Genomic DNA, 56,161 nt, shown 5'->3' on the forward strand with positions numbered 1-56,161 from the left:
GGCACGGCGACGGTACGGCCGTCGAGGCCGACGCCCGCCTCCCGCGTCAGCACCAGCGGCCCGCAGCCCCGGCCCAGCGCGCCTCCGCAGGGCAGCAGGGCGTACTCGTCGAGGACGTGGGGCAGCACGGCGTACGACACCTTCAGCACGTCGAACTCGCCGCGCTCGGCCATGCCGTTGGTGAGGTCGATGTCGGCGAAGGTCACGTCCAGGCCGGGGGCGCCGGGGACGCGGCCGTGGGCCAGGGCGTCGAAGACGAACGTGTCGTTCGGGCAGGGGGAGTACGCGATCCGCAGCCGCTCAACTGTCATGCCGGTTCCAACCCTCCAGTACGGGCACGAGCTTCCCGGACCCCGCCGTCAAAGCGGCCAGGGCGTCCCCGATCCGCCAGGCGGCCCGGTCCCGCGGTCCGACGGGATTGGAGATCGCCCGGATCTCCACGACGGGCACCCCGTGTGCCACGGCGGCCTCGGCCACGCCGAAGCCCTCCATGGCCTCGGCGAGGGCGGTGGGGTGCCGCTCGCGGAGCACGGCGGCCCGCTCGGCGGTCCCGGTCACGGTGGACACCGTGAGAACGGCCCCGGCCCGCGCCCCGGTGGCCTCGGCGATGCGCCGCACCAGCTCCTCGGGCGGCTGGTGCCGGACCGTCCCGAAGCCGAGCTCGGTGACGGACAGGAACCCGTCCGGTGTCTCGGCCCCCAGATCGGCCGCGACGATCTCCTCGGCGACGACCAGGGACCCCACGGGCGCGCCAGGCTGGAAGCCGCCGCCGATCCCGGCGGAGACGACGAGCCCGTAGGGCCTGCCCCGGAGGGCGGCGGTGGTCAGGGCGGACCCGGTGGAGGCGGCGGCAAGGGCGGGCCCGACACCGACGGCGATCACATCGACACAGCGACCGCTTCCGCCGCCGGAAGCCGAACCCCCACCGCCGGAAGCCGGACCGCTACCGCCGGGGGCAGTCGTTCCGCCGGGCCGATGGCCGGCAGCGCCGAGCACCTCGGCATCGGACCCCGGGGAAAGCGCTCCCAGGCCCGCCACCACCGCGTCCCTCTCCACGGGAACCGCGGTGGCCACCAGCACCCGGCGAGGCCCAGCGGCAGCGATCAGGCGTCCTTCTTGAGCTTGAAGTTCCAGAGCCCGGAGGTGTCCTTCTCGCCCTCCTTGATGGACACCAGCGTCGAATTGCCCTGCGCGCCGTACTGGGCGTTGAAGAACACGCTGCCCGGAATGGTGCGGTACGTCTTCGTGCTGGCGTCGGTCAGCGGCTGACCGTTCATCAGGATCGTCCAGCCCTTGTCGGCGATCTCCGGATCGACACCGAAGCGGACGGTCTCGTCCGGGTCGACCGAGATGCTCTTGATGCCCTTGTCCTTCAGGCACTGCGTGAGGTCGGACTGCTTCAGCGCGTCGCCCTCGCCACCACAGGTGGCCTCGGAGTTCACCGAGTCGCTGCCCACGGTGATCGTGGCCATCGGCGTCGGCTTGTCACAGGCCGACAGGACGAGCAGTCCGGCGGATACGACACCGGCGACGGCGACGGCGCGGCGGCGTCGCACAGCGGATTGCAACGTGTTCATGGCCGAAGGCTATCGGGCCTGCGGGTCGTACCGCCCACGCGGGGTACGGCGTGGCCGTCCACGCGCACCCGGCTACGCCACTCGCGACCGCTCCGGACCCCCGCGCCGAGCCGAGGCGATCAGCCCCCGTACGGTCGTCAGCCACCCGGTGCCGACGATCGCGGCGCCCACCGCGAGCCCGAGCGTGCCGCTGAGCGGCAGGACGATGCCGACCGCCCCGCCCAGCACCCAGGACATCTGCAGCAGGGTCTCGGAGCGGGCGAAGGCCGAGGTGCGGACGAGCTCGGGCACGTCCCGCTGGATCAGCGCGTCCAGGGACAGCTTCGCCAGGGCCTGCGCGAAGCCGGCCACCGCGGCCAGGCCGGCCACCAGGATCGCGTTGAAGAACACCGCGGCCGTGATGGCCGCGCCCAGCACGCACGCCACGACCGTCACGATGATGATCTCCGGTGCCCGGGAGCGCAGCCACGCCCCGACGGCCGTACCGAGGGCGTTGCCCACACCCGCGGAGACGCCCACTATCCCCAGGGACACGGCGGCGCTCTGGCCGGAGATCGGGTGCTCGCGCAGCAGGAAGGCGAGGAAGAAGATCAGGAAGCCGGTGAGGCAGCGGATGGAGGCGTTGACGGCCAGGGCGTGGGTGACGGCCGGGCCGACCGTGCGCAGGCCGGGACGCTTGACCGGTTTGAGGTGCGGCCCGTGCAGGTGCTGCTCGTCCGCCGCCAGCAGAGCCCGGTCCTCGCCCTTGGCGGAGTCGACCTTCGGCGGCAGGGTGAACGACAGGATCGTCCCCGTCACGAAGAGCAGGAAGGCGCCGTAGAGGGGCCAGGGCGGTCCGATCTGCTGGAGTCCGATGCCGATCGGGGCCGCGATGCCGGTGGCCAGGAGGCCGCCGAGGGTGACGCGCGAGTTGGCCTTCACGAGGGAGAAGCTCGGTGGCAGCAGCCGGGGCACGACGGCGCTTCTGACCACGCCGTACGCCTTCGAGGAGACGAGCACGGCGAGCGCGGCCGGGTACAGCTCCAGGCTGCCGCTGGCGACCGCGCCGGACAGGACGAGCGCGAGCAGTGCCCGGGCCAGCATCGCGCCGGCCATGGCGGCGCGGCGGCCGTGCGGGACGCGGTCGAGGAGGGGTCCGATGACGGGCGCGAGGAGCGTGAAGGGCGCCATGGTGATGGCGAGGTAGAGCGCGACGCGCCCGCGGGCCTCGTCGGTGGGGACGGAGAAGAAGACGGTGGAGGCGAGGGCGACGGTGATCATGACGTCGCCGGCGCCGTTCACGCCGTGCAGTTCGATGAGTTTGCCGAGGCCGGACTCACCGGCGCCGTGGGCGTGGGTGGCCTTGCGGATGCCGCGGGCGGTGCCGGTCACCGGGAAGTGCAGGGCACGGCCGACCGCACGGAGGGAGCCGCCCAGACGGCCCGGTCCGTTCAGTCGGCTGTTTCCCTTGACCCCTTTCGACCCACCGGTCCCGGTGGCGCCCTGGGGTGTCTTCGCGGCTGCCACGACGTCATAGTGCCCCGATAAGGCTGTGGGTAGTGCCATTACCGCTTGTATAGGGCCTGTGGGGTGACTGTCCGGAGGTGGCGGCCCGGGACCGGTCCGGCGGGGAACCTGACCGTCGGTGTACGCGAAGTGGGGCGGAAGGGTAGCGTGCGTATCTCAGCCATCCCGCAAAATGGATGAAGGATGTCGACGCGGTCCCCCGGTCCGCTCCGTCCGCCCCCGCGCTGGGAGTGGCGCACTCGTCAGACGGCGTATGGAGAGAAGCGATACCTGTGAGCGCAGCGACAACGCGAAGCCGCACCCCTGACCGTCTGTGCGCCGAGGCCGTCGACCTCGCACGCGCCGCAGCCGAGGAGGCCGCCGCGCCAGGGATCGTCGGCGAGCACGTGGAGACGGTCTCCGAGGGAGACCGCGTTGTCACGCACTTCTTCGAGTGCCGGGAGCTGGGGTACCGGGGCTGGCGCTGGGCCGTGACGGTGGCCCGGGCGTCCCGGGCGAAGGTCGTCACGGTGGACGAGGCGGCGCTGCTGCCCGGCCCGGACGCGGTGCTCGCGCCGGAGTGGGTGCCGTGGAGCGAGCGGCTGCGCCCGGGCGACATGGGGCCGGGCGACCTGCTCCCCACGGACGCGGAGGACCTGCGCCTGGAACCCGGCTACTCGGGCGAGGACGAGCCCGCGCCGAACTCCGCGGTCTCCCACGAGATGGCCGACCTGGTGGAGGCCGAGGACGCGGACGTCACCGAGGGGCCCCCGTCCCGCCTCCCGGTCGCCCCGTCCCGCGGCTCGATCCCGGCGGTCGCCGAGGAACTGGGCATGCGCCGGGCCCGCGTCCTGTCCCGCTACGGCCTGCACACCGCGGCCGACCGCTGGGAGGAGGCCTTCGGCCCCAAGACCCCCATGGCCCAGTCCGCCCCCGCGGCCTGCGTCAGCTGCGGCTTCCTCGTCCCCCTCGGCGGCTCCCTCGGCCAGGCCTTCGGCGCCTGCGCCAACGAGTTCTCCCCGGCCGACGGCCGCCTGGTCTCCCTCGCCTACGGCTGCGGCGGCCACTCGGAGGCCGCGGTCATGCCCCGTCCGCCCCAGCCGGCCGCACCGGTCATCGACGAGACCCGAGTCGACCCCTTCCCCCTGCGCCCCGCCTCGGACTCGGACTCGGGCTCGGTCCCGACGACGACGGACGAGGACACGGAGGAACTGGGCCACTCCTGACTTGCTCCTCGGGCTGAACTGAAGCCCGAGGATTCTGGCCTTCCCGACCGAACCCTGTGCCGCTACGCGGCACAGGGTTCGGTCGGGAATCCGTGGCTTCCACCGCCGGAGCAGATGCGGCGACGCTCCGCGTCGCCACCATCAGATTCGCTTCACCCCCGGCGTGAACGCCGAGGCACCGCGAATGAATCCCGGTAGCCGGTCGCCCCCCGGGCCCTTGGGCCACCCGGGCGCCCGGCAGCCCGCGCCGGACGGGCGCACGCCCCCCGCTCCCCAGGCGGTACCTTCGTCCTCACGTCGACGAGGAGAAGGAACGGCAACGTGAGCAGCAAGTTCGTGCGCCCGGCCGCCGAGGGCGCCGACCCGTTCGGTACGGCCCGTCTGCGGCGCGGTGTCCTCGACGCCTGGGCCACCAGCCCCGCCCGGTTCCGTGAGGACGCCAACGCCGAGGAGGACCTGGCCCTCGGCGGCTACCGGGACCGGCTCGTCGTCGAGCTCGCCCAGAACGCCGCCGACGCCGCGGCCCGGGCCGGGGTGCCGGGGCGGTTGCGGCTCACGCTCCGGGACGGGGTGCTCGTCGCCGCCAACACCGGTGCCCGGCTGGACGCGGCCGGGGTCGAGTCGCTGTCCACGCTGCGGGCCTCGGCGAAGAGGGACACGCCCTCCGTCGGGCGGTTCGGTGTCGGGTTCGCCGCCGTGCTGTCCGTCACCGACGAGCCCGCCGTCGTGGGGCGGCACGGCGGTGTGCGGTGGTCCCTCGCCGAGGCCAGGGAACTGGCCGCCGAGACCGCCCGGCACAGCCCCGGCCTCGGGGACGAGGTCAGGCGCCGCGACGGACACGTCCCCCTGCTGCGGCTGCCGTACGCCGCCGAGGGCACCGCACCCGACCCGTACGACACCGCCGTCATCCTGCCGCTGCGCGACGCGGCCGCCGCGGATCTCGCCGAGCGGCTCCTGCGGGCCGTCGACGACGCCCTCCTGCTGACCCTCGGCGGCCTGGAAGAACTCGTCGTCGAGATCAACGGGGAGAGTCCCCGGACGCTCACGCGGCGTACCGACGGGCCCTTCACCGTCGTCGACGACTCCGGCAGCGGAATCACCCACTGGCGTACCACCGCCGCCCAGGGCCCCCTCACCCCCGACCTGCTCGCCGACCGGCCCGTCGAGGAGCGGCTGCGGCCGCACTGGTCGGTCACCTGGGCCGTGCCGGTCGACAGCGACGGCAGCCCGGCCCGGCCCCGCACCAGCCCGGTCGTGCACGCCCCCACCCCGAGCGACGAGCCGCTCGGCGTCCCGGCCCTGCTCATCGCGTCGTTCCCGCTGGACTCCACCCGCCGGCATGCCGCCCCCGGCCCGCTGACCGACTTCCTGGTCGAGCGCGCGGCCGACGCGTACGCCGGGCTCCTCGGCGACTGGCGGCCGGTGACCTCCGGGATCATCGACCTCGTGCCCGGCCCGCTCGGCAAGGGCGAGCTGGACGGTGCCCTGCGCCGGGCGATCCTGGAGCGGCTGCCGCGCACAGAGTTCCTCCCTCCCGCCCACCCGGCGTTCCTCCCCCCCGCCCACCCGGCGTTCCTCCCCCCCGCCGCCCCGCCCCGCGAGGACGACGACCTGCCGGAATCCCTGCGGCCCCGGGACGCCGAGGTCGTCGAGGGCGCCGGCGCGGACACCGTGCGGGTGCTCGCCGAGGTGCTGCCGACCCTGCTGCCCGCCGGGCTCGAACGCCGCGCGGAGCTGCGCACCCTGGGCGTCGCCCGCGTCCCGCTGACCGACGCGATCGACCGGCTGGCCGGGCTGGAGAAGGACCCGGACTGGTGGCGGCGGCTCTACGACAGCCTGGCCGGCGTCGACCCGGACCGGCTGTCGGGGCTGCCGGTGCCGCTCGCGGACGGGCGGACGACCATCGGGCCCCGGCAGGTCCTGCTGCCCGGTGCGGAGGCCGCCGGGACCGACCCCGAGGTGCTGGCCCGGCTCGGGCTGAAGGTCGCCCACCCGGACGCCGCCCACCCGATCCTGGAGAAGCTCGGCGCGCTGCCCGCGACCCCCCGGGCCGTCCTCACCACCCCGCAGGTACGGGCCGCCGTCGCCGCCTCCCTCGACGATGAGGGCGGTGTGAACTGGGAAGAGGACACCCTCGACGCGGACGAGCTGGCCGCCACCGTGCTCGCGCTGGTGCGGGACGCCGGGCTGGAGCCCGGTGACGAGCCCTGGCTCGGCGCGCTCGCCCTGCCCGACGAGGACGGCGAACCGGCCCCGGCCTGCGAACTCGTCTTCCCCGGCGGCCCGTTCGCCCAGGTCATGCGCGAGGGCGAACTCGCCGCCGTGGACGCCGATCTGGCCGCGAAGTGGGGCGAGCAGCCGCTCGCCGCCTGCGGGGTACTGGTGGACTTCGCGCTGGTCCGCGCCACCGACGTCGTCCTCGACCCGGACGAACTGGAGCCCCGCGAGGGCGACTTCGCCGAGCCGGACGACGCGGGCCTGCTCGACGCCGTCGACGTGTGGTGCGAGGACATCCTCGACCGTTTCCCGGACAGCCCGGTGCCGCCGGTCGCGACCGAGATCGTCGCCGTACGGGATCTGGACCTGGTGGACGAGGACAAGTGGCCGCAAGCGCTGGCCCTGCTGTCCCGGCCCCCGTTGCGGGACGCGATCGTGCAGCCGGTGCGGATCCTGCTGCACGACGGGACGCACGAGGTCGTCCGGCCGTACACCGCCTGGTGGCTGCGCGGGAACCCCGTGCTCGACGGCCGCCGCCCGGCCGGCCTGCGGGCCGCCGGCGGTGACGCGCTGCTGCGCGGCCTGTACGAAGAGGCCGACGCGACCGGTTTTGAAGACGAGCAGGTGCTGCGGGCGCTGGGGGTACGGACGTCCGTCGCCGCGCTGCTGGACGAGCCCGGCGGGGCCGCCGAGCTGCTCGACCGGCTCGCCGAGCCCGAGCGGGAGGTGACGGGGGCTCAGTTGCACGCGCTGTACGGCGCGCTGGCCGAGCTGGACCCGGAGCAGGTCACCCTGCCGGACGACCTGCGGGCCGTCACCGACGGCCGGGTGGAGATCGTGGACGCGGCCGACGCCGTGGTGTGCGACTCGCCCGACCTGCTGCCGTTCACCGAGGGCGTCCCGCTGCTTCCCGTACGGCCGTCCCGGGCCGCCGAGCTGGCCGAGCTGTTCCAGGTGCGGCGGCTGAGCGAGTCCGTCACCGGGGAGGTCACCTCCGAAGGTACCGAGCACGACGTGCCGGAGCCGGTGCGGGTGCTGCTCGGCCGGCTGACCCCGGGCTCGTACGTCGAGCACGAGGAACTCGTCGTCGACGGCGTGGAGATCGACTGGCGGCTCACGGGCGACGGCGTCCTGCACGCCGCCACCCTGGAGGGCGTCGCCGCGGGGCTCGCCTGGGCGGCGGGCCAGTGGCCGCGGCGGTTCGAGGTGGCGGCGCTGCTGGAGGACCCGTCCCGGACGGAGGAGCTGGCGCGGGACCGGTGGTTCGACTGATGCGGCTGTTGTCTGATCCGGCGGCCACGTGCGGCAGTTGGTGAAAATTCCCGCACATATTTTTCACCAGCCGTACAACCATGCGTACCGCTGCGGTATCTGATCACGTGAGTCAACAGACTCCACGATCACTTGGGCCCCGAGAGCCGACGACGAGCACCGGGGCCCCTCTCCACCTGGAGAACGCATGCGTATCAGAGCCACTGTGGCCGCCGTCACCGGCGCCCTGGCCCTCTCCGCCCTCGCCGTGCCGGCCGCGCAGGCCGCCGACGTCCCGTCCTCGGGCAAGGCCGCCTTCGGCGCCGCCACCGCCGACGGCGAAGTGGGCACCACCGCCGAGCTCGACGTCGCCTTCTCGAACATGAAGGTGAACAGCGGCAAGAACATAGCCGTCGGCACCACGAACGCGGTCAAGGTTCCGGTCTCCTACACCCTGAAGCACCCCTCCGGCATGGACACCGGAGCCGACACCTTCGCCAGCGGCCCGCTCATCTACAAGGGCTCCTCGGTGGACACGGCGAGCAACGTGCTGATCAGCGACGACCCGGCGACCTGCACCACCACCTCGTCGACCACGCTCAGCTGCAAGGGCGTCATCGTCATCCGCCCCGCCGACGGCGAGCTGTCGAGCTCCGAGGCAGGCACCTGGAAGGCGGGCGGCCTGGCCGTCACGAGCGACGGCGACGTCAAGACGCAGGGCGGTCTCGGCACCACCCGGGTCCAGCGCTACTCCAAGCTGACCGTCAACGCCTCGCCCGAGCCGGTGAAGAAGGGCAAGACCATCACGGTCACCGGCAAGCTCTCCCGCGCCAACTGGGACGACAACAAGTACCACGGCTACACCAACCAGCCGGTGAAGCTCCAGTTCCGCAAGAAGGGCTCCGACACCTACACCACGCTGAAGACCATCAAGTCGAACAGCACGGGCCAGCTGAAGACCACCGTCAAGGCCTCCACCGACGGCTACTTCCGCTACTCCTTCGCGGGCACCACGACCACCCCGGCCGTCAAAGCCACGGGTGACTTCGTCGACGTGAAGTAGAGGCCCGAGGGGTGCGGGGGACCGCGCGGCAAGCCACACCCGGCCGCGGGCGAAACCCGGCGGCAGCCCGAACGGTCACAGCCGAGCGCTGAGGACCGCTGAGTGCGGAGGCGGTCTCCGACACACGCGAGACAACGCTCGCGGCGTCGCTCCGGCTCTTCGTCAGGTACGGGTGACCGTCCCGCACTCCTCATGCTGAGCCTCCTCGTCCGTCAGGGACTGCCTGCGGTCGTAGGGGTCCTTCGACGGGCCGGTGGCCGGGGTGCCAGTGGGGGCGTTGCCGGGGAAGACGGGATGGAAGTAGCCGTCGTCGATGTCGCACTCGCTGTTGAAGAACTGGGAGGCGTACGACTCGAGCGTGAGCTTGCCCCTGGTGACGATCCACTTGGTTGGGTCGGCCAGGGTCATGGTCACGTCGCGGCGGACGATGGTACGCGCCACTCGGTCGCCGCCTCCGTCGGCCTGGACCAGCGGGTAGACGAAGGTGTAGTCCGCGTGTACCCGCACCTCGCCCGTCTCGCCGGCCTCGAACGTCATATGGCCGCGCACCTTGACCACCTTCCCGGCCACGCGCGCCTCGTCCGGGTCGAAGCGGCTGAAGAGGCCGAGCGGGTTGTCGTCCCGCGATGGTTCGCGAAGCGATCGCTCCAGTTGCGACAGCAGGGCCGGCTGCTTCGGTTCGAGGAGGGACAGCGCCCGGGTGGGCTGCCCGCCGCGCAGGACGGCCGGTTCCAGGTTGGCGGCCACCAGGAACTCCTTGGCGCGGCGCAGCGCGAGCGCCACGTCGTCCTTGCTCATCCCGCCGACCGCCTTCGCGGCCGGGAGTTCGATGGCGTCGGCCCCGACGGCCCACTGTGCGGCGGGCGAGCCACGGAACGGATGGTCGCGCGTGGGCAGCGAGGACCGCGCTGCCTCGCCTGGCGCGGCGGTCGGATACGCCGTCTCGGCGGGCAGCGGCGACGGGCTGCTGTACGCCTCGGCCACCTCCTCCGACTCGTGACCCGGGAGCCGGTCCAGCACCAGCGACGGCCGTACGGCGACGACGGCGAGCGCCGCCGTCAGCACCACCCCGATCACCGAGCCCACCCGGCGGGGCCGGCGGGCACGCCCGTTCATCTCCTGCCAGGCCGGCCCGGTCCGCCAGCCCGGCGGCGTCCAGGGCTGCGGCTCCGGCTGCCGCTTCCGCCGCCACCGCCGCCGACCAGCCCCCGCGGCGCCCTGCGCTGCCTCGTCCTGCTCCCGCAGGCGCCGAGTCACCATCCGTGCCCGTGCGGACGGCTCCTTCGGCGCTTTCGCGCCACCGTCCCGCGCGGCCTCCTTCAGGAACGCGGCCCACTGTTCATCGGGTATGGAGGACCCCTCGCCGGGCTGCTCGTCGGGGTGCTCGGGTGGTGGGACTGTGCTCATGGACTCTCACAGGAACAAGGGCGGACGGCTCGAAGGCGGCAAAGCGCAGCGACGACGGCCGCGCAAGATCGCCGCGAGCCATTGTTCGCGCCACCACAAGCCATGCACAGGGTTGTACGGGATCGTGCGAAGGCCGTGATCAGACCGCTACGGACATCACCCGTCGGTCAGGAGGGCCGGGCCGACCGTCACTCCTCTTCCGGCAAGCTCCCTCAGCCGCTCGATCCCACCGGCGTCCCGAACCCCGCGCTCGGGCAGCACAGACATGCCGCCCGCCGAGTCATCGGCCGGCCACAGGGCGGAGCCTCAGCGTCGGCTCCGTATCTCCTCCGTGGCCCGGCACATCTCTTCGGCCAACCGTGTCAGGACCGCCTGGAGCGGAGCGTCATCAGGAGCCGTCTGAGCTGCCGCGCGTCGGCGGCGGCTTCGAGGTCGTGGCAGAGTTCCGCCGCGCGGGCGGCTCCCACGGTCGCGCAGCGCTGGTCGCTCGGAGCCGGGGATCGGGGAGGACGGCGTCGGCGAGCGACCCTCCCTCGTCGATACGGCCAGGTCGAACGGCGACTGATCCGCGGCCGCGGCCCGTAGTGCCGCTGCGGCGTCCGGCGCCTCCTCCACGACCAGACCGGCGCGTGCTCCACGACGTCCGCCATGCCGTCCACACCCTGGGAGGGGAGCCCGCCCCGCCCGCCCCGCGAACACCCGGAATTCAGCGCCCCGCCGCTCGTCGCCGGCCAGCCCCCGGTCGTGGCCGCGGTCGCGGCCCGGCGGACTTTCCGACGCTCGATTCGCCACAGCGGAACCGCCTAAGCGGGGAAGCGGCGGTCCACCCACCTCCACAGGAGTTCCAGGGTGGCCGACGCCACCACCGCGATGCCGACCGCGATCCACGGCATCGTCATCCCGACCAGCTTGAGCGCGAAGAAGTGCTGGAGCCACGGCACGACCAGGACCAGCAGGAACGCCCCGGCCATCGAGGCCACCAGGGCGATACGCCACCAGGTGTAGGGGCGGGCGATGATCGCCAGGACCCACATCGAGATGAGGAACAGCGTGAGCGTCGCGGCGCTGGTCTCCGCGTCCAGCGCGCCCGCGCCCGTGTAGTGCTCCCGGGCGGCGATGTACGTCGCGAAGGTCGCCACCGCGGCCACGACCCCGCCCGGGATCGCGTACCGCATGACCCGCCGGACGAAGTTCGGCTTCGCCCGCTCCTTGTTCGGCGCGAGCGCGAGGAAGAACGCCGGGACGCCGATGGTCAGCGTCGACAGCAGGGTCAGATGGCGCGGCAGGAACGGGTACTCCACCTGCGAGCAGACCACCAGGACGGCCAGCAGCACCGAGTAGACCGTCTTGACCAGGAACAGGGTCGCCACGCGCGTGATGTTGCCGATGACCCGGCGGCCCTCGGCCACCACCGACGGCAGCGTCGCGAAGCTGTTGTTCAGCAGCACGATCTGCGCGACCGCCCGGGTCGCCTCCGAGCCGGAGCCCATCGCGACGCCGATGTCGGCGTCCTTCAGGGCGAGGACGTCGTTCACCCCGTCGCCGGTCATCGCGACCGTGTGCCCGCGGGACTGCAGCGCGCCCACCATGGTCCGCTTCTGCTGCGGGGTGACCCGCCCGAACACCGTGCCGCCGTCGAGGGCCTCGGCCATCCCGTCCTGGTCGGCGGGCAGCCGCCGCGCGTCCACGGTGGTCCCGGACAGCCCCAGTTTGGCGGCGACCGCCCCGACCGACACCGCGTTGTCCCCGGAGATGACCTTGGCCCGCACGTTCTGGTCGGCGAAGTAGCGCAGCGTGTCGGCGGCGTCCGGCCGCAGCCGCTGCTCCAGCACGACCAGGGCGGTGGGCTTCGCTCCCGCGGCCACCTCGGGGTCACCGAGGTCGCGGTCGACCCGGACGAGCAGCAGCACCCGCAGGCCCCGCTCGTTCAGCCGCCCGGTCTCGGCGAGGGCCGGATCGTCGTCGGGCAGCAGCACATCGGGCGCGCCCAGCAGCCACCTGCCGGTCTGCCCGTCGCCCTCGCTGAACGCGGCCCCGCTGTACTTGCGCGCCGAGGAGAAGGGCAGCGCCTCGGTACAGCGCCAGTCCCGGACGGCCGGGTAGGCGTCGATGATCGCCTTCAGGGAGGCGTTCGGCCGCGGGTCCGACTTCCCGAGGGCGCCGAGCACCTCGCGTACGTACGTCTCGTCGGCGCCCTGGAGGGGCCGCAGCTCGGTGACGTCCATGCCGCCCTCGGTGAGGGTGCCGGTCTTGTCGAGGCAGACGGTGTCGACCCGGGCCAGCCCCTCGATCGCGGGCAGTTCCTGCACCAGGCACTGCTTGCGGCCCAGGCGGATCACGCCGACGGCGAAGGCGATCGAGGTGAGGAGGACCAGGCCCTCCGGGACCATGGGGACGATGCCGCCGACCGTGCGGGCCACGGAGTCGTCGAAGGCGTTCTCCTTCACGAGCAGCTGGCTGATGATCAGGCCGATCGCGGTCGGGACCATCATCCAGGTGACGTACTTGAGGATCGTGGAGATGCCCGACCGCAGCTCGGACTGGACGAGGGTGAACCGGGAGGCCTCCTCGGCGAGCTGCGCGGCGTACGCCTCGCGCCCGACCTTCGTGGCCTGGAAGGCCCCGCCGCCGGCGACCACGAAGCTGCCGGACATCACCTGGTCACCGGGCCGTTTGACGACCGGGTCGGCCTCGCCGGTGAGGAGCGACTCGTCGATCTCCAGCCCGTCGGCCTCGACACAGACACCGTCGACGACGACCTTGTCCCCGGGCCCGATCTCGATCAGGTCGTCGAGCACGATCCCGGACGTGCTGATCTGCCCGGCGGCCCCGTCCCGGCGCACGGTCGGCCGCACCTCGCCGATCAGCGCGAGCGAGTCCAGCGTCTTCTTCGCCCGCCACTCCTGGACGATCCCGATGCCGGTGTTGGCGAGGATCACGAAACCGAACAGGCTGTCCTGGATCGGCGCGACGACCAGCATGATCAGCCACAGCACACCGATGATCGCGTTGAAGCGGGTGAAGACGTTCGCGCGGACGATGTCGACCACGGACCGGCTGCTGCGCACCGGCACGTCGTTGACCTGGCCGCGCTCCACCCGTTCGGCGACCTGAGCACTGGTCAGGCCGGTCTCGCGGGAGGTGACCGTCGCCGGCCGCGCGGAGTCGGTCAGGGCAGCCGCGTCGAGATGCGTCATGCCTTCGACGGTACGGGCGGAAGTGCAGGTTCACCTGCCGGCCACGGGGAGGATCCGACCTGGGAAGGACGGAGTTCATGCCCTGGTCGTACGGCAGTCGCACGCCGTCCGACCGGGGTGCCGGCGCCCGGCGTCAGCCCGCCCGGCGGGCGGTGAACAGCAGGTACTCCCACTCCAGGACGGTCCCGCCCGAGCCGGTCCCGAGACCGCCGTCCTCGGCGAGGGCCGTCAGGTCGCGGTCCAGGGCGGCGGCGCGGCCGGGCTCGCCGGCGATGTTCTTGTAGACGGTGATGGCCGGGCCGTAGCGCTCCTTGAAGTAGTCGCGGAACGCCTCGGGCGTCTCGAAGCGGTCGACCCTGACGGTCCGGCGCTCGGCGCGCACGTCGGTGACCCGGTCGCCGAGGAGTGCGCGCACATGGTCCTCGTCCCCCCACAGCGGGGGCGGCTGGGCGCCCGGCGGGGGCGGCGGGGCGTACGGCTTCATCGCGGCGAACATCCGGCCGATGAAGCCCTGGGGCGTCCAGCTCAGCAGCCCGATGGTGCCGCCCGGCCGGCAGACGCGGACGAGTTCGCCGGCGGCCTGCTGGTGGTGCGGGGCGAACATGACGCCCAGGCAGGACAGCACGGTGTCGAACTCCGCGTCACCGAAGGGCAGGGCCTCGGCGTCGGCCTCCTGCCAGCTGAGGGCGGCGCCCTGTTCCTCCGCCTCGCGCCGGCCTGCGTCGAGCAGCTCGGGGGTCAGGTCGGAGGCGACCACGTCCGCGCCGGCCAGGGCGGCCGGGATCGCGGCGTTGCCGGTGCCCGCGCCCACGTCCAGCACCCGCTGGCCGGAGCCCACCCCGCACGCCTCGACCAGGACCGCCCCCAGCCCGGGGATGACCTCGGCGGCCAGGGACGGGTAGTCGCCCTGGGCCCACATCGCCCGGTGCTTCGCCTTCAGCGCCCGGTCCGCCTCGGCCGGGCTGTTCCGTGTCGTCATGGCCGCACTCCTCACCGGTCGGGCGGCGGTCGCACGCCGACGGTTCCCGGGTGTTTCGCCGCCTCCTTCGAGCGTAGGGAGGGGGCGGGGGAGTGTCTCGCGGGGGAGAGGGCGGGGACGTGCCTACTCGGCCGGCGGCGCCGCCGTCACGTCCGGCCGGGCCGCCGCCCGCTTGAGCGCGGCGTCGCGCCGGCGGACGTACCAGATGCCGATCAGGCCGAGCCCGCCACCGGCCAGGCAGGTCCACACCCACCAGGTGTGGCCGTGGTCGTCGAACCAGCCGTAGAAGGGGAGCTGGACCAGGAAGAGGACGAACCACGCAATCGTGCCGCCGGTGATGGTGGCGACCACGGGGCCCTCCAGGGGCTCCGGCGCCTCGTGTCGGGGGGTCCACTTCGCCATGGGGACAGCTTACGAGGCGATCAGGTCTACGCGCGGAGATGTGCGATCGGGGCCTTATATGTTCATACTGAAACGGTTTGTGTCTGACCGCTTCTCTTCGTAGGAACCACCAATCACAGTGTCCTCCTCGGCTCCCGCCAAAGTACCCGCCCCTGATCAGCCGGGAGCCGGGCCCACGTACGGCGCACTCGACCGCTTCTTCCGGATCTCCGAGCGGGGCAGCACGCTGTCCCGCGAGGTCCGGGGCGGCCTCGCCACCTTCTTCGCGATGGCCTACATCATCGTGCTGAACCCGATCATCCTCGGCAGCGCGAAGGACATGTACGGTCACCAGCTCGACAACGGGCAGCTGGTCACCGCGACGGCCCTGACCGCGGCGTTCACCACCCTCCTCATGGGTGTCATCGGCAACGTGCCGATCGCGCTGGCCGCGGGACTCGGTGTGAACTCGGTCGTCGCCCTCCAGCTCGCCCCGCGCATGTCCTGGCCGGACGCGATGGGCATGGTGGTCCTGGCCGGGTTCGTCGTCATGCTGCTGGTCGCCACGGGCCTGCGCGAGCGCGTCATGAACGCCGTGCCCCACGGGCTGCGCAAGGCCATCTCCATCGGTATCGGCCTGTTCATCATGCTGATCGGGCTCGTCGACGCCGGCTTCGTCTCCCGCATCCCGGACGTCGCCCGGACGACCGTGCCGCTGCAGCTCGGCGGCGACGGCCACCTCAACGGCTGGCCGGTGCTCGTCTTCGTCCTGGGCGTCCTGCTGACCCTCGCGCTGATCGTGCGCAAGGTCTCGGGCGCGATCCTGATCTCGATCGTCGCCATGACGGCCCTCGCGGTGGTCATCAACGCGGTGGCCACGGTGCCGAGCTGGGGCCTGACCACGCCCAGGTGGCCCGGCAACCCGGTCGCCAGTCCCGACTTCGGGCTGATCGGGCAGGTCAGCCTGTTCGGCGGGTTCGCCAAGGTCGGCGTGCTGACCGGGGTGCTGTTCGTCTTCACCGTGCTGCTGTCGTGCTTCTTCGACGCGATGGGCACGATCATGGGCGTCTCCGACGAGGCGAAGCTGACCGACGGCGAGGGGCAGATGCCCGGCATCAACAAGGTGCTGCTCGTCGACGGTCTCGCGGTCGCTGCCGGTGGCGCCAGCTCCTCCTCCGCGACGACCGCCTTCGTCGAGTCCACGGCCGGGGTCGGCGAGGGCGCCCGGACCGGCCTCGCCAACGTCGTCACCGGCGGCCTCTTCGCCGTGGCCCTGTTCCTGACGCCGGTCGCCACGATGGTGCCGTCCCAGGCGGCCACCCCGGCCCTGGTCGTGGTCGGCTTCCTGATCCTGGCCGGGTCGGTGAAGGAGATCGACTGGGCGGACTACACGATCGCCGTCCCGGCCTTCGTGACGATGCTGATGATGCCGTTCACCTACTCGATCACCAACGGCATCGGCATGGGCTTCATCACCTTCGTGGTGCTGCGGCTCGCGGCCGGGCGGGGCCGCGAGGTGCCCTCGGCGATGTACGCGGTGGCTGCGGTGTTCGCGTTCTACTACCTGATGCCGGCGCTGGGTCTGACCTGACCGGACCCTCACCTTCCCTGACCCGACCTGGCCTGAGCGGATCCGGGGCGCGTGCTCAGGTGACCCCGTAGAACCTCTCCGTCTCCTCGACGGCGGTCTGGAACCGCTCGTCGAAGTCATCCCGAATGAGCGTCCGGACGACGTAGTCCTGGACGCTCATTCCCCTTTTCGCGGCATGGTGCCGGAGCCGTTCGAGCAGGTCGTGGTCTATTCGCAGGCTGAGCACACTGGTCCCCATGACCATGAGGGTCGCGGCAGCCTTCGGTGCGGTGTGTCGCGTTCCGCCGCCGTATCACCCATATGAGTGATGTCACGGTTCAGTGGCGGGCGTCACGGACCTTCCGCCGCACCTCGACTGGTACTTAGTCAGAGTAATGAGTTACGCTAAAGAACATGTCGGACCTCAGCCATGGCGACGACGTAGCCGCCGTGAACTCCCTCCGCTCCGCCGTGATGCGACTGTCCCGACGGCTCAAGCACCAACGGGTCGACGAGTCGCTCAGCCCCACCGAGATGTCGGTGCTGGGCACCCTGTCCCTGTGCGGCCGGGCCACCCCGGGCGAACTCGCCCGCAAGGAGCACGTCCAGCCACCGTCGATGACCCGCATCGTCGCACTGCTGGAGGCCAAGGGGCTGGTCCGGCTGGAGCCGCACCCCGAGGACCGGCGCCAGAAGGTCGTGACGCGCACCGAGCAGGCCGAGGCGATGCTCGAGGAGAGCCGCGCCAAGCGGAACGCGTTCCTGGCCACGCTGGTGGAGAACCTCGACGAGGACGAGTGGGCGAAACTCCGCGCCGCCGCCCCCGTGCTGGAGAAGCTGGCGCATCTGTGAGCCGTACGTCGCAAGGAGGCGAAATCTTTGAGTTCGGGACCCGGAGCAGCTTCCGCCCCCGTACCTGATCCCCACGACTCCCCGCCCACCCCCGATACCCGCGATACCCGCCCGCGCAAGTCCTCGATGTTCTCCTCCCTGAAGGTGAGGAACTACCGCCTGTTCTTCATGGGACAGGTCGTCTCCAACATCGGCCTGTGCGGCCGGGCCACCCCGGGCGAACTCGCCCGCAAGGAGCACGTCCAGCCACCGTCGATGACCCGCATCGTCGCACTGCTGGAGGCCAAGGGGCTGGTCCGGCTGGAGCCGCACCCCGAGGACCGGCGCCAGAAGGTCGTGACGCGCACCGAGCAGGCCGAGGCGATGCTCGAGGAGAGCCGCGCCAAGCGGAACGCGTTCCTGGCCACGCTGGTGGAGAACCTCGACGAGGACGAGTGGGCGAAACTCCGCGCCGCCGCCCCCGTGCTGGAGAAGCTGGCGCATCTGTGAGCCGTACGTCGCAAGGAGGCGAAATCTTTGAGTTCGGGACCCGGAGCAGCTTCCGCCCCCGTACCTGATCCCCACGACTCCCCGCCCACCCCCGATACCCGCGATACCCGCCCGCGCAAGTCCTCGATGTTCTCCTCCCTGAAGGTGAGGAACTACCGCCTGTTCTTCATGGGACAGGTCGTCTCCAACATCGGCACGTGGATGCAGCGCATCGCCCAGGACTGGCTGGTGCTGAGCCTCACCGGCTCCTCGACGGCCGTCGGCATCACGACGGCACTCCAGTTCCTGCCGATGCTCCTCTTCGGCCTCTACGGCGGTGTCCTCGTCGACCGGTTGCCCAAGCGGCCCACCCTGCTCGTCACCCAGTCGGCGATGGCCCTCACGGCCCTCGCCCTCGCCGTCGCCGTCCTCACCGGCCAGGTCCAGGTGTGGCACGTGTACGTCGCCGCCTTCGCCGTCGGCCTCGCGACCGTCGTCGACAACCCGGCCCGCCAGTCCTTCGTCTCCGAGCTGGTCGGTCCCGGCCAGCTGCAGAACGCGGTCAGCCTGAACTCGGCGAACTTCCAGTCCGCCCGCCTCGTCGGCCCCGCCGTCGCGGGCCTGCTGATCACCGGCGTCGGCACCGGCTACGCCTTCCTCTTCAACGGCCTGTCCTTCATCGCCCCGCTCACCGGCCTGCTGCTGATGCGCGCCCGCGAGCTGCACGTCGTCGAGCGCGCCCCCCGGGGCAAGGGACAGCTGCGGGAGGGGCTGCGCTACGTCACCGCCCGGCCCGAGCTGATCTGGCCGATCGTCCTGGTCGGCTTCGTCGGCACGTTCGCCTTCAACTTCCCCGTCTACCTCTCGGCCTTCGCGGACGACGTGTTCCACGCGGGCGCCGGGGCGTACAGCATGTTCAACACGCTGATGGCGGTCGGCTCGGTCGCGGGCGCGCTGCTCGCCGCACGGCGGGGCACCGCCCGGCTGCGACTGCTGATCGTGGCGGCCATGGCCTTCGGCGCGCTGGAGATCCTGGCGGCCACCACCCCGGCCCTGTGGATGTTCGCACTGCTCATGGTCCCGCTGGGCCTGTTCGGCATGACGGTGAACGTCACGACCAACACCAGCATCCAGATGTCCACCGACCCGGCCATGCGCGGCCGTGTCATGGCCCTCTACATGATGGTCTTCCTCGGCGGCTCCCCGGTCGGTGCCCCGATCGTCGGCTGGATCACCGACACCTACGGCGCGCGGGTCGGCCTCGCGGCCGGCGGCGCGGTGGCGGCCACCGCCGCGGCCGTGATCGGCCTGATCCTCGCGAGGGTCGGCAACCTCCGCCTGTCCGTCGGCTGGCACCACGGCCACCCCAGGGTCCGGTTCGTCCCCCGGGAACAGCGGGAGGACCTGGCCCCGGCGGCGTAGCGGAACTCAGTCGCGGGGAAACTCACCGGTCCCCAGGACGAGCCCGACGACCGTGCCGGTCAGGTCGACCTCGTCCCCGAAGTCGAGACTCAGCTCTCCCCGGTACTCGCCGTCCTTGGGCCGGGTGTGCAGGTGCCAGCGGCCGGTGTACGGATCCACGATCAGGTACACAGGCACGCCGGCCTCGGCGTAGGCGTCCTTCTTGGGGCCGTAGTCGTTCGCGGCGGTCTTCCTGGAGATCACCTCGGCGACGAACTCGACGTCCTGGTACCGCCACAGGCCCTTCGCGTCCTTGGCCGCGCCCTCCGCCATCACCGTGACGTCGGAGGCGAAGCCGTTGAGATGCCCCGGGTAGTCGACGCGGACGTCGGACTTCACGCGCTTGCGCGGGTACTTGGCGCGCAGCTGGTCATAGATGTCCGCGATGATGTCCCAGTGGGTGTCCCACTGAGGCGCCATGAAGATGTTCCCCCCGACGATCTCGACCTTGTAACCCTCGGGGACGGGCATCGTCTCCACCCACTCGAACATCATGTCGAGGGTGAGTTCGCCGCTGCTCTCGGCCATCTCGGTCCTGTCTGCAAGGACGGTCATCGTGGCGCTCCTCCCCGGCCGCTCCCCGTGAATGGCTCGGCCGCGCAGTACAACGATACGCACGGTGACCGGGACCCGCCCGGGTCCGAAGCCCCGGCGGGGCTACACCCTCCGGGCCAGCAGCTGCCCGGGCCAGCCGTGCTCGCCGACCGTGAAGGTCTCGGTCCGGGTGAAGCCGCCCGCCTCGTAGTAGCGGACGAGTTTGCCGTCCCTGAGGGTGATCTCCATGGCCTCATGGTGCCAGGCTGGCCTCATGAGACTCTTCGCCGCCGTGCTGCCCCCTGACGAGGTGATCCGCGAACTCGCTGCCGTGGTGGACGAGTTGCGCAAGCTGCCCGCGGCGGACGGGCTGCGGTGGACCGGGCGGGCCGGGTGGCACTTCACCCTCGCCTTCTACGGGGAGGTCGACGACGGGCTCCTGCCCGAGCTGTCGGCCCGGCTGGAGCGGGCGGCCCGCCGTACCGATCCCTTTCCGCTCACCGTGCGCGGCGGCGGCCGGTTCGGGCAGGGGCGGGCCCTGTGGGCCGGGGCCGACGGGGACCTGGCGGCCCTGCGGCTGCTCGCCGAGCGGGCCGAGGCGGCGGCGCGGAAGGCGGGGGTGTCCATGGGGGAGCACCGGCGGTACAAGCCGCACCTCACCGTGGCCCGCAGCCGGGAGGCGGTCGAGGTGCGGGCGTACCTGGAGGCGCTCGACGCGTTCGTGAGCCGGACCTGGACCGTGCGGGAACTGACGCTGGTGCGGAGCAGTCTGCCGACGTCGGGGATCGCCGGCGAGCAGCCCCGGTACGAGGCGGTCGGCCGCTGGGCGCTCGGCGGCGCCGGTTAGGCTCGGTGGCGTGGACCCGAAAACCCGCAACCGGATCATGGCCGGTGTGCTTGTGCTGATGTTCCTCGTCGTCGCCTTGGCTTCCGTGCTCGGCAGGTAGGGGGCGGGGGACTGCCCGCTGCCTTCCGGCTCCCGGCCGGTGAGGGCCGGCCGGGCAGTCCCCGCGCCCCGTCAGCGCGTCGCCCTCACGGCGTCACCAGGTGAACCGGCCGGGCAGTCCCCGCGCCCCTTCAGGGCATCGCCCTCACGGCGGCGTCACCAGGCGAAGGCCTCCGGCGACGGGCCCGGCCCCGGGAAGATCTCGTCCAGGCCCGTCAGGAGCTCCTCGGACAGTTCCAGCTCGGCCGCGCGGACCGCGGAGGCGAGCTGCTCGGCCGTGCGCGGCCCGACGATCGGGCCGGTCACGCCGGGGCGGGTGAGCAGCCAGGCCAGGGCGGCCTCGCCGGGCTCGACGCCGTGCTTGTCGAGCAGGTCCTCGTAGGACTCGATCCGCGCGCGGGTGCCGGCGTCGGCGAGCGCGTCGGCCGCGCGGCCGGAGACGCGGCGGCGGCCCTCGGCCTCCTTCTTGATCACCCCGCCCAGCAGACCGCCGTGCAGCGGCGACCACGGGATGACCCCGAGGCCGTACTCCCGCGCGGCCGGGATGACCTCCATCTCGGCGCGCCGCTCGGCGAGGTTGTACAGGCACTGCTCGCTGACCAGCCCGATGGTCCCGCCCCGCCGGGCGGCGGTCTCGTTGGCCTGGGCGATCTTGTAGCCGGGGAAGTTCGACGACCCGGCGTAAAGGATCTTGCCCTGCTGGACCAGGACGTCGATCGCCTGCCAGATCTCCTCGAAGGGGGTGGCCCGGTCGATGTGGTGGAACTGGTAGACGTCGATGTGGTCGGTCTGGAGCCGCTTGAGGCTGGCGTCCACGGCCCGGCGGATGTTGAGCGCGGAGAGTTTGTCGTGGTTGGGCCAGGCCGGGCCGTCGGCGCCCATGTTGCCGTAGACCTTCGTGGCGAGGACGACCTTGTCGCGCCGCCCTCCGCCCTGGGCGAACCAGGTGCCGATGATGCTTTCGGTGCGGCCCTTGTTCTCGCCCCACCCATAGACGTTGGCCGTGTCGACGAAGTTGATGCCCTCGTCCAGCGCCGCGTCCATGATGGCGTGGCTGTCGGCCTCGTCGGTCTGCGGGCCGAAGTTCATGGTGCCGAGGACGAGCCGGCTGACCTTGAGTCCCGTGCGTCCGAGCTGCGTGTACTTCATGGTGTCCAAGCCAACGTCTTGAAGTGCGCTCCAGGCAAGCACGTTCGCGCGCGGGACCCGGCCCGGTCGGCCGGGGAGAGCTACTCCTCGTAGCGGCCGCCCAGGTCCCAGCCCTGGTGCATCGCCTCCGCGAAGGCCGCCGCGATCTTGTGCTCGCCGTGGGCGTTGGGATGGGTGCCGTCGTAGGTGTCGGCGGAGACGTCGTACGAGGGCGGGGGCGAGGCCAGCAGGACGGGGGAGCCGGGCTCGTCGAGGTCGGCGGCCGTCTTCGCCAGCAGTTCGTTGAAGCGGATGACCTCGGTGGCGAAGGCCGCGTCCGTCTCGGCCCGCACGTTCGGCGTCACCGGCAGCCACACCATCCCCACCCGCCGGTTCGCCGCCCGCGCCTCGGCCGTGAAGGCCCGGACGTTCTCGGCGGTCTGCTCCGCGTTGGTGTAGAAGCCCAGATCGATCAGGCCGAGGGAGACCAGGAGCACGTCCGCGCGGTACGACCGCACCGCCTCGCCGATCAGCGGCGCCATGTGCTGCCAGCCCTCGCCCCAGCCGGCCAGGTGGGCGCGCGGGAAGTCCGGTTCGGCGTAGGCGTACGACGTCGGGGCCTCGGCGAGCTTGTCGTAGAGCGTCTCGCGGGGGCCGACGAGGGTGAAGGGGCCGCCGTAGGAACGGCACAGGTGCTGCCACAGCCGGTAACGCCACGTGTGTTCGCCCGTGCTTCCGATCGTCATGGAGTCACCGACGGGCATGAACCTGAGCATCCGCTCATCATGGACGATCAGCGCGCCGGACGGGGTGTGAGCCGGGCCACGCGGGCCTCGGGGGCACCGGCCGTGATCCGCCCCTCCGATCAACCCCTCCGATCAACCCCTCCGATCAACCCCTCCGGTGAACCGCCCGGCGGGATGGCACGCTTGGGGCATGCGCAGACCGTTCGCTCTCCTCGCCGCGGCCCTCCTCGTGGGCGCCCTCGCCGTGCCCGCCTCCGCCGCCGACGGGGACGAGGGGTTCACGATCCGGGATCCGCGCATCACCGAGTCCAGCGGCCTCGCGGCCTCGCGTCAGCACCCCGGCGTCTACTGGACGCACAACGACAGCGACGACGGGGCGTACCTCTACGCCGTCGACAGCGCCACGGGCGAGACGGTGGCCACGGTAACCATGACCGGCGTGGGCAGCCCGCGCGACGTCGAGGCCATCTCCATCGGGCCGGACGACCAGATCTACGTCGGCGACATCGGCGACAACCTCGGCGGCACGTGGCCGTACGTCTGGATCTACCGGCTGCCCGAGCCGGAGAACCTGCGCGACCGGACGATCCGGGCCACGCAGTACGTCGTGAAGTACTCCGACGGCGCGCGGGACGCCGAGTCCCTCGTCGTGCACCCGAAGACCGGCCGGGTCTACCTCGTCGACAAGAACGAGAAGGGCGGGCACCTGTACGAGGGCCCGGCCCGGCTCTCCTCCTCCGGCTCGAACGTCTTCCGGCCGATCGCGGCCGTCCCCGACCTGGAGGCCACCGACGCCACGCTCTCCCCGGACGGCGAACACCTCGTCGTACGCAGTTACTTCGGCTCGATCGCGTACGACTGGAACGGCGGGAGGATCAAACGGAAGGAACGGCTCGGCGTGCCGTTCCTCGGGCAGGGGGAGTCCGTCACCTACACCGCCGACGGGAAGAAGCTCATGTACGGCGCCGAGGGGGCCGAAAGCCCGGTGGAGCCGCAGGACGCGCCGGGGGGCGGCGGGTCGGACTCGGCCTCCGGGAGCGGGGGTTCGGCGTCGCCGGACGGTGGCGGTGAGGGGCTGAGCGGCACTGTCAAGACGGGCGCCGTCGTCGCCGCTGTCACCCTGGTCGCCTTGTTCGGTCTGCGGGGGCTCAGGCGGCGGAGGTAGGGCCGGAACCGCTGGCGGTGCCGGCGGCGAGTTCGCATGCGCCGGCCGTTCGGACGCCCGACCGGGGGTGCCCGGCCGTGACCGAGCACCCCCTCGCCCCGCCGTCACGCAGCCGTGCAGCTCACCCCCGGCACACCCCCGCCCCCGGGCGCGCCCCCGAACCCGAAGCTTGCCGAACCGCCCACCGCGACAGTGCCGTTGTGTGCGGCGTTCACGGCCGTGACGCTCGTGCCGCTCTGCGTGTGGGACGCGTTCCACATGGTGGTGACCTTCTGGGAGCCGCTCCACGTCCAGGTAACCTTCCAGGACTTCAGCGCGACGGTGCCCGTGTTGGTCACCTTCACCTCGGCGTTGAAGCCGCCGCCCCAGTCGCTGCCGACGGTGTAGGCGGCGGTGCAGGTGGGCGTGCCGTCGCCGGGGTCGCCGGGGTCGCCTGGGTCTCCGGGGTCGCCCGGGTCGGGTCCGGGGCCGCCCGGCTCGAAGCCCGGGGCCTTGATGGGCGCCAGGTAGGCGTCCTTGGCCATGTCCACGGTCTGCCAGTCGTCCTTGAGGATGCCGCCGGTGTCACCTGAGTTGGGGTTCCAGGACCAGAACGTCCAGTGGAAGCTGTCGGCGCCGTACGCCGACGTCGAGCGCAGGTACTTCACCAGCTCGGACAGCCACTTCTGGTCCACCGCCGGCTGGAGCGTCGTACCGAACTCGCCGAGCCAGACCGGCGCGATGTTCTGCTTGAAGACGTAGCCCCAGTACTTGTCCCAGATCCCGGGCAGGTTGGCGGGGAAGGACGGGTCCGAGAACCAGGGCTGCTGGGCCACCGAGGTCGCGTAGTCGTGGGCCGAGTACACCAGCCGGTTCGGGACGTCGAGCTGGACCGGGTGCTGGGCGACGCCCATGAGGTTGCCGCCCCACCACCCGTTCACGCCGTCGTACGACTGCACGCCCTCGACCATGATCAGCAGCTCGGGGTTGACCGACAGCACCGCGTTGCCCGCGCGCTGGGCGGCCAGGCGCCAGTCGCGGGCGGTATCGCCGCAGCCCCAGCAGGCCGGGTCGCGGGGCTCGTTGTGCAGGTCGATGCCGATCACGGTGGAGTCGCCCTTGTAACGGGCCGCCAGGGACCTGAGGTTGGCGATCCACGTCGACTCGGGGACCGAGGAGGTGTACCAGAGCGCCGACTGCCCGGCCGCGTCCGGGCGGTGCCGGTCCAGGACGATCTTCAGGCCGGCCCGACCCGCGTAGGCCACGATCCGGTCCAGGACCTGGAGCGAGGTCAGGCCGCGCAGGTCGGTGTTCTTGCCGTCGTGGCTGATGCTGTCGGGCATGGTGCCGGACTTGAGGATGTCGTCGCTGTAAGGCATCCGGATGGTGTTGTAGCCCAGCGACTTCATCTGGTCGATCATGCTCTTGTAGTCGCGGGCCCACAGGCCGTGGACGACGTGGTTGGCGGTCTCGAAGCCGAACCAGTTGACGCCGGCGATACGGACCGGCTGTCCGGCCGCGTCCAGGATCTGACGGCCGTTGGTGTGCCAGTAGCCGGCGCCGGCGGCCTTCGTGTCCATGTCGGCGTGGGCCGACTGCACACCCGCCAGCGGTAACAGGAGCGCCGCGGCGACACACAGCGCTCTGCGCAGAGTGCGGAACATGGGGCTGCTTCCTCTCGGGGGGAGGCGCGGCACCCGGAACTGTGTGGGAGCGCTCCCACAGTGCCGTGCACCTCCCAGAGAACCGACGCACCATGAGCACGTCAAGGCTCCGGGAGGTGTGCGCCCCCGCGCGCTAGCGGCTGAGCTTCTGGAACCGCCGTACCGCCAGCGGCAGGAAGACGGCCGTCAGGATCACCGGCCACACCCCGGCCATCAGCAGCGCGTGCTGCTCGATCCAGGAGTCGCCGCCCCCGACGGGCGTGCCGAACAGCTCGCGGGCCGCAGCCGCCGTGGAGGAGATCGGGTTCCAGGCCGCGACCCAGCCCAGCCAGTCGGGCATGTCCTGCGGCGCGACGAAGATGCTGGAGATCATCGTCAGCGGGAAGGCGACCGCGAACAGACCGCCCGCCGCCTCCGGGTTGGGGACGATCAGGCCGACCCACACCCCGAGCCAGGTCAGCGCGAACCGCAGCCACAGCAGCAGCCCGAAGGCGGCGAGGAAGCCGAGGCCCCCGTCCGGCCGCCAGCCCATGGCGACCGCGGTGAGCATCATGATCGCCAACTCGGCGCAGGCGACGAGCAGATCGGTGACACCGCGCCCGGCCACCACGGCGGAGGAGGCCATCGGCATGGACCGGAAGCGGTCGATGACACCCTTGGTGGAGTCGTGGACCACGAGGGTCGCCGTGTTGATGAAGCCGAACGCCATGGTCATCACGAACATGCCCGGCATCAGGAAGTCCTTGTAGTCCCCGCCGCCCGGCACCGTCATCGCACTGCCGAAGACATAGCCGTAGAGCAGCACGGACAGGATCGGGAAGCCCAGCTGCCAGGCGATGTTGACGGGCTGGCGCCGGTAGTGGGTCAGGCCGCGGCGGACGATGTTCCAGCAGTCGGCGAGCAGCCAGTACGCGCGGCCCCGGTCGCTCCGCGTGGTCAGGTCGAGGGTGGTCACGCCGCCGTCTCCTTGCCTTCCGTGCTGTCCGTGCGGTGTCCGGTCAGGCGCAGGAACACGTCGTCGAGGCTCGGCCTGCGCAGCCCGATGTCCTCGACACGGACTCCCTCGTCCTGGAGGGTCCGGGCCACCTCGGTGAGGGCCGTGACCCGGTCGGTGACCGGGGCGTGCACCCGCAACTCGTGCTCGTCCGTCTCGGGTTCGCCGTCCGTGACCCGGGCGACGACCTTCACCACCCGCGGGATCTCGGACCGTTCGGCGACCACGACCTCGATCCGGTCGCCGCCGACCAGGTTCTTCAGCCCGTCCGGGGTGTCGTCGGCGATGGTCCGGCCCTGGTCGATGACGGTGATGTGCGAGGCGAGCTTGTCGGCCTCCTCCAGGTACTGGGTGGTCAGCAGCACGGTCGTGCCGCCCGCCACCAGCGTCCGGACGGAGTCCCAGACCTCCCCCCGGCTGCGGGGGTCGAGACCGGTCGTCGGCTCGTCGAGGAAGAGGACCGCCGGGGCGAGGATCATCGAGGCGGCGAGGTCGAGGCGGCGCCGCATGCCGCCGCTGTACTCGCCGACGCCCCGGTCGGCGGCGTCGGTCAGGTCGAACTGCTCCAGCAGGTCGGTCGCCCTGCGCTTCGCACGCCTGCCGCCCAGGTGGAACAGGCGGCCGAACATCTCCAGGTTCTGCCGGCCGGTGAGCACCTCGTCCACCGCCGCGTACTGGCCGGTGAGTCCGATCCGGGCCCGCACCTCACGCGCCTGCCGGGCCACGTCCAGCCCGGCGACCGTCGCGCTGCCCCCGTCCAGCCGGATCAGCGTGGACAGGATGCGGACGGCGGTGGTCTTGCCCGCGCCGTTCGGCCCGAGCAGGCCGTGCACCGTGCCCTCGCGTACCGCGAGGTCGAAACCGTCGAGGGCGCGCTTCTCGCCGTACCGCTTCTCCAGCGCCTCGGCCCGCACCGCGTATCCGTCCATGCCGTCCCTCCCGTGCCTGTGCCGTGACCGGCATCCCCGAACTGAGTACACCGTACCCGATTGCGCGTACGTCGTACCCAGTTTTTGTGCGGGGTCCTAAGCTGGGCTTCATGACGAGCGGTACGAGTGGCACGGGCGGCACGGAGACCAGCGGCAGCGGTGACATCGCCCGCACCCTCGAACTGCTGTGGGACACCGGCAGGCGCCCCAGTCGCGGCCCGAAGCCGGCCCTGACCCTGGACCGGATCGTGGAAGCGGCCGTCCAGGTGGCGGACGCCGAAGGGCTGGAGGGGCTCTCCATGCGCCGGGTCGCCGCCGAACTCGGCACCGGCACGATGTCGCTGTACCGGTACGTCCCCGGCAAGGGAGAACTGCTCGACCTCATGCTGGACCGGGTCCAGCGCCCCTCCGGCGACCCGGCCGGCCTCGGCGACGGCGGCTGGCGCGCGGCCCTGGAGGCACTGGCCCGCGAGACCCTCGCCCTCTACCGCCGCCACCCCTGGCTGCTCCAGGTCAACCAGTCCCGCCCGATCCTCGGCCCGAGCGCCCTCGACGGCATGGAGAAGGTGCTGACCCGGATCCGTCCGATGGGGCTGAGTGACCCCGAACTGGTCTCCGCGATCATCATGGTCGACGGGTACGTCGTAGGGGCCGCGCGTTCGCAGCTGTACGAGCAGGAGGCGGAGCGCCGGACGGGCCTGACGGACGCCGAGTTCTGGCAGGCGCAGGTGCCGATGCTGGAACAGGCCATGGCGTCGGGCCGTTACCCGGTCATGGCCTCGCTCTCCGAGGACGCCTTCGGCGGGGAGTTCGACCACTTCGAGTTCGGATTGCAGCGGATCCTGGACGGGTTGGAGGTTCTCGTGGCGGCACGCCACCACGACTCCCCGGATGCCTGAACCCCGTTTCGGATAAGGTCACTTGCCATGCGCGCGGGAGCTCTGGAAGACGCGATGGCCGCCGTCCCGTCCGGACAGGTGACCCTGTCGGACCGGCGGACGCGGCGCAGCTGGCCGGTCGAGGTCGCGGCGTTCCGCCTCTCGGCGGTCCCGGTCACGCAGGCCTGGTACGCCGAGGTCACCGGCCACTGGCCGAGCGCGGCCCGGGGCGACCGGCTGCCGGTGGAGGGCGTCTCGTGGTGGGACGCGGTCCGGTTCTGCAACGCCCTGTCGTGCCGCGAGGGGCTGGCCCCCGCGTACGACCTGCGGTCCGACGCCGGGACGGCCGACTGGGACGGCACCGCCGACGGCTACCGGCTGCCGACCGAGGCCGAGTGGGAACACGCCTGCCGCGCCGGCACCACCGGCCCGCGCTACGGCCCGCTCGACGACATCGCCTGGTACCGGGACACCGCCGACGGGCGCGTCCACGCCGTGGGCGGCAGACAGCCCAACGCCTGGGGCCTGTACGACATGCTGGGCAACGTCTGGGACTGGTGCTGGGACCTCTACGACGCCGAGGTCTACGGCAGCTACCGGGTGCTCCGCGGCGGCGGCTGGTCGGACGAGCACTGGAGCTGCCGGGCCTCGGTGCGGCGCCGGAGTCATCCGACGTTCCGGATCGACGACGTGGGGTTCCGCGTGGCGCGCTCGGCCCCGGGTGACACGTAGCTCCCGGACGTAGCTCCCGGGCGGGAATCCGGCGTTGTCGGCCGCGGTGCCGGGACCTTCCGGCGCGGGGCGGCAAAGGACTGCGAAGAGGGCAGCCCGGCGCGGCTGTCGAGGTGTTCGCCGGGGGCACGCGGCGGCCCGGGCACGAGCGAGGGCGCCCCGCACTCGCGGAGCGCCCTCGGTCACGTACGCGAGAAGGGTCAGAGCTTGTCGATCACGTAGTCGACGCACTTGGTGAGCGCCTCGACGTCCGCCGGGTCGATCGCGGGGAACATCGCCACGCGCAGCTGGTTGCGGCCGAGCTTGCGGTAGGGCTCGGTGTCGACGATGCCGTTGGCGCGCAGGACCTTGGCGACGGCGGCGGCGTCGACCTCGTCCGTGAAGTCGATCGTGCCGATGACCTGCGAGCGCTTGGCCGGGTCGGTGACGAACGGGTTCGCGAACTTGACGTCCTCGGCCCAGCCGTACAGCGTCCGCGCGGAGGTGGCGGTGCGGCGGACCGACCAGTCCAGGCCGCCCTGGCCGTTGATCCACTCCAGCTGCTGGTTCAGCAGGAAGAGGGTGGCGAGGGCCGGGGTGTTGTACGTCTGGTTCTTGCGGGAGTTGTCGATCGCCGTGGGGAGGCTGAAGAACTCCGGGACGTGGCGGCCGGAGGCGTGGACGCGCTCGGCGCGCTCGATCGCGGCCGGGGAGAAGACGCCGATCCACAGGCCGCCGTCGGAGGCGAAGGACTTCTGCGGGGCGAAGTAGTAGACGTCGGTCTCGCTGACGTCGACGGGCAGGCCGCCGGCGCCGGAGGTGGCGTCCACGAGCACCAGGGCGCCCTCGTCGGCACCGGCCACGCGTTTGATCGGCATGGCGACACCGGTCGAGGTCTCGTTGTGGGTGAACGCGTAGACGTCCACGCCCGCCTCGGCGACCGGCTCGGGGTGCGTGCCCGGGTCGACGGAGATGACGTCCGGCTCGGCCAGCCACGGGGCGAGCTTGGCGGCCTTGGCGAACTTGGAGGAGAACTCGCCGAAGCTGAGGTGCTGCGACTTGTTCTCGATCAGGCCGTGTGTCGCGACGTCCCAGAAGGCGGTGGAGCCGCCGTTGCCGAGGACCACCTCGTAGCCGTCGGGGAGCTGGAACAGCTCGGAGATGCCCTCGCGTACCTGGCCGACCAGGTTCTTGACGGGGGCCTGGCGGTGGGAGGTGCCCATGAGGGAGGTGCCGGTCGCGGCGAGGGCGTCCAGCGCCTCCGTCCGCACCTTGGAGGGACCCGCGCCGAAACGTCCGTCCGCGGGCTTGATGTCAGAGGGAATCCGGATCTCAGCCACGGAGGGGAGCGTAGTCGTTTCCCGAAACGCGGGCGAAACGTCGTCCGTCGGATGAGACGGGGCGTGGACGGCGGTTCCCCGGCTTCGGCGGCTCCGGAACGACCCGTCACGGTCGGTGGCCGCGTGCATGCTGGAGGCATGACGGATTTTCTGCCGGGCGCGGATCCTGCGGCTCTCGAGGGCGAGTTGCGGGCGGCCGTCCGGGGCGAGGTCGGGTTCGACGTCACCTCCCGGGCGCTGGTCACCATGGACGCGTCCAACTACCGGAGGGTCCCCCGCGGGGTCGTCGCCCCCGTTGACGCCGACGACGTGGCCGCCGTGCTGGCCGTCTGCCGGGAGCACGGCGTGCCCGTCGTCGCCCGCGGCGCGGGCACGTCCATCGCGGGGCAGGCCACCGGCACCGGTGTCGTCCTGGACTTCACCCGGCACATGAACCAGCTGGTCAGCCTGGACCCCGAGGCCCGTACGGCCGTGGTGCAGCCGGGGCTGGTGCTCGACCGTCTCCAGGACGCCGCCGCCCCGCACGGGCTCCGCTTCGGCCCCGACCCCTCCACCCACAGCCGGTGCACGCTCGGCGGCATGATCGGCAACAACTCGTGCGGCTCGCACTCGGTGGCGTGGGGGACGACCGCGGACAGTGTGCGGGAGCTGGACGTGGTCACCGCGCGCGGCGTGCGGTCGCGGCTCGGGCACGACTGGGCCGGCGCGCCGGACGGCCTGCGGGAGCTGGTGGACGGCGAACTGGCCCGGTTGCGCACCGGCTTCCCGGACCTGCCGCGCCGCATCTCCGGATACGCGCTGGACGCACTGCTGCCCGAGCGGGGCGCCGACGTGGCCCGCTCCTTCTGCGGCTCGGAGGGCACGCTCGGCGTGCTGACGGAGGCGGTCGTACGACTGGTCGAGGCACCACGCGCGCGTGCCCTCGCGGTGCTTGCGTACGCCGACGAGAGCGCGGCGGCGGAGGCGGCCGCGGGGCTGCTGCCGCTCGGCCCGCTGACGGTGGAGGGCATGGCGGCGGACCTGGTGCCGTCGACGGCCGCGCTGCCGCGGGGCGGGGCCTGGCTGTTCGTGGAGACCGGCGGGGAGTCGGCGGCGCAGGCACGCGCGCGTGCGGAGGCGATCGTGCGGGCGGCCGATGTGGTGGACGCGCTGGTCGTCACGGACCCGGCGGGGCAGCGTGCGCTGTGGCGGATCAGGGAGGACGCGAGCGGCACGGCGACCAGGATGCCGGACGGGAGTGAGGCCTGGCCGGGGTGGGAGGACTGCGCGGTGCCGCCCGCCCGGCTCGGGGCGTATCTGCGGGACTTCCGCGCTCTGCTGGCGGCGCACGGGCTGCGCGGCACGCCGTACGGGCACTTCGGGGACGGCTGTATCCACGTCCGTATCGACTTCGACCTGCGGACGGCGGCCGGAGTCGCCCGCTTCCGCCGCTTCTCGGAGGAGCTCGCGGAGCTGGTCGTGGCGCACGGGGGTTCGCTGTCCGGGGAGCACGGGGACGGGCAGGCGCGGGCGGAACTGCTGCCGAGGATGTACGGCCCGGAGATGGTGGGCCTGTTCGAGCGCGTGAAGGGCGTGTGGGACCCGGACGATCTGCTCAACCCCGGGATGCTGGTCCGCCCCGCGCCCCTGGACGCCGGCCTCCGCTTCTCCGTCCTGCCCCGCGAACCGGTCGACGTCGCCTTCGGCTACCCCTCCGACGGCGGTGACTTCTCGGCGGCCGTGCGGCGCTGCGTGGGCGTCGCCAAGTGCCGTACGGCGTCGGTGTCCGGCTCCGCCGTCATGTGCCCGTCCTTCCGGGCGACCGGTGCGGAGGAGCACTCCACGCGCGGGCGGGCCCGGCTGCTGCACGAGATGCTCGCCGGTGAGGTGGTGACCGACGGCTGGCGCTCGACCGAGGTACGGGACGCGCTCGACCTGTGCCTGTCCTGCAAGGGCTGCCGCTCGGACTGCCCGGTCGAGGTCGACATGGCCGCGTACAAGGCGGAGTTCCTCCACCACCACTACGCCGGGCGGCGCCGGCCGGCCGCGCATTACACGATGGGGTGGCTACCGGTCTGGCTCCGGGCGGTCTCGCGTACGCGCACGGCGTGGCTGGTCAACGCGCTGTCGGGGCTGCGGCCCTTCGCGTGGGCGGCCAGGCGGCTGGGCGGGGTCGCCCCGGAGCGGGGGATCCCGCGCATGGCGCGGCGGACGTTCAGCCGGTGGTGGGAGCGGCGCCGGGGGGAGGGGGCTGCCGCCGGGCGCGGCGATCTCGTCGTGCTGTGGCCCGACACCTTCACCGAGCACCTCTCGCCCTCCGTCGGACAGGCCGCCGTGCGGGTCCTGGAGGCGGCCGGGCTGCGGGTGGCGTTGCCGCCGACCGTGCGTCTGGCGAAGCCGCCCGTCGGCGACGGCAGGACGGTCGCGCTCGACCCGCTGTCCCTGCTGCGGGGCCGCGGCCGGGTCTGCTGCGGCCTGACGTACGTGTCGACGGGGCAGCTGGACCGTGCCCGGGCGGTCATGCGCCGCACGCTCGACCTGATGGAGCCGGTGCTGGAGACCGACGCCCCGGTCGTCGTCCTGGAGCCGAGCTGCGCCGCCGCGCTCCGCACGGACGTCCCCGAGCTGCTGCACGACGACCCGCGCGCGGCCCGCCTCGCCGCCAGGGTCCTCACCTTCGCCGAGGCCCTGGAACGCCACGCCCCCGACTGGACACCGCCCCGCGTGGACCGCCCGGTGGCCGGCCAGACCCACTGCCACCAGCACGCGGTGCTGGGCGACGCGGCCGACCGCCGGCTGCGTCAAGCCGCTCTGCTCTCCGGCGAACTGAGCGGCGGCTGCTGCGGCCTCGCGGGAAACTTCGGTTTCGAGAAGGGCCACTACGACGTGTCCACCGCATGCGCGGAGGACCAGCTCCTGCCCTCGGTACGGGACGCCCCCGACGGCACGGTGGTCCTGGCGGACGGCTTCTCCTGCCGCACGCAGCTGGAGCAGCTGGCGGGGGTGCGGGGGAGGCACCTGGCGGAGGTGCTGGCGGCGGCGCTGGACGGGGACCGGGCACCACACCACCGGCGCGGCGACACGTGAGGCGTTCGGGCCACGGGACGGGCGGACCCGAGTGTCTGAGCCGGGGGAGGGACACAGCCGCTCCTAGGCTCGCGGGACCAGCCACTGCCCGTCGAGGGCCGCTGCTCGAAGGAGCCCGCGCATGAGCGTCCGCGTCCAGCCGATCACCCGTGACGAGCACCTCGCGTTCGTCACGGCCCGCCCCTCCGCGAGCCACGCCCAGGTTCCGTCCTGGGGCGAGGTGAAGCCCGACTGGCGGGCGGAGAGCCTCGGCTGGTTCGACCAGGGCGGGCAGCTCGCCGGCGCGGGACTGGTGCTGCTGCGCCCCCTGCCCGGGCCCCGGGTGCCCGGCCTGCCGCGGTACCTGGCGTATCTCCCCGAGGGCCCGCTCCTCGACTGGCACGAGCCCGGCCTCGAACGGCTGCTGGAGCCGATGCTCGCGCACCTGAGACGGCGGGGTGCCTTCGCGGTGCGGATGGGCCCGCCGGTCGTGGTGCGCCGCTGGAGCGCCGAGGCGGTCAAGGCGGCGATCGCGGACCCGGCGGCACGGCGGCTGCGCGACGTGCGGGCGACGTCGTACGAACCGCGCGCCGGGCAGGTCGCGGACAGTCTGCGCCGCATGGGCTGGCGGCAGACCACGCCCGGCGGCGAGGACGGCTTCGCCCCGGGCCAGCCCCGGTACGTCTTCCAGGTGCCGTTCGCCGGACGCTCGCTGGAGGAGATCCAGGGCGGCCTGAACCAGCAGTGGCGGCGCAACATCAAGAAGGCGGAGAAGGCCGGCGTGAAGGTCGTCCGCGGGGATCTGGAGGACCTGCCGGCCTTCCACGAGCTGTACACCGAGACCGCCGAGCGGGACGGTTTCCTCCCGCGCCCGCTGCCCTACTTCCAGCGCATGTGGAGCGCGCTCACCGCCGAACACCCGGACCGGATGCGGCTCTACCTCGCCTACCACGACGGCGAGGTGCTCGCCGCCGCCACCATGCTGACCGTCGGCGACCACGTCTGGTACTCCTACGGCGCCTCCACCGGCCGCCGCCGCGAGGTCCAGCCGAGCAGCGCCGTGCAGTGGCGCATGATGACCGACGCCCACGAACTCGGCGCCGCCGTCTACGACCTGCGCGGCATCACCGACACCCTGGAGGAGTCCAGCGACCTGCTGGGCCTGCTGCGCTTCAAGGTCGGCACCGGCGGTGAGGCCGTCGAGTACCTCGGCGAGTGGGACTACCCGCTCAACCGGCTGCTCTACAAGGCGCTGAACCTGTACCTCGCCCGCCGCTGACGTCTCACAGCCCGAGACAGAGGCAAAAGAGGTTCACGCACCTGACGGAGTCCATTACCCTGGACTGTGCAGTTCATCCGGCTGTACGTTCAGTGCACCCGGATGCACGAAGAGCACACGCGCCGCACCCGGACACCGAACCCCGAGCACAGGACCCGCCCGTGACCCCGCCCGTGACCCCGCCGGAGACCGCCACCACGTCCCCGTCAGCGACCGCCGACGCCACCGCACCGGCCACCGGCCCGGGCCGGCTCGGCTCACTCGGGCCCGTGGGGCTGGTGCTCGCGGGCGGGATCTCCGTGCAGTTCGGCGGCGCGCTCGCGGTGACGCTGATGCCGAGGGCCGGTGCCCTCGGGGTCGTGGCGCTGCGCCTGCTCGTCGCGGCGGTCGTCCTGCTCCTGGTCTGCCGCCCGCGGCTGCGCGGCCACTCGCGCGCCGACTGGGGCACGGTCGTCGTCTTCGGCGTCACCATGGCCGCGATGAACGGCCTCTTCTACCAGGCCGTCGCCCGTATCCCACTGGGCCCCGCGGTCACCCTGGAGGTCCTCGGCCCGCTCGCCCTCTCGGTCGTCGCGTCCCGCCGGGCGGTCAACGTCGTCTGGGCGGCCCTCGCTCTCGCCGGTGTCTTCCTCCTCGGCGGGGGAGGGATCAGCGGCCTCGACCCAGCCGGAGCGGCCTTCGCCCTGGGAGCCGGCGCCATGTGGGCGGCCTACATCGTCTTCAGCGCCCGGACGGGCCGCCGCTTCCCGCAGGCCGACGGTCTCGCCCTGGCGATGGTGGTCGGAGCGGTGCTCTTCCTGCCCCTCGGCCTCGCCGAGTCGGGTGCGAAGCTGCTGGACCCGGTGACACTGGGCCTGGGCGCGGCGGTGGCCCTGCTCTCCTCGGTGCTGCCCTACACCCTCGAACTCCTCGCCCTGCGCCGCCTGCCCGCCTCCACCTTCGCGATCCTGATGAGCCTCGAACCGGCCCTCGCCGCGACGGCCGGCTTCCTCGTCCTCGACCAGGCCCTCACCGCCATGGAGGCCGCCGCGATCGCCCTCGTCGTCGCGGCGAGCATGGGCGCGGTCCGCACCCAGGTCGGCCGCGGACGCCGGAAGCGGGCTGCACTGGAGAGCACGAGCCTGGAGGGCTGACTCCGGGCCGGCCACGGGCTGGCCGGGAAGCGGGCCGGCCTGGTTGTCAGTGCCGGCTGGAAGACTGCCCGGCATGACCTCACCGGACCCGAAGCCGGACCTCCTGCGCTACCTCCAGGAGGCTCGTGACGCCCTGCTGTGGAAACTCGACGGGCTCTCGGAGTACGACATCCGCCGCCCGCTGACACCGACCGGCACGAACCTGCTGGGGCTGGTCAAACACGCCGCCGGGGTGGAGCTGGGGTACTTCGGCGACACCTTCGGCCGGCCGTTCTTCACCACCGCCCCGCCGTCCTGGTGGTACACCGAGGACGCCGAGCCCAACGCCGACATGTGGGCCACGCCGGACGAGTCGCGCGAGGAGATCACCGGCCTCTACCGCACGGCGTGGGAGCACGCGAACGGCACGATCGCGACAGCACCGCTGGACGCGGTCGGCCGCGTCCCCTGGTGGCCCGAGGAGCGGCGCGAGACGACGCTGCACCACCTCATGGTGCGCGTGATCGCCGACACGAGCAGGCACGCAGGCCACGCCGACATCGTGCGTGAACTCATCGACGGGGCGGTCGGGCTGACCCCGGGCAAGGGCAGCGTGGCCCCGGGTGACCGGGCGTGGTGGGAGGCCCACCGGCAGCGGCTGGAGCGCGCGGCGCGCGAGGCGGACGACGCCGGCTGAGTTCGTCGCGTTGCTTGCTGCGGGGCCCGGGTGCCGCCCCGGCTTCCCCCTCGCCGAACTCCACGAGGACGGCGGCTGCGTCATCACCAAGCACCCCGGCACCGGCGGCTTCGTCGACGCCGGCACGGTCACGGCCCAGCTGCTGTACGAGACGTCCGGCGCCCGGTACGCCGGACCCGACGTCACCGCCCGGCTGGACACCGTCCGGAACGGCCGGGACGGGCCCGACCGGGTGCGGATCGAGGGCGTGCGCGGCGAGGCACCGCCGCCCACCCTCAAGGTCGGACTCAACAAGCTCGGTGGCTTCCGCAACGAGGTCGTCTTCGTGCTCACCGGCCTCGACGTCGAGGCCAAGGCCGCCCTGGTGCGGGAGCAGATGGAGCCCGCCCTCGGCACAGTCGCCGAGGCGCGCTGGGAGCTGGCCCGCACCGACCTGGCCCCCCTCCTGGACGGCCTGCGCAGATCCGCCCCCGAAGCGCTGGCCGAGACGAAACGGCTGCTCACGGCTAGGGTGCTGGAAGCCTTCGACCGCGACGCGGCGGACCTGACCGCGATCTCGGCCCGGCTGTTCTCCTCCCCGCAAGCCCGCGAGGGGATGACGGCCTTCCTCGAACGACGGGATCCGGCATGGGTGGTGTGAGCACGGTCGACCGTGCGGAGAGAGTCCCCAAGCAGGACCGCAGCCGGGCCACCCGGCAGCGGCTCCTGGAAGCGGCCGTGGCCTGCCTCGCCGAACACGGCTGGGCAGGATCCACCGTCTCCGTCGTCGCCGAACGCGCCGGCGTCTCCCGCGGCGCCGCCCAGCACCACTTCCCGACCCGCGAGGACCTCTTCACCGCGGCCGTCGAGTACGTCGCCGAGGAACGCTCCACGGCCCTGCGCGCCCTCTTTCCCGAGGGCACGGCCGACGACCGCCACGCCGTCGTCGGCGCCCTGGTCGACCTCTACGCCGGCCCGCTCTTCCGCGCCGCCCTCCACCTCTGGGTCGCCGCCTCCAACGAGGAGCAGCTCCGCCCCCGCGTGACCGAACTGGAATCCCGCGTCGGCCGCGAGACCCACCGCATAGCCGTCGACCTCCTCGCCGCCGACGAATCCGTCCCCGGCGTCCGCGAAACCGTCCAGGGCCTCCTCGACATGGCCCGCGGCCTGGGCCTCGCCAACCTCCTCACTGACGACACGGCACGCCGGGAACGGGTGGTGGAGCAGTGGGCGGGGCTGCTGGACGAGGCGCTGGGAGCCGTCAGGGACTGAGCCGCTCCACCCGCCAGCTCCTGTCGGCCTGCTCCACGTACCGCAACCGGTCGTGCAGCCGGTTCTCGCGGCCCTGCCAGAACTCCACCGCCCGCGGGGCCACCCGGAAACCGCCCCAGTTCGGCGGCACCGGCACCTGCTCGCCCTCCGGGTAGCGGGCGGCCAGCTCGGCGTACGCGCTGTCGATGTCGGCCCGGGTGGAGATCACCGAGGACTGGGCGCTGGCCCACGCCCCCAGCTGGGAGCCGTGCGGACGGGTCCGGAAGTACGCCGCCGTCTCGTCCCGGCCGGTCCGCCGTGCGACCCCGGTCACGATGACCTGCCGGGCCATCGGATGCCACGGGAACAGCAGCGAGACGTACGGGTTCTCCGCCAGGTCACGCGCCTTGCGGGAGTCGTAGTTCGTGTAGAAGACGAAGCCCTGCTCGTCGAAGTGCTTCAGCAGCACCGTACGGGAGCTCGTCCGCCCCTCGGCGTCGGCCGTGGAGACGATCATGGCGTTCGGCTCGAACAGCCCGCCGTCCGTCGCGGCCTGTTTGAACCAGCGCGCGAACTGCTCGACGGGGGTGGCGGCCAGCTCGGTCTCGGAGAGCCCCTCCGCCCGGTACTGCTTGCGCATCGAGGCCAGATCGAAAGGAACGTCGTCGCGGTCGGTCACCCGGTCATCTTGCCGTACGGACGGTGTCCTTCGTCACTGAGTGGCACTGAGTGCCGTGACCCCTCCCCAACGGTGGCACTCGGGGATATCGTTTCCGTGCCGTTCCGGTTGGGTGACCGCCAGCCGCACGGGGCATCACAGGGGCAACCGGCCGGGACCGCGAGTCGCCGCACACGACCGTGGATCCCACGGACGGCCGCCCGCATCGCCAGCTGTTGACACATGGTTCGTCCGCCCCACCCCACATCACACCATCTGTCACTTACCTCACGAGGAGCCGCCTGATGTCCGACTTCGTACCCGGACTCGAGGGAGTCGTCGCGTTCGAGACGGAGATCGCCGAACCGGATAAGGAGGGCGGCGCACTCCGGTACCGGGGCGTCGACATCGAGGACCTCGTCGGCCACGTCTCCTTCGGCAACGTCTGGGGCCTGCTCGTCGACGGCGCCTTCAACCCCGGCCTGCCGCCCGCCGAGCCCTTCCCCATCCCCGTCCACTCCGGCGACATCCGCGTCGACGTCCAGTCCGCGCTGGCCATGCTGGCCCCGGTCTGGGGTCTGAAACCCCTCCTGGACATCGACGCCGAACAGGCCCGCGCGGACCTCGCCCGAGCCGCCGTCATGGCCCTCTCCTACGTCGCCCAGTCCGCCCGCGGCCAAGGCCTGCCCATGGTCCCGCAGCGTGAGATCGACAAGGCCCAGTCCGTAGTCGAACGCTTCATGATCCGCTGGCGCGGCGAGCCGGACCCCAAGCACGTGGCGGCGGTGGACGCCTACTGGACGAGCGCCGCCGAGCACGGCATGAACGCCTCCACCTTCACCGCCCGCGTGATCGCCTCGACGGGCGCGGACGTCGCCGCCGCGCTCTCCGGCGCCGTGGGCGCCATGTCCGGCCCGCTCCACGGCGGCGCCCCCTCCCGCGTCCTGCACATGATCGAGGAGATCGAGCGCACGGGCGACGCCGAGGCCTACGTCAAGCAGACCCTCGACAAGGGCGAACGCCTCATGGGCTTCGGCCACCGCGTCTACCGCGCCGAGGACCCGAGGGCGAGGGTGCTGCGCCGCACGGCCCGCGAACTGGGAGCCCCCCGCTTCGAGGTCGCCGAGGCCCTGGAGAAGGCGGCCCTCGCGGAACTCCACGCCCGCCGCCCCGACCGCGTCCTCGCCACCAACGTCGAGTTCTGGGCGGCCATCGTCCTGGACTTCGCCGAGGTCCCGGCCCACATGTTCACGTCCATGTTCACCTGCGCCCGCACGGCCGGCTGGTCCGCCCACATCCTCGAACAGAAGCGCACGGGCCGCCTGGTCCGCCCCTCGGCCCGCTACGTCGGCCCGGGCACCCGCGACCCCCGCGAGATCGAGGGCTACGAGGACATCGTCCACTGACCCGCCCCACCCACGGCCTCACCCGACTCCGGATGCTGTTGGTTCACCAACAGCGTCCGACTCCGGGTGGGGCCGTCCGCACGTCTCAGCCGGTGAGCCGGTCCAGTTCCTCACCGATCGCCTCCCGCAGCGGGCCGTGCCGCGCGCCGAGCGCGTACCGCTCCTCGCTCCACATCTCCCGCGGATAGAGCCACACGGGCAGCCGCACGAGATCCTCGGGCTCCCAGTCGTAGCGCGGCCACACATGCGCGTGCAGGAACCCGTCGGTGTTCCCGAGAATTTCCAGATTGACCCGCCGAAACCCCGGCTCCGCCCGCCGACAGGCCCGTTCGACGGCTTCTCCGAGCCGGTCCATGCCGTCCAGGAACGCCAGCCGCCTGCTCCGGGGCAGCTCCGACAGCCGCTCCACCCCTGGATCATCGGTCAGCAGCACCGAGTAGCCCGGCAGAAACTGCACATCACCGATCACCGCGAACCCGGCGTCCAGCCTCCGCATCACGGCCGGATTCTCACCTCGCAGGGCGCTCCCGATCCGATCGTCGCGCCACTCACCCACCACCATCCCCCCTGGAAACGCAGACGACCTGGAAACGCAGACGACCCGCGAGTCTGGTCCTCCAGAGGAGGGCCGGCCGGACGTACCGGCGACTCGCGGGTCGGGTGACTGCTGGAGATTGGGCCGGCTGCACGTTTCGCTCACGCGCTGGTCCGGCACCGCACTGTGTGTGGTGTCGGGCCGCTAGCCCGCAGCCACCTCACGCGTCCGGTATTCATACATCTGCCGAACCACCTCCTCTCTCGTGTGCCTGAGACTCTAAGAAACCGTCCGGCCTCGGATCAACCGTTTTTCTGAGACCTTGACTCCATGACGCAGCGGCAGGCGATTCTCAGCGGTTCGGTGTTCGAGGAGCGGATCGGGTATGCCCGGGCCGTCGTGGACGGGGACTGGGTGCATGTGTCGGGGACGACCGGGTTCGACTACGGGGCGATGACGATCTCCGAGGACGTGGTGGAGCAGGCCGGGCAGTGTCTGCGGAACATAGGGGCCGCCCTGGCGGAGGCCGGGTGCTCGTTCGCGGATGTCGTGCGGGTGCGGTACATGCTGCCGGAGCGGGAGGACTTCGAGCCGTGCTGGCCGGTGCTGAAGGAGTGTTTCGGTGAGGTGCGGCCGGCCGCGACGATGCTGGTGTGCGGGCTGGCGGATCCCCGGATGAAGATCGAGATCGAGGTGTACGCGCGGCGGGGGAGCGGCGGCGGGGCCGTGCCGTCGGCCGAGTGACGGCGTCGATCAGGGGTACCGGCGGGGTAGCGGCTGATGATGTTGCCGGCTGGGCGGTGCCCGGGGGCGTTGACGTGGGGATTGCCGCCGTACAACGATTCCTTCAATGTTGTGGGAACTCGATGTGCGCTGGGTCACGTTCCAGTTGAATGATTGCAAGTAGCGAACCGACGTGCCGTACGTGCGGACGCGGCCTGCAGGGGGTCCAGGTGAGTGCTTCCCGGCGTAGTGGGACCACCGACGAGCTGGGGCCGGACGAGCCCGAGCGGGACGGTTCGGATGGTTCGGATCTGCTTGCCGCGCTGCTGGACGGGATGGACGCGGCGCTGTGCGCCTTCGACGCCGACGGGGTCCTGACGCACTGGAACCGTGAGGCCGAGCGGATTCTCGGCTGGAGCGCGGACGAGGCCGTGGGGCGGCGCGGGCTGGCCGGGTGGGCCGTGCGCAGTGCGGATGCCGAGGAGGTCGAGGGGCGGCTGCTGTCGGCGATGGACGCGCCGGGGCGGCAGGTGCACGAGTTCGCGTTGCTGACGAAGGACGGCGGGCGGGTGCTCGTGCGGACGCAGTCGGCGGCGGTGCGGGGGCCCGACGGGAAGCCGGCGGGTGTGTACTGCGCGTTCAGCGAGGTGCACGCGCAGATCGATCTGGAGCGGTCGATCGCGCTGAGCGAGGCGCTGTTCGAGGACGCCAGCTGGGGTGTGGTGCTGGTGGACGTCGATCTGCGGCCCGCCGTGGTGAACGCGCACGCGGCCCGGGCGCTGGGTACGGGGCGTACGTCGGTGCTGGGGCGGCCGCTCGGGGAGTTGCTGTCGCAGGGTGTGGAGGAGCTGGAGAGCGCGCTGCAGCATGTGCTGGCGGAGGGCGCGCCGCCGGCGCCGGCCGAGGTGTGGGTGAGTGTGCGCGCGTCGGACGGCGAGCAGCGGCGGTGCTGGCGCAGCGGCTTCCTGCGGCTGGCCTCGCCGCTGGCGGAGGAGCCGGTTCCGCTGGGTGTGGGCTGGTTGTTCCAGGACGTGACGGAGGCCAAGCAGGCCGAGCAGGAGGCGTCGCTGCTGCGGTTCCGTACGCAGCAGTTGCACCGGGCGTCGCGGGCGGCCGCCGAGTGCGAGGACCCGGAGGAGGCGGCGACCGTTCACCTGGACTTCGCCCTGGCCGGATTCGCGGACTACGCGCTGATCGACCGGGTCGCGGGCGGCGCGCTCGTCGACGCGGAGACCGAGGGTCCGGTCCGGCTGGTGCGGGTCGCCGCGACGCCGTCCGGTGCGCCGGGCCCGAGCAAGCTCGCCGGTCATGCGGGCCTGCCCGTGCGCTATGCCGAGGGGCATCCGGCCCTGCAGTGCGTGGAGCGCGTGGGGGCGCTGAGGGCGAGCGCGGGCGCCACTCCGCCCGAGGAGGCCCGCGTGTGGGCCCTGGCCCGGCAGTGGCCCGCGGACGCGGTCCACGCCCTGTGCGCGGTGCTGCGCAGCCGGGGCCGCACGCTGGGCGTCGTGACGTTTCTGCGGGGTGCGGGCCGCAGCGCCTTCGAGCGCTCTGACGCGATGTACGCGGAGGACGTGGGGGTACGGATCGCGGCGGCGCTGGACCTGGCGGGGATGTCGGAGGAGCGGTGAACGCGGGGGCGGGGCGTACGGCGGCGGTGCGTTCGGCGCGAGTGACCGGCGGTGCGTGAGGTGCGCTTGAGTGCCTGAGGTGCCTGAGGTGCCTGAGGTGCCTGAGGTGCCTGAGGTGCGGGGTGTGCGGGGTGGCGGAACCCGCGGGATGCTCTGCGGGCCGGGTGGTGCGTGGCCTGCGCGGAAGGGTGCCCGGAGCCCGAGCCGCCTTGCGGGCCGTCCGGCCTGGCGGGTCCGTCCCGGTCCTCCCGGTCCTCCCGGTCCTCCCGGTCCTCCCGGTCCGTCCCGGTCCTCCCGGCCCGTCCCGGTCCTCTCAGTGGCGGTAGAAGATCCGGTCCCCGTACCGCTCCATCACCCGGGCGTTCCAGTCGTGCCCTCCGTCCACGTTCCCGGATCGCAGCAGTGGGGGCTCGATGCCGCGGTCGGCGAGGACGGTGGCCGTCGTGGCCATCACGGACTGGAGGAGGGCCGAGGTGACGACCGTGGAGGCGGGGGCGAAGGGGGCGGGGATGCCGTCGTGGGTGAGTTCCGCGTCGCCGACCGCGATCTTCGAGTCGAGGACGAGGTCGCAGTGGTCCTTGAGGTACGTACCCGAGGAGTGCCGTGACGTCGTCCCGGAGACGTACGCCACCGAGGTCACGCCGATGACCCGCACGCCGAGGGCGCGTGCGGTCATGGCCATCTCGACGGGCAGGGCGTTGCGCCCCGACAGGGAGATGATCAGCAGGGCGTCGCCCTCGCGGAGCGGGGAGTTGCCGAGGACGGCGCTCGCGAGGCCGTCGACGCGTTCCAGGGCGGAGCCGAGCGGCGCGGGCATCACGTCGACGCCGACGACGCCCGGCACGGCGAGCAGGTTCATCAGCGCCAGGCCGCCGGCCCGGTATACGAGGTCCTGCGCGGCGAGCGAGGAGTGCCCGGCGCCGAAGGCGAAGAGCCGGCCCCCGTTCTCGACCGTGTCGGCGAGGAGTGTCCCGGCCGCCGCGATGTTGTCGGCCTCCTCGTCGCGGACCCGCCGCAGCAGGTCGATCGCGGCGTCGAGGAACTGGCCGGCCGGCGCGCGGTCGCTCATGGAAGTCCCTTCAGGCTGGCCTCGGCGGCTTGTGTCGCGCATCACGGTGCGGTCTGGACCAGTGCGGTGTCAATACGGCCGTGAGCGCCGCGCGCCCGGGTGCCGACGGGTGCCGGCGGGTGCCGGGGGCCGGGGGAGTGCCGATGGTGTCGGGGAGTGTCGGGAAGGGCCCGAAGGAGAAGTCCGTACCCTCACTCGGGGGCGGATAATCCCCTGCTTTCCCTCCCGCGGCACGGTTGTCGGTGGTATCCGGCAGAATTGGGTGCAGGGCCAGCGCACACGCCGGTGAGCTGTCCAGCCTCCGGCAGATCTCATTCGAGGGGCACGTATGTCCGGACTGATCGACACCACGGAGATGTATCTCCGCACCATCCTCGAGCTGGAGGAAGAGGGTGTGGTCCCGATGCGCGCCCGTATCGCCGAGCGGCTCGACCAGAGCGGGCCGACGGTGAGCCAGACCGTGGCGCGGATGGAGCGCGACGGCCTGGTGTCCGTCGCCAGCGACCGGCACCTGGAGCTCACCGACGAGGGCCGCCGCCTCGCGACGCGCGTGATGCGCAAGCACCGCCTCGCGGAGTGTCTGCTCGTCGACGTGATCGGGCTGGAGTGGGAGCAGGTCCACGCGGAGGCGTGCCGCTGGGAGCACGTGATGAGCGAGGCCGTGGAGCGCCGCGTCCTGGAGTTGCTGCGGCACCCGACGGAGTCGCCGTACGGCAACCCGATCCCGGGCCTGGAGGAGCTCGGCGAGAAGGACGGCGCCGACCCGTTCCTGGACGAGGGCATGGTGTCGCTGGCCAGCCTCGACCCGGGCGCCGAGGGCAAGACGGTCGTGGTGCGCCGGATCGGTGAGCCGATCCAGACGGACGCGCAGCTGATGTACACGCTGCGGCGGGCGGGCGTGCAGCCCGGCTCGGTGGTGAGCGTGACGGAGGCGGCGGGCGGCGTGCTGGTCGGCAGTGGCGGCGAGGCGGCCGAGCTGGAGTCGGACGTCGCCTCCCACGTGTTCGTCGCCAAGCCCTGAGTCCGGCCACCGGGCCGCGATTCCGGCCGAGACTTGGCCCCGAGCCCGGCCCTCAGCTGGGCCCCGAGCCCGGTCACCAGCTGAGCTTGGGCCGCGAGCCCGGGCGCAGGGCTGGCCGGGTGCCAACTCCCGTTGCGGGCGGGGCCCTTGTGGCGGTGGCGTGATCCGTGTTGGTTCCGGGATTCAGTCCGTCGAATGGCAGCGCTCGTACGTTTCCCGTGCGACGCTGTCGCGTGAGGCATATGACCTGAGGGGTTCTTGGCCGTGGCCCGACAGCGATGTCACCCGGCCGGGGAGGGGGCGGGAGGATGTGCCGTGAAGAAGTGGAGGGCCCCGGCGCCGCGTGGCGCCGGGGCCTGTCCTCCCCTGTGCTGACCCGGAGCCCCGAGCTCTCAGGGTCATTCCCCTCGGACCGGTTTCCCCGAGCGGTCCGCCTCCCGCTGAAGATCTCCCCTCGGGGGCCGCGATCAATCCCCGAGGATGGTCACTCGAACGAGGGGTGTTGCCCGCGAGAACGGCATCTTCGAATGTCCATTCGATAGTCTGCGGGTGGCGCTCGGCACGAGTGCACCGGGCAGGTACGGCAACAAGCAGGGCAGAAGGCACAGCAGGAACACGGTTCACAGGACCGACCGGCTCGAAGGGCCCCGGTCCGCGCGAAGCTTGGGGGGTGCCAGGACATGGCGCGACGCATCGACGTGACCGGGACGGGCGGCGTACGCCTCGCCGCCTGGGAGTTCGGCGACCCGCCCAAGCCCGATCCGGCCCAGGAGACACGGGACGCGCAGGGCGCGCAGGGGGCGCGTCCCGCGCCGGACGGCTCCCCGGGTGTGCTGTTACTGCACGGCCTGATGGGCCGCGCCTCGCACTGGGCGTCCACCGCCCGCTGGCTCTCCGAGCGGTACCGCCCGGTCGCTCTCGACCAGCGCGGCCACGGCCGCAGCGACAAGCCGCCGCAGGGGTCCTTCACGCGGGGTGCCTACGTCGACGACGCCGAGTCCGCGCTGGAGCAGCTCGGCCTCGCCCCGGTCGTCCTCATCGGCCACGCCATGGGCGCGCTGACCGCCTGGCAGCTCGCCGCCCGGCGTCCCGACCTGGTCCGCGGGCTGATCATCTGCGACATGCGGGCCTCCGCCCTCGGTGCCGCCTCGCAGCGCGAGTGGGACCAGTGGTTCAAGTCCTGGCCCCTGCCCTTCGCCACGCTCGCCGACGTCCGCAAGTGGTTCGGCGAGGACGACCCGTGGGTGGAGCGGCCCAACCCGGCCCGTGGCGCGTTCTACGCCGAGGTGATGGCCGAGTCCCCGGACGGCTGGCGCCCCGTCTTCGAGCCGGAGCAGATGCTCCGCTCCCGCGAGACCTGGGTGTACGACGCGCACTGGGAGGAGCTGGCCCAGGTGCGGTGCCCCGCCCTGGTCGTGCGCGGGCTGGACGGCGAGCTGGGCCGCGCCGAGGCCCAGGAGATGGTCCGCGTCCTGCCCCGCGGCCAGTACGCGGAGGTCGCCGACGCCGGCCACCTGGTGCACTACGACCAGCCGGAGGCCTGGCGCGCCGCGATAGAGCCGTTCCTGGACTCGCTGAACAGCGGCTGACGCAGGCTCCCTTCCATGCCCGGGCGCTGAACGCAGGCTCCCTTCCGTGCCCGGGCGGGCTGACAGGCCCCCTTCCCTGGCGGGTGGCTGACGCAGGCCCCTTCCGTCACCCCTTGCTGACCGCCGCCAGGATCTCCGGCAGTCGCCGAGCCGTCCGCGGAGCGGACAGCCGCAGCCCCGCCGCCGCGAGCGCCACCCCGTACGCCGTGCCCACCGGCAGCAGCAGCCACGTGTAGGCGTCGCCGCCGGGGCTCACGTTCAGCCAGATCGTGAGCGCGATGACGGGCAAGCACAGCACGGCGGCCGCCATCATCCCGCCGAAGAGGGAGATCCAGGCGAGCCCGGTCTGCCCGGGGGCGACGTTCTTGTAGCCCTCCTGCGGGATGGAGTAGGGGAAGCGGGCGGAGGCCCACGCGCCGGTCGCGAGCATCGCGCCGAGCAGCGCGAAGGACAGCCCCAGCGCCTCCGGCAGCCGCCCCCAGTCGCCGAGCATCGCGGCCGTCACGACGGTCACGAGCGTGGCGTACGGCAGGGTGATCAGCAACAGGGCGTACGCGCGGCCGCGCAGCTCGACGTAGGCGTCACGGGTCGAGGAGATCGTCATCGCGACCATCCAGAACGCGGAGGTGTCCTGCCCGAACTGGTTGTACATCAGGATGCCGAGCATCCCGGCGGCGAAGCACGCGAAGTACACCGACCCGGTGCCCTGCCAGGCGTTGAACACCGGCACGATCAGTCCGATCGCCAGCGACGTCACCCAGGCCGTCTTGGTCTTCGGGTCGCGCCACATGTACCGCAGGCTGCGCTCCATGACGGTGCCCGTACGGCCCGCCGGCAGCAGCCGTCCGAGCCCGGCCGACGTCCGCTTCCGGGCGGCCGACCCGGCGGCCGGCAGCGTCGAGCCGTCGGGTGAGGTCATCAGCCGGGTCAGATGCCGCGACCACAGGGCGAGCAGTGCCGCCAGCGCGGCGGCGGTCAGCGCGAGTTGGGCGACGGCGTGTCCGTACGACCCCTCACCCACCGCGTGCACGGCTCCGATCGCCGAGGCCGGGGGCACCCACCGCAGCACGTCCGCCGCCGGTTCGAGCTCGCCCAGCCCCGACGTCCCGAGCCGCTGTGCGCCGAAGTTGACGACCTGCGCCCCGATCGCGATGACGAGTCCGCTCAGCACCGCGAGGTCCCGCCCCTTGCGGCTGGTCAGCAGTCGCACGTTGGCGGCGGCGACGGCCCGCGCGAGGGCCACGCACACCAGCAGCGCCAGCACGACGGCGACGGCACCGACGGCGAACGCGGCCCCGCCCTCGGCCACCGCGACCACGGACCCGACCAGCAGGCACAGCGTGAACAGCGGCCCGATGCCCACCAGGGAGGCGGTGAGCAGGGCCCGCACCAGCGGCTGGGGCCGCAGCGGCAGCATCACCAGGCGGGTCGGGTCCAGGGTCTCGTCCCCGCCGGGGAAGAACAGCGGCATCACCGCCCAGCCGAGCCCCAGCACCGCCACCGCCAGGACGACCACCGACGCGGCGTGCGCGTGCCCGCGCAGTGCGATCAGGCCGATCAGTTGCAGTGCGGCGAACAGCAGCGCGCAGACGGCCGACGCGATGTAGGCGGCCTTCCGCCCGCCGGACTGCCGCAGCCCGCCCCGCAGCAGCGACAGCTTCAACCGGACGAAGACAGGGGTGATCGCGGGGGCGCTCACCGGGATCCGCCGCCCAGCCAGTCGAGTTCGGCCCCGGTGTCCAGGCCCTGGGCGCCGACGAGTTCGAGGAACGCCCGCTGCAGGGAGGGCGCGTCGCCGCGCACCTCGGCGAGGGTGCCGGTGGCGCGGATGCGCCCGGCGGCCATCACGGCGACCCAGTCGCACAGCGACTCGACGAGTTCCATGACGTGGGAAGAGAACACGACCGTGGCGCCCGAGGCCGTGTAGCGCTCCAGGACGCCCCGGATCGTCTGGGCGGAGACGGGGTCGACTCCCTCGAACGGCTCGTCCAGGAACAGCACTTCGGGGTTGTGGAGGAGAGCACTGGCGAGCCCGATCTTCTTGCGCATGCCGGTCGAGTAGTCGACGACGAGCTTGTGCTGGGCGCCGGCCAGGTCGAGGACGTCGAGGAGCTGCGTGGCCCGCTTGTCGACCTCGGCACCGGGCAGCCCGCGCAACCGCCCGGTGTACGCGAGCAGTTCCCGCCCCGAGAGCCGCTCGAACAGCCGCAGTCCCTCCGGCAGCACCCCGATCCGCGCCTTCACCTCGACGGGGTCGTTCCAGACGTCGTGCCCGACCACCTCGACGGTCCCGTGGTCGGGCCGGAGCAGCCCGGTCACCATCGACAAGGTGGTGGTCTTCCCGGCCCCGTTCGGCCCGACGAGCCCGATGAACTTGCCCGCGGGCAGATCGAGATCGACCCCGGCGACAGCGACCTGTTGCCCGAACCGCTTCCAGAGCCCCTGCACCCGTACAGCGCTGGTTCCCACCGCGTCTCCCTCCGTCACCCACCACCCTACGGTGGGGCAGCAGGTGTCTCAGGGGCGCGGGGAACTGAGCGAGCGACCACAACCGGCCCGCAGCCGCCGTGAATCGGCAACCGCGCGGACGATCAGGCGCTACCGGTCCCGGCCGCACGCGTAAGCCAACGGCGAGATCAACTCCTCCGCATCCGGCAGCCAGCGGTTCGCGGGCGTCGGTCGGCAGGCCCACTGCACGGCCCCCCGGGACCCGAACCGCGTGGGCGGCGCGGCCACATACGTGCCCTCGCCCAGCACGGTCAGATCCAGCGAGGACAGCGACCACCCCAGCTTGCGCACCAGATCGGGCACCTTCGCCGAAGCCCCCGGCAGCACGAAGAACTCCATCCGCCGATCCGGCGTGAGCGTCACCGGCCCCAGCGTCAGCTCCATCCGCTCCATCCGCGCCAGCGCCAGGAACCCCGCGGTCTCCGGCACGGAGATCGCGTCGAACGTCCGCCCCGTCGGCAGCAGGATCGACGCCGTCGGCTGCTTCTGCCACATCCGCCGCGCGACCGTCGCACTGCCCGTCGCCTGCGTCGCCCAGTCCGGACGCGCCGGGTGCGACCCGGGCGCCGGGCACGCCGCGTCACCGCAGGAGCAGCGCTGACTCCCGGCGGCGGCTTCCAGCCAGGTGCCGGGGAACACGTCCCAGTGGCGCTCCTCGGCGTAGCGAACAGCGGTCTCCAGCAGCGATTCCCCGCGCTGCTTCGGGATCTGAGCGGCTTCGGTGCCGGCGATCGTCTCTTCCACGATGAACACAACTCTGGTCGTCACCAGGGGTTACGCCCGCCCGCGTGCGCGGGGAGGGGCATCGCTTCCGTGGCCGGGGCGCATGGGTGCATGTGCGGGGGCGCGCAGGAGGATCCGTGGCCGGAGCGGGGTAGCCAGGAGTGGGGCCGGCATCAGCCGTTACCCCGGCAATCCTCACATGCCTCGCATTTTCGCCTGATCGTCGGGGCATTGATCTTCACGGCCGGATCCTTTCGCCGGGACGTGGAAGGCCCGGCCGCGGAAGACACGTCAACTCGGTGCGTGGGCAGGCACCGCAGCCACAGGGGGTACGCCATGGCCGCAAGGCCGCTCGTCGCCCGGCAGCCGAACGAACGGCTCCAGGCGCTCATCCAGGAAGCCGGCTGCTCCAACGCCGGCCTCGCCCGCCGGGTCAACATGTGCGGTGCGGAGCACGGGCTCGACCTGCGCTACGACAAGACCTCGGTGGCGCGCTGGCTGCGCGGGCAGCAGCCGCGGGGCCGGGCCCCGGCGATCATCGCCGAGGCGCTGGGCCGCAAACTGGGCCGTACGGTCACGATCGACGAGATCGGCATGGCCAACGGCAAGAACCTCGCCTCGGGGGTGGGCCTCCAGTTCTCGCCGACGGTGCTGGGGGCCATCGAGCAGGTCTGTGAGCTGTGGCGCAGTGACGTGGGGCGGCGGGACTTCCTGTCCGGTTCCTCCGTCGCTGCGTCCGCGCTCGTCGAGCCCAGCCGCGACTGGCTGATCTCCGCACCCGACGGCCAGGTGTCGCGCTCGGCGGGGCCGCGCGTCGGACAGTCCGACGTGCAGGCGGTGCGGGCCATGACGCAGGCACTGGTGGACCTCGACCACCAGTACGGCAGCGGGCATGTGCGCCCGGTCGTCGTGCACTACCTCAACAGCGTGGTCTCGGGGCTGCTGGCGGGGTCGTACCGGGAGGCGGTCGGGCGGGACCTGTTCGCGGCGGTGGCCCGGCTGACCGAGCTCGCCGGCTACATGGCCGTCGACACCGGGCAACCGGGCCTGGCCCAGCGCTACTACATCCAGGCCCTGCGGCTGGCGCAGGCGGCCGGGGACCGGGGCTACGGCGGGTACGTCCTCGCCGCCTCCATGAGCCATCTCGCCGCGCAGCTGGGAAACCCGAGGGAGATCGCGCAGCTGGCGCGGGCGGCGCAGGAGGGGGCGCGGGGGCGCGTGACGCCGCGTGCGGAGTCGATGTTCCACGCGGCGGAGGCGCGCGGGCACGCCCTCATGGGCGACGCGTGCGCCGCCCAGACCGCCGCCGGGCGCGCGGTGAGCGCCCTGGAGGCGGCCGACCCCGCCGCCGGGGACGACCCGGTGTGGATCGCGCACTTCGACGAGGCCTATCTCGCCGACGAGTTGGCCCACTGCCACCGGGACCTGGGGCAGGCCGAGGCGGCGGCGCACTGCGCGCACGAGTCGCTGGCGGGGCATCCCGTGACGCGGGCCCGCCGCCGGGCCATCGGATATGTGCTGTTGGCCACGGCGCAGGTGCAGCAGCGCGAGATCGAAGAGGCGTGCCACACCGGCATGAAGGCCGTGGAGCTGCTGGAGGGGCTGCGGTCCAACCGGGGCGCCGAGTACCTGGAGGACTTCCAGCAGCGGCTGGAGCCGTACCGGGACGAGGCGGTGGTCAGGGAGTTCGGGGCGCGGCTCGACCTGCAGGCGGCGGCGTGAACACAAGGTCTGCGGATGCGTGAACGCACGGGAAAGGGTCGCTTGACGCGCGGGAGGTGACATGAGCGGCGTGCCGTGACCCCGTGGTGTTACCGCGCTCACAGGGCGGGAGATCACGTCCTGTGCTGCGTGGCACGGGGCTCCGGGGACCCGGTAGCGTGAGCCGACGATTCACAAGGTCCCCCATTAGTAGGAGTCCCGGTGACGCAGAGTGGACAGGGCGAGGAGCCCTCGGCGCGCCCCGCGCGCGAAGGCATCGTGCTGCCCTCGGACGGCGGCGAGCCCCTGTTGCCGGGCATGACGGGCGGATCCGGGGACTCCTCTTCCGGCGGCGGGCAAGCCCCCGGCCGGCCTCCGGCGGCCGCCCCCGCGGGCGGCCAGACCTGGGGCCGGCCCTGGGGCCCCGACCAGCAGACCCCGCCCGAACCGCCGGGCCGGACCTGGCAGTCGGCCGAGTCCCAGCAGCAGTGGGCGACCCCGGAGCAGCAGGCCTGGGACGCCCAGCAGCCGGCACCCGGCGCGCAGACCCCGGGAGCGCTCCCGCCGGAGGGCACACCGAACCCGTACGGCACGCAGCCGCCCGCGGGCGCGTACGGTACCGGCCCGTACGACGCCGGCCCGTACGGCAGCCCCGACGGCTCGGCCGCGCTGCCTGCGGAGGGCACCGGCCCGGCTCAGGGCTACGGCCCGCCGGCCTTTGGGGCGTACGGATCCGCTCCCGGGGAAGGCGCACCGCCGCCATCCGCCGACCCCTACGGCCCGCCTGGGGGAGACCGGTCGCAGCACGCGGCTTCCGGGTACGACTCTCCGGCCTCCGAGGCGTACGGGGCCGCCGGTGGCGCCTACGGGACCGCCGGGGCGGGCGCCCCGCTGCCGCCCGCTGCCGGAGCCGGTCACCAGCCCCAGGCCTCCGACGAGGGCGCCACCCAGTACCTGCCTCCCGTCCAGGGAGACGCGGCGGCCGCGGCGACGCAGTATCTGCCGCCCGTCCCGCCGGCCGCCGGCGAGGCCGCCACCCAGTACATACCCCCGGTGGGGCCCGGCGCGCTGCCGCCCGAGATGCCCGCCGGGCAGGACCCCGGGGCGACGCACTACCTGGGGAACGGATACCGGGCCGGCGCGGGAGCCGGGCCGGTGCCGCCCGCCTCGCATCCGGACGCCGAGGCGACGCAGTACATCGCGCCGGTGCCCGGCGGCGGGGAGAAGCAGCCGCCCTCCGAGTTCGACAACCTCTTCCGCAGTGAACAGGGCGCGCACAGCCCGGCCGGGGCCACGCAGCACATGCCCCGCATCGAGCAGCCACCGCCCTCGCACGGCGCCCCGCAGCCCTCGTACGCCCCGCCCGCCGGAGGCCGGTCGCGCGGCGGGCGCGGCGGCTCGCGCGTCCCCGTCATCGCCGCCGTCGGCATCGGCATCGCAGTTCTCGGTGTCGGCGCGGGCGCGCTGCTCGCCGGTGGCGGAGACGGTGGTGACGACGGCGGCGACAACAAGCCCGTGGCCGCCTCCGCGCCCGCGACGGACGACTCCGCCTCGCCCTCCGCCGACCCGGCCCGCGCCCAGGCGGTCGAGCTGGACAAACTGCTCGCCGACAGCGGCGACAGCCGCAGCGCCGTGATCAAGGCGGTGGCCGACGTCAAGGGCTGCGACAACCTCTCCCAGGCCGCCAAGGACCTGCGCGACGCGGCCAAGCAGCGCAACCAGCTGGTCACCCGGCTCTCCGGCCTCGAGGTCGACCAGCTGCCCGACCACGCCGCGCTGACCACCGCCCTCACCAAGGCGTGGAAGGCCTCGGCCTCGGCCGACGACCACTACGCGGCCTGGGCCGACCAGACCGCGGGCAAGAAGGGCTGCCGGAAGGGCCAGGCCCGGGTCACCGGGCAGACCCAGGCCGGCAACCGCGCCAGCGGCGTCGCGAGCGCCGAGAAGGCCAAGGCGGCCGAGCTGTGGAACGGCATCGCGCAGACGTACGGACTGACCGAGCGGCAGCCGACCCAGCTGTGAACGGGACGCCCGGCGCGTGAACCGCCGGGCCGGCCGCGCTCAGTAGTTCACGTCGGCGTCCTGGAGCGTCTTCGTCGTGTCGACGAAGCCCTTCCGCGCCGACACCAGCCGTCCCTCGCGCACCACCTGCAGGGTCACGTTCGCATTGACCAGGCGCGGGAAGCCGACGGCGGCGAGCTTGTCCTGGAACCGCCACCGCAGCGTCGGAGTGAGCCCGCCCGTGCTGATCTTCAGGCCGTCGTTCAGTGCCGCCGTCACGGTGTCGGCGGTCACCTCGCCGCCACCGAGCGACTCGACGATCCTGCTGAACACGGTGTAGGCGATCCACGTGGTCTGCACGCCGGCGTCCGCGGCGTCGATGCGGTTGTCGCCGAAGGCCGCCTCCCGGATCACCTGCTTCATCCCGTCCCAGCGCGGATCGCTCGCCACGGGATACCAGCCGGTGATGTACGAGCCCTCGTACGGCCCGGACGCCCCGCCGGTCGCGTCGATCACCGTCTGGTCGACGCTGCCGATCACCGTGGCCGTGCGTACGCCGGGATGGTCCTTCCGGGCCCGCCGGAAGGAGTCCATGAAGGTCCCGGTGCGGTCGCCGAGTGCCGGCACCACGCACCCCCGGTCCGCCGGGTCGTCGGTCGTCGTCCGCAGCGCCTGCTCGGCCTGGCCGTCGTACGCGGAGGCGTCCTCCGCCGCCCGCTGGTCCCGCGAGCCCTCGTGCCCGCCCGTCTTCAGGCCCGAGTCGAGCAGCGGGGGCAGCTGGTCGCCCGTGATGGTGTCGGGACGGATCAGCACGACGGGCCCGCAGTCGCCGGCGAGCGCGCTGCCCAGGCCGGCGAGCAGCGCGGGCTGGCCGCCGTTGACGGGGTAGGACAGGGGGCTGGTGAACTCGTCGTTGGTGATGCCGTAGCCGCCTATGTAGGGGATGCCCGCGCCCTCCAGGGAGGGGAAGAAGGAGTCGGCGTACTGACTGTAGGATCCGACGACCGCGACCACGTTCTCCTTGGCGGCCCGCCGGGCGCACTTCGCGGCGGCGACGCTGTCGTTGTGGTCGTTGCAGGTCAGCACGTTGAGCTTGCGGCCGTTGATCCCGCCCTTGGCGTTGATCCAGCGGGCGTAGGCCTGGGCGAAGGCGGGCATGCCGGGCTTGTTGGTGGCCTTGGTGTTCTGCGGCGCCCAGGTCATGACGGTGATGGTGCCGTCCCCGGCATCCCCCGTGGTGCCGGGGACGACCCCGCAGCCGGCGAGGAGCGTCGCGCACGCGACCGCCGTGCCCGCGGAGAGGACGCCGGATCTGGCGTGAGGGGTGAGGAGGCCGGGGAGGAATGTGCTGCGTTTGCGTCGCCTGCCGGTCATGGCCCGCACGATTCCGCCACATGACTAACCCGTGCGTGACCTCCGGTCGACAATGGGTGACGCGCAGGTGAATTGCGGGGGTTCTGCGGGTGTTGGTGTGACCGATGTGGAGGGGAACGTACGATCGATGACCGTGCAAGCTTCGGAGAACTCTTCCCGTCGTGGCCGTCGCTCATCCACCATGGGCGGCATGCCTGCCAACGACATGCCGTGGTGGCGCTGGCGCAGCAACGTGCGCTCGGCGCTGCACATGCTTTCCGACCCCGGGTTCCAGCGGGACGTCTGGCTGGCCGGTGTGGACGGCTACGGCGACGTGACCGACGCGGTGTACCGGCTGGTGGAGGACACCTGGCTGGACCACTGGTCCGCCGAGAAGTACGTCGGCACGATCTTCCGCGACTCGCAGGAGGCGGCCCTCGTCGACACGGCCGTGCTGCGGGTGCTGCGGATCATGCACCAGGTCGGGCCGGACGCGCCGGTCGCCGCGTACCTCGAACACGAGGCGTGGCCGGAGGCGGTCCGGGCGGCCCGGGACGCGCATGTGCGGCTCGCCGCGAGTGACGGCGAGGAGCCGGACACGCCGCCGCAGAGCCTCGAGGTCCTGCAGATCATGACCAGGTCCGCCTAGCGGGACGATTGCCGGTCGCGTAGTTCCTTGTGGGAACCTGTCCTGCATGAACGAGCAGTCCACCACCGCCGAGGTCCCGCCCGACCAGTACGTCCTCACCCTTTCCTGCCCGGACAGGAAGGGCATCGTGCACGCCGTGTCGAGCTATCTGTTCATGACGGGCTGCAACATCGAGGACAGCCAGCAGTTCGGCGACCACGACACGGGACTGTTCTTCATGCGGGTCCACTTCTCGGCGGACGCCCCGGTGACCGTGGAGAAGCTGCGGGCCAGTTTCGCGGCGATCGGCGACTCCTTCCAGATGGACTGGCAGATCAACCGGGCCGACCGGAAGATGCGCATCTTGCTGATGGTCAGCAAGTTCGGGCACTGCCTCAACGACCTGCTGTTCCGGGCACGGACCGGGGCGCTGCCGGTGGAGATCGCGGGCGTGGTGTCCAACCACACGGACTTCGCGGAGCTGGTGGGCTCGTACAACATTCCGTTCCACCACATCCCGGTGACCAAGGACACGAAGGCGGAGGCGGAGGCGCGGCTGCTCGACATCGTGCGTGAGGAGGGTGTGGAACTCGTCGTCCTCGCCCGGTACATGCAGGTGCTGTCGGACGACCTGTGCAAGGCGCTGGCCGGGCGGATCATCAACATCCACCACTCGTTCCTGCCGAGCTTCAAGGGGGCGAAGCCGTATCACCAGGCCCACGCCCGGGGTGTGAAGCTGATCGGGGCGACCGCTCACTATGTGACGGCCGACCTCGACGAGGGGCCGATCATCGAGCAGGAGGTCGAGCGGGTCGGGCACGACGTGACGCCCGAGGGGCTGGTCGCCATCGGGCGGGACGTGGAGTGCCAGGCGCTGGCCCGGGGCGTGAAGTGGCACGCCGAGCGGAGGATCCTGCTCAACGGGCGACGGACCGTGATCTTCGCCTAGGAGCCGGTCACATCCTGCTGAGTGAAGCCGCCGCGAACAGGACGTCCCTGATCGCCTCCCGGTCTCCCACCTGGCCCGCCGCCGCCTCCTGGGGCGGCACGTGGCCTGCCGCCAGGCGGCAGAACTCGACGCCGTCGAGGGCCACGTGGGCCACCTCG

49 protein-coding genes and 3 pseudogenes (2 of these 52 only partly in view) are annotated in these 56,161 nt (G+C 72.4%); 27 read left to right on the forward strand and 25 right to left on the reverse strand.

Going from position 1 to position 56,161, the window contains the following annotated elements; genetic code table 11:
• The 4 genes from ACZ5TL_RS25885 to ACZ5TL_RS25900 form a co-directional block, all read right to left on the reverse strand.
• Nucleotides 1–311, reverse strand: the start of a protein-coding gene (locus ACZ5TL_RS25885) for a 1,4-dihydroxy-6-naphthoate synthase (protein ID WP_468592692.1). Its footprint begins 538 nt before the window's first position; only the first 311 of its 849 coding nucleotides appear in the window; it begins with the start codon at nt 309–311; its stop codon lies off the left edge, out of view.
• The gene (locus ACZ5TL_RS25890) at nt 301–1,134 is read right to left on the reverse strand and encodes a futalosine hydrolase (protein ID WP_468592785.1); all 834 of its coding nucleotides are present in this window, start codon (nt 1,132–1,134) and stop codon (nt 301–303) included. The genes ACZ5TL_RS25885 and ACZ5TL_RS25890 overlap by 11 nt, the downstream gene beginning before the upstream one ends.
• Entirely contained in the window at nt 1,104–1,577 is a 474-nt protein-coding gene (locus tag ACZ5TL_RS25895) for a DUF2771 domain-containing protein (RefSeq protein WP_468592693.1), read from the reverse strand. The genes ACZ5TL_RS25890 and ACZ5TL_RS25895 overlap by 31 nt, the downstream gene beginning before the upstream one ends.
• A 72-nt stretch (nt 1,578–1,649) precedes the next feature.
• Nucleotides 1,650–3,083 carry an MFS transporter gene (locus tag ACZ5TL_RS25900; RefSeq protein WP_468592694.1) on the reverse strand — a complete coding sequence of 478 codons (1,434 nt, stop codon included), beginning with the start codon at nt 3,081–3,083 and terminating at the stop codon, nt 1,650–1,652.
• Between the two features lie 272 nt (nt 3,084–3,355).
• On the opposite strand from ACZ5TL_RS25900, the gene ACZ5TL_RS25905 reads away from it, so the two are divergent.
• The 3 genes from ACZ5TL_RS25905 (at nt 3,356) to ACZ5TL_RS25915 (ending at nt 8,819) form a co-directional block, all read left to right on the forward strand.
• On the forward strand, nt 3,356–4,288 hold the full coding sequence (locus tag ACZ5TL_RS25905) for a DUF3027 domain-containing protein (RefSeq protein WP_468592696.1): 933 nt from the start codon (nt 3,356–3,358) through the stop codon (nt 4,286–4,288).
• 321 nt (nt 4,289–4,609) lie between these two features.
• Nucleotides 4,610–7,777 carry a sacsin N-terminal ATP-binding-like domain-containing protein gene (locus tag ACZ5TL_RS25910; protein ID WP_468592697.1) on the forward strand — a complete coding sequence of 1,056 codons (3,168 nt, stop codon included), beginning with the start codon at nt 4,610–4,612 and terminating at the stop codon, nt 7,775–7,777.
• 187 nt (nt 7,778–7,964) lie between these two features.
• Nucleotides 7,965–8,819: a hypothetical protein gene (locus ACZ5TL_RS25915; RefSeq protein WP_468592698.1), complete on the forward strand. Its 855-nt coding sequence runs from the start codon at nt 7,965–7,967 to the stop codon at nt 8,817–8,819.
• Nucleotides 8,820–8,981: 162 nt separating this feature from the next.
• Here ACZ5TL_RS25915 and ACZ5TL_RS25920 read toward each other — a convergent pair whose 3' ends face one another.
• The 4 genes from ACZ5TL_RS25920 to ACZ5TL_RS25935 form a co-directional block, all read right to left on the reverse strand.
• On the reverse strand, nt 8,982–10,226 hold the full coding sequence (locus tag ACZ5TL_RS25920; RefSeq protein ID WP_468592699.1) for a hypothetical protein: 1,245 nt from the start codon (nt 10,224–10,226) through the stop codon (nt 8,982–8,984).
• An 803-nt stretch (nt 10,227–11,029) separates the two neighbouring features.
• On the reverse strand, nt 11,030–13,423 hold the full coding sequence (locus ACZ5TL_RS25925; RefSeq protein ID WP_468592700.1) for an HAD-IC family P-type ATPase: 2,394 nt from the start codon (nt 13,421–13,423) through the stop codon (nt 11,030–11,032).
• 133 nt (nt 13,424–13,556) lie between these two features.
• A complete protein-coding gene (locus ACZ5TL_RS25930) occupies nt 13,557–14,402 on the reverse strand; it encodes a class I SAM-dependent methyltransferase (protein ID WP_468592701.1) in 846 nt (281 codons plus the stop codon).
• Between the two features lie 123 nt (nt 14,403–14,525).
• Nucleotides 14,526–14,804 carry a DUF2530 domain-containing protein gene (locus tag ACZ5TL_RS25935; protein WP_468592702.1) on the reverse strand — a complete coding sequence of 93 codons (279 nt, stop codon included), beginning with the start codon at nt 14,802–14,804 and terminating at the stop codon, nt 14,526–14,528.
• Between the two features lie 118 nt (nt 14,805–14,922).
• Here ACZ5TL_RS25935 and ACZ5TL_RS25940 point away from each other — a divergent pair, with 118 nt between their 5' ends.
• Nucleotides 14,923–16,374 (forward strand): NCS2 family permease, encoded by a 1,452-nt coding sequence (locus tag ACZ5TL_RS25940; protein WP_468592703.1) that lies wholly within the window; start codon nt 14,923–14,925, stop codon nt 16,372–16,374.
• Nucleotides 16,375–16,429: 55 nt separating this feature from the next.
• Here the strand turns inward: ACZ5TL_RS25940 and ACZ5TL_RS25945 are convergent, their stop codons facing one another.
• Nucleotides 16,430–16,612 (reverse strand): ribbon-helix-helix protein, CopG family, encoded by a 183-nt coding sequence (locus ACZ5TL_RS25945; protein WP_468592704.1) that lies wholly within the window; start codon nt 16,610–16,612, stop codon nt 16,430–16,432.
• A gap of 155 nt (nt 16,613–16,767) precedes the next feature.
• On the opposite strand from ACZ5TL_RS25945, the gene ACZ5TL_RS25950 reads away from it, so the two are divergent.
• From ACZ5TL_RS25950 to ACZ5TL_RS25965, 4 genes and pseudogenes are all read left to right on the forward strand, one after another.
• Nucleotides 16,768–17,205 carry a MarR family winged helix-turn-helix transcriptional regulator gene (locus tag ACZ5TL_RS25950; RefSeq protein WP_468592705.1) on the forward strand — a complete coding sequence of 146 codons (438 nt, stop codon included), beginning with the start codon at nt 16,768–16,770 and terminating at the stop codon, nt 17,203–17,205.
• A gap of 27 nt (nt 17,206–17,232) precedes the next feature.
• Nucleotides 17,233–17,400 (forward strand): annotated as a pseudogene (locus ACZ5TL_RS25955) (MFS transporter); the annotation flags it as partial.
• 3 nt (nt 17,401–17,403) lie between these two features.
• Nucleotides 17,404–17,694: pseudogene (locus ACZ5TL_RS25960) on the forward strand (MarR family winged helix-turn-helix transcriptional regulator); the annotation flags it as partial.
• A gap of 27 nt (nt 17,695–17,721) precedes the next feature.
• Nucleotides 17,722–19,095, forward strand: a complete 1,374-nt coding sequence (locus ACZ5TL_RS25965; protein WP_468592706.1) for an MFS transporter — start codon at nt 17,722–17,724, stop codon at nt 19,093–19,095.
• Between the two features lie 6 nt (nt 19,096–19,101).
• On the opposite strand, the gene ACZ5TL_RS25970 is transcribed toward ACZ5TL_RS25965, so the two are convergent.
• Nucleotides 19,102–19,689 carry a Uma2 family endonuclease gene (locus tag ACZ5TL_RS25970; protein WP_468592707.1) on the reverse strand — a complete coding sequence of 196 codons (588 nt, stop codon included), beginning with the start codon at nt 19,687–19,689 and terminating at the stop codon, nt 19,102–19,104.
• Between the two features lie 102 nt (nt 19,690–19,791).
• Complete coding sequence (locus tag ACZ5TL_RS25975; protein WP_468592709.1) at nt 19,792–19,917, reverse strand: hypothetical protein; 126 nt, start codon at nt 19,915–19,917, stop codon at nt 19,792–19,794.
• A gap of 25 nt (nt 19,918–19,942) precedes the next feature.
• Between ACZ5TL_RS25975 and thpR the strand changes: the two genes are divergently transcribed.
• Nucleotides 19,943–20,515 (forward strand): RNA 2',3'-cyclic phosphodiesterase, encoded by a 573-nt coding sequence (thpR, locus tag ACZ5TL_RS25980; RefSeq protein WP_468592710.1) that lies wholly within the window; start codon nt 19,943–19,945, stop codon nt 20,513–20,515.
• 255 nt (nt 20,516–20,770) lie between these two features.
• Here the strand turns inward: thpR and ACZ5TL_RS25985 are convergent, their stop codons facing one another.
• Together ACZ5TL_RS25985 and ACZ5TL_RS25990 are read right to left on the reverse strand one after the other, a co-directional pair.
• Entirely contained in the window at nt 20,771–21,763 is a 993-nt protein-coding gene (locus ACZ5TL_RS25985) for an aldo/keto reductase (RefSeq protein WP_468592711.1), read from the reverse strand.
• 80 nt (nt 21,764–21,843) lie between these two features.
• Nucleotides 21,844–22,518 (reverse strand): SGNH/GDSL hydrolase family protein, encoded by a 675-nt coding sequence (locus ACZ5TL_RS25990; protein WP_468592712.1) that lies wholly within the window; start codon nt 22,516–22,518, stop codon nt 21,844–21,846.
• A gap of 160 nt (nt 22,519–22,678) precedes the next feature.
• On the opposite strand from ACZ5TL_RS25990, the gene ACZ5TL_RS25995 reads away from it, so the two are divergent.
• Nucleotides 22,679–23,653 carry a thiol-disulfide oxidoreductase DCC family protein gene (locus ACZ5TL_RS25995; RefSeq protein WP_468592713.1) on the forward strand — a complete coding sequence of 325 codons (975 nt, stop codon included), beginning with the start codon at nt 22,679–22,681 and terminating at the stop codon, nt 23,651–23,653.
• A 104-nt stretch (nt 23,654–23,757) separates the two neighbouring features.
• On the opposite strand, the gene ACZ5TL_RS26000 is transcribed toward ACZ5TL_RS25995, so the two are convergent.
• The 3 genes from ACZ5TL_RS26000 to ACZ5TL_RS26010 all read right to left on the reverse strand — a co-directional run bounded on the left by ACZ5TL_RS26000 (nt 23,758) and on the right by ACZ5TL_RS26010 (nt 27,219).
• Entirely contained in the window at nt 23,758–25,296 is a 1,539-nt protein-coding gene (locus ACZ5TL_RS26000) for a cellulase family glycosylhydrolase (RefSeq protein ID WP_468592714.1), read from the reverse strand.
• Between the two features lie 133 nt (nt 25,297–25,429).
• Nucleotides 25,430–26,251, reverse strand: a complete 822-nt coding sequence (locus tag ACZ5TL_RS26005; RefSeq protein ID WP_468592716.1) for an ABC transporter permease — start codon at nt 26,249–26,251, stop codon at nt 25,430–25,432.
• Nucleotides 26,248–27,219 carry an ATP-binding cassette domain-containing protein gene (locus ACZ5TL_RS26010; RefSeq protein WP_468592717.1) on the reverse strand — a complete coding sequence of 324 codons (972 nt, stop codon included), beginning with the start codon at nt 27,217–27,219 and terminating at the stop codon, nt 26,248–26,250. The genes ACZ5TL_RS26005 and ACZ5TL_RS26010 overlap by 4 nt, the downstream gene beginning before the upstream one ends.
• A 110-nt stretch (nt 27,220–27,329) precedes the next feature.
• Here ACZ5TL_RS26010 and ACZ5TL_RS26015 point away from each other — a divergent pair, with 110 nt between their 5' ends.
• Together ACZ5TL_RS26015 and ACZ5TL_RS26020 are read left to right on the forward strand one after the other, a co-directional pair.
• Complete coding sequence (locus tag ACZ5TL_RS26015) at nt 27,330–28,118, forward strand: TetR/AcrR family transcriptional regulator (protein WP_468592719.1); 789 nt, start codon at nt 27,330–27,332, stop codon at nt 28,116–28,118.
• 54 nt (nt 28,119–28,172) lie between these two features.
• Nucleotides 28,173–28,829: a formylglycine-generating enzyme family protein gene (locus tag ACZ5TL_RS26020; protein ID WP_468592787.1), complete on the forward strand. Its 657-nt coding sequence runs from the start codon at nt 28,173–28,175 to the stop codon at nt 28,827–28,829.
• Nucleotides 28,830–29,029: 200 nt separating this feature from the next.
• On the opposite strand, the gene serC is transcribed toward ACZ5TL_RS26020, so the two are convergent.
• Nucleotides 29,030–30,148, reverse strand: a complete 1,119-nt coding sequence (gene serC / locus ACZ5TL_RS26025; protein WP_468592720.1) for a phosphoserine transaminase — start codon at nt 30,146–30,148, stop codon at nt 29,030–29,032.
• Nucleotides 30,149–30,286: 138 nt separating this feature from the next.
• Between serC and ACZ5TL_RS26030 the strand changes: the two genes are divergently transcribed.
• The 6 genes and pseudogenes from ACZ5TL_RS26030 (at nt 30,287) to ACZ5TL_RS26055 (ending at nt 37,532) form a co-directional block, all read left to right on the forward strand.
• Nucleotides 30,287–33,214, forward strand: a complete 2,928-nt coding sequence (locus ACZ5TL_RS26030) for an FAD-binding and (Fe-S)-binding domain-containing protein (protein ID WP_468592721.1) — start codon at nt 30,287–30,289, stop codon at nt 33,212–33,214.
• 121 nt (nt 33,215–33,335) lie between these two features.
• Entirely contained in the window at nt 33,336–34,472 is a 1,137-nt protein-coding gene (locus ACZ5TL_RS26035; RefSeq protein WP_468592723.1) for a lipid II:glycine glycyltransferase FemX, read from the forward strand.
• Between the two features lie 173 nt (nt 34,473–34,645).
• Nucleotides 34,646–35,605: an EamA family transporter gene (locus ACZ5TL_RS26040; protein ID WP_468592788.1), complete on the forward strand. Its 960-nt coding sequence runs from the start codon at nt 34,646–34,648 to the stop codon at nt 35,603–35,605.
• Between the two features lie 73 nt (nt 35,606–35,678).
• Entirely contained in the window at nt 35,679–36,281 is a 603-nt protein-coding gene (locus ACZ5TL_RS26045; protein WP_468592724.1) for a DinB family protein, read from the forward strand.
• Between the two features lie 34 nt (nt 36,282–36,315).
• Nucleotides 36,316–36,714 (forward strand): annotated as a pseudogene (locus ACZ5TL_RS26050) (acyclic terpene utilization AtuA family protein); the annotation flags it as partial.
• A gap of 194 nt (nt 36,715–36,908) precedes the next feature.
• Complete coding sequence (locus ACZ5TL_RS26055) at nt 36,909–37,532, forward strand: TetR/AcrR family transcriptional regulator (RefSeq protein WP_468592725.1); 624 nt, start codon at nt 36,909–36,911, stop codon at nt 37,530–37,532.
• On the opposite strand, the gene pdxH is transcribed toward ACZ5TL_RS26055, so the two are convergent.
• A complete protein-coding gene (pdxH, locus tag ACZ5TL_RS26060; protein WP_468592726.1) occupies nt 37,522–38,190 on the reverse strand; it encodes a pyridoxamine 5'-phosphate oxidase in 669 nt (222 codons plus the stop codon). The two genes, ACZ5TL_RS26055 and pdxH, sit on opposite strands and share 11 nt — an antisense overlap.
• Before the next feature lie 284 nt (nt 38,191–38,474).
• Between pdxH and ACZ5TL_RS26065 the strand changes: the two genes are divergently transcribed.
• The gene (locus ACZ5TL_RS26065; RefSeq protein ID WP_468592727.1) at nt 38,475–39,575 is read left to right on the forward strand and encodes a citrate synthase 2; all 1,101 of its coding nucleotides are present in this window, start codon (nt 38,475–38,477) and stop codon (nt 39,573–39,575) included.
• Nucleotides 39,576–39,660: 85 nt separating this feature from the next.
• On the opposite strand, the gene ACZ5TL_RS26070 is transcribed toward ACZ5TL_RS26065, so the two are convergent.
• Nucleotides 39,661–40,137 carry an HIT family protein gene (locus tag ACZ5TL_RS26070; protein ID WP_468592729.1) on the reverse strand — a complete coding sequence of 159 codons (477 nt, stop codon included), beginning with the start codon at nt 40,135–40,137 and terminating at the stop codon, nt 39,661–39,663.
• A 303-nt stretch (nt 40,138–40,440) separates the two neighbouring features.
• On the opposite strand from ACZ5TL_RS26070, the gene ACZ5TL_RS26075 reads away from it, so the two are divergent.
• The gene (locus tag ACZ5TL_RS26075) at nt 40,441–40,854 is read left to right on the forward strand and encodes a RidA family protein (RefSeq protein WP_468592730.1); all 414 of its coding nucleotides are present in this window, start codon (nt 40,441–40,443) and stop codon (nt 40,852–40,854) included.
• A gap of 209 nt (nt 40,855–41,063) precedes the next feature.
• Nucleotides 41,064–42,461, forward strand: coding sequence for a PAS domain-containing protein (locus tag ACZ5TL_RS26080; protein WP_468592732.1), 1,398 nt, complete (start codon nt 41,064–41,066; stop codon nt 42,459–42,461).
• 313 nt (nt 42,462–42,774) lie between these two features.
• Here the strand turns inward: ACZ5TL_RS26080 and ACZ5TL_RS26085 are convergent, their stop codons facing one another.
• Nucleotides 42,775–43,530: an SIS domain-containing protein gene (locus ACZ5TL_RS26085; RefSeq protein ID WP_468592733.1), complete on the reverse strand. Its 756-nt coding sequence runs from the start codon at nt 43,528–43,530 to the stop codon at nt 42,775–42,777.
• Between the two features lie 328 nt (nt 43,531–43,858).
• Here ACZ5TL_RS26085 and ACZ5TL_RS26090 point away from each other — a divergent pair, with 328 nt between their 5' ends.
• On the forward strand, nt 43,859–44,551 hold the full coding sequence (locus ACZ5TL_RS26090; RefSeq protein ID WP_468592735.1) for a metal-dependent transcriptional regulator: 693 nt from the start codon (nt 43,859–43,861) through the stop codon (nt 44,549–44,551).
• Between the two features lie 680 nt (nt 44,552–45,231).
• Nucleotides 45,232–46,140 carry an alpha/beta fold hydrolase gene (locus tag ACZ5TL_RS26095; RefSeq protein ID WP_468592737.1) on the forward strand — a complete coding sequence of 303 codons (909 nt, stop codon included), beginning with the start codon at nt 45,232–45,234 and terminating at the stop codon, nt 46,138–46,140.
• Nucleotides 46,141–46,246: 106 nt separating this feature from the next.
• Here ACZ5TL_RS26095 and ACZ5TL_RS26100 read toward each other — a convergent pair whose 3' ends face one another.
• From ACZ5TL_RS26100 to ACZ5TL_RS26110, 3 genes are all read right to left on the reverse strand, one after another.
• Entirely contained in the window at nt 46,247–47,839 is a 1,593-nt protein-coding gene (locus tag ACZ5TL_RS26100; protein ID WP_468592739.1) for a transporter, read from the reverse strand.
• Nucleotides 47,836–48,627, reverse strand: coding sequence for an ABC transporter ATP-binding protein (locus ACZ5TL_RS26105; RefSeq protein WP_468592740.1), 792 nt, complete (start codon nt 48,625–48,627; stop codon nt 47,836–47,838). The genes ACZ5TL_RS26100 and ACZ5TL_RS26105 overlap by 4 nt, the downstream gene beginning before the upstream one ends.
• A gap of 111 nt (nt 48,628–48,738) precedes the next feature.
• Nucleotides 48,739–49,401 (reverse strand): bifunctional DNA primase/polymerase, encoded by a 663-nt coding sequence (locus ACZ5TL_RS26110; RefSeq protein WP_468592790.1) that lies wholly within the window; start codon nt 49,399–49,401, stop codon nt 48,739–48,741.
• 306 nt (nt 49,402–49,707) lie between these two features.
• Between ACZ5TL_RS26110 and ACZ5TL_RS26115 the strand changes: the two genes are divergently transcribed.
• Nucleotides 49,708–51,093 carry a transcriptional regulator gene (locus ACZ5TL_RS26115; RefSeq protein WP_468592742.1) on the forward strand — a complete coding sequence of 462 codons (1,386 nt, stop codon included), beginning with the start codon at nt 49,708–49,710 and terminating at the stop codon, nt 51,091–51,093.
• A gap of 201 nt (nt 51,094–51,294) precedes the next feature.
• Nucleotides 51,295–53,094 (forward strand): hypothetical protein, encoded by a 1,800-nt coding sequence (locus ACZ5TL_RS26120; protein WP_468592743.1) that lies wholly within the window; start codon nt 51,295–51,297, stop codon nt 53,092–53,094.
• Between the two features lie 39 nt (nt 53,095–53,133).
• On the opposite strand, the gene ACZ5TL_RS26125 is transcribed toward ACZ5TL_RS26120, so the two are convergent.
• A complete protein-coding gene (locus ACZ5TL_RS26125; RefSeq protein ID WP_468592744.1) occupies nt 53,134–54,447 on the reverse strand; it encodes an ABC transporter substrate-binding protein in 1,314 nt (437 codons plus the stop codon).
• A 127-nt stretch (nt 54,448–54,574) separates the two neighbouring features.
• On the opposite strand from ACZ5TL_RS26125, the gene ACZ5TL_RS26130 reads away from it, so the two are divergent.
• Together ACZ5TL_RS26130 and purU are read left to right on the forward strand one after the other, a co-directional pair.
• The gene (locus ACZ5TL_RS26130) at nt 54,575–55,075 is read left to right on the forward strand and encodes an SCO4402 family protein (RefSeq protein WP_468592745.1); all 501 of its coding nucleotides are present in this window, start codon (nt 54,575–54,577) and stop codon (nt 55,073–55,075) included.
• Between the two features lie 46 nt (nt 55,076–55,121).
• Nucleotides 55,122–56,003 (forward strand): formyltetrahydrofolate deformylase, encoded by an 882-nt coding sequence (gene purU, locus ACZ5TL_RS26135; protein ID WP_468592746.1) that lies wholly within the window; start codon nt 55,122–55,124, stop codon nt 56,001–56,003.
• A gap of 7 nt (nt 56,004–56,010) precedes the next feature.
• Here purU and ACZ5TL_RS26140 read toward each other — a convergent pair whose 3' ends face one another.
• A protein-coding gene (locus tag ACZ5TL_RS26140) for a maleylpyruvate isomerase N-terminal domain-containing protein (protein WP_468592747.1) crosses the window boundary here: on the reverse strand, nt 56,011–56,161 show its end. It continues 1,217 nt past the right edge of the window; 151 of the gene's 1,368 nt are visible here — the last part of the coding sequence; the start codon falls outside the window, past its right edge; it ends in the stop codon at nt 56,011–56,013.

The organism is Streptomyces sp. NPDC033136 (genome assembly GCF_055578235.1).

Bases quoted from the DNA above. Each gene is read 5' to 3' on its own strand.
- ACZ5TL_RS25895 (WP_468592693.1), bottom strand. From the start codon at position 1,577: ATGAACACGTTGCAATCCGCTGTGCGACGCCGCCGCGCCGTCGCCGTC.
- ACZ5TL_RS25915 (WP_468592698.1), top strand. From the start codon at position 7,965: ATGCGTATCAGAGCCACTGTGGCCGCCGTCACCGGCGCCCTGGCCCTC.
- ACZ5TL_RS25920 (WP_468592699.1), bottom strand. From the start codon at position 10,226: ATGAGCACAGTCCCACCACCCGAGCACCCCGACGAGCAGCCCGGCGAG.
- ACZ5TL_RS25925 (WP_468592700.1), bottom strand. From the start codon at position 13,423: ATGACGCATCTCGACGCGGCTGCCCTGACCGACTCCGCGCGGCCGGCG.
- ACZ5TL_RS25930 (WP_468592701.1), bottom strand. From the start codon at position 14,402: ATGACGACACGGAACAGCCCGGCCGAGGCGGACCGGGCGCTGAAGGCG.
- ACZ5TL_RS25935 (WP_468592702.1), bottom strand. From the start codon at position 14,804: ATGGCGAAGTGGACCCCCCGACACGAGGCGCCGGAGCCCCTGGAGGGC.
- ACZ5TL_RS25945 (WP_468592704.1), bottom strand. From the start codon at position 16,612: ATGGGGACCAGTGTGCTCAGCCTGCGAATAGACCACGACCTGCTCGAA.
- ACZ5TL_RS25950 (WP_468592705.1), top strand. From the start codon at position 16,768: ATGTCGGACCTCAGCCATGGCGACGACGTAGCCGCCGTGAACTCCCTC.
- ACZ5TL_RS25970 (WP_468592707.1), bottom strand. From the start codon at position 19,689: ATGACCGTCCTTGCAGACAGGACCGAGATGGCCGAGAGCAGCGGCGAA.
- ACZ5TL_RS25975 (WP_468592709.1), bottom strand. From the start codon at position 19,917: ATGGAGATCACCCTCAGGGACGGCAAACTCGTCCGCTACTACGAGGCG.
- thpR (WP_468592710.1), top strand. From the start codon at position 19,943: ATGAGACTCTTCGCCGCCGTGCTGCCCCCTGACGAGGTGATCCGCGAA.
- ACZ5TL_RS25985 (WP_468592711.1), bottom strand. From the start codon at position 21,763: ATGAAGTACACGCAGCTCGGACGCACGGGACTCAAGGTCAGCCGGCTC.
- ACZ5TL_RS25990 (WP_468592712.1), bottom strand. From the start codon at position 22,518: ATGCTCAGGTTCATGCCCGTCGGTGACTCCATGACGATCGGAAGCACG.
- ACZ5TL_RS25995 (WP_468592713.1), top strand. From the start codon at position 22,679: ATGCGCAGACCGTTCGCTCTCCTCGCCGCGGCCCTCCTCGTGGGCGCC.
- ACZ5TL_RS26000 (WP_468592714.1), bottom strand. From the start codon at position 25,296: ATGTTCCGCACTCTGCGCAGAGCGCTGTGTGTCGCCGCGGCGCTCCTG.
- ACZ5TL_RS26010 (WP_468592717.1), bottom strand. From the start codon at position 27,219: ATGGACGGATACGCGGTGCGGGCCGAGGCGCTGGAGAAGCGGTACGGC.
- ACZ5TL_RS26015 (WP_468592719.1), top strand. From the start codon at position 27,330: ATGACGAGCGGTACGAGTGGCACGGGCGGCACGGAGACCAGCGGCAGC.
- ACZ5TL_RS26020 (WP_468592787.1), top strand. From the start codon at position 28,173: ATGGCCGCCGTCCCGTCCGGACAGGTGACCCTGTCGGACCGGCGGACG.
- ACZ5TL_RS26030 (WP_468592721.1), top strand. From the start codon at position 30,287: ATGACGGATTTTCTGCCGGGCGCGGATCCTGCGGCTCTCGAGGGCGAG.
- ACZ5TL_RS26035 (WP_468592723.1), top strand. From the start codon at position 33,336: ATGAGCGTCCGCGTCCAGCCGATCACCCGTGACGAGCACCTCGCGTTC.
- ACZ5TL_RS26045 (WP_468592724.1), top strand. From the start codon at position 35,679: ATGACCTCACCGGACCCGAAGCCGGACCTCCTGCGCTACCTCCAGGAG.
- ACZ5TL_RS26055 (WP_468592725.1), top strand. From the start codon at position 36,909: ATGGGTGGTGTGAGCACGGTCGACCGTGCGGAGAGAGTCCCCAAGCAG.
- ACZ5TL_RS26065 (WP_468592727.1), top strand. From the start codon at position 38,475: ATGTCCGACTTCGTACCCGGACTCGAGGGAGTCGTCGCGTTCGAGACG.
- ACZ5TL_RS26070 (WP_468592729.1), bottom strand. From the start codon at position 40,137: ATGGTGGTGGGTGAGTGGCGCGACGATCGGATCGGGAGCGCCCTGCGA.
- ACZ5TL_RS26075 (WP_468592730.1), top strand. From the start codon at position 40,441: ATGACGCAGCGGCAGGCGATTCTCAGCGGTTCGGTGTTCGAGGAGCGG.
- ACZ5TL_RS26085 (WP_468592733.1), bottom strand. From the start codon at position 43,530: ATGAGCGACCGCGCGCCGGCCGGCCAGTTCCTCGACGCCGCGATCGAC.
- ACZ5TL_RS26090 (WP_468592735.1), top strand. From the start codon at position 43,859: ATGTCCGGACTGATCGACACCACGGAGATGTATCTCCGCACCATCCTC.
- ACZ5TL_RS26095 (WP_468592737.1), top strand. From the start codon at position 45,232: ATGGCGCGACGCATCGACGTGACCGGGACGGGCGGCGTACGCCTCGCC.
- ACZ5TL_RS26115 (WP_468592742.1), top strand. From the start codon at position 49,708: ATGGCCGCAAGGCCGCTCGTCGCCCGGCAGCCGAACGAACGGCTCCAG.
- ACZ5TL_RS26125 (WP_468592744.1), bottom strand. From the start codon at position 54,447: ATGACCGGCAGGCGACGCAAACGCAGCACATTCCTCCCCGGCCTCCTC.
- ACZ5TL_RS26130 (WP_468592745.1), top strand. From the start codon at position 54,575: ATGACCGTGCAAGCTTCGGAGAACTCTTCCCGTCGTGGCCGTCGCTCA.
- purU (WP_468592746.1), top strand. From the start codon at position 55,122: ATGAACGAGCAGTCCACCACCGCCGAGGTCCCGCCCGACCAGTACGTC.